The following is a 57,671-nucleotide window of genomic DNA, read 5'->3' as shown; positions in this document are numbered from 1 at the left end:
ACGGTGACGGTGGCCTGGAAGCCGTCGGTCCACTGGTTGTCCAGGTGGTAGGTGGCCTCGCAGGTGGCGGCCGCGCTCCTGCCGGGATCCGCGGCGCTGCTCGCCGTGGTCGAGGTGGTGCCCTGGGGTTCCGGGTCGGAGTTCTTGCCCCCGCCGGGCTTCTTCGGAGTGGCGGAGGGGGTCGGGGAGGCGCTCTTCGGCGACGGCGTGGCTGACGGCAGGGACGGCAGGGACGACCGCGGGGCCGCCACCGGGCTGCTGTCGGTCGGCGCGTCGGCGCTCGCGGCATCGTTGTCGGTGCCGCCGAACGGCATCATCGATGTGGCCAGCGCCAGGAGCGACACCATGACGGCGGCCACGAGGAGCCCGCCGCGGATGACGCGTGCGCGGTCGGCGCCGGTCCTCGGTTCGCGGCTCTCCCCGTCTCCCGCCTCGGGTCGCCCGGCGCCGAGACGGACCTCGGCCGCCCGGCGGCGGCGCTCCAGGTAGGCGAGGCCGCCCCAGCCGATCACCCCGCCGGCCAGGGCGGCGGGCAGCCCGCCGCCCTGCGGACGCAGACAGGCGGCGGCCTCCGCGCAGTCCACACACGTGGCGAGGTGCCGCGAGAGGTCGGGCGGGATGTCCGCGCCGGGCGACCTGGTGATCGCGTCGAGGAGCCGGGCATAACTGCGGCACCGCGCGTCCATCGGCGTGTCGAGATGGTTGCGGTGGCAGCGGTCCCTGAACAGGCCCCGCACCTGGTCGAGTTCCTCGCCCACGAGGGCCGGGTCGAGGCCGAGCCGACGGGCCACCACGGACCGCGGCAGCGCCTCCACCTCGGCCAGCCACAGCAGCGCCGCATCCGCCTCTTGCAGATCGCGCAGGCCGCGCAGGGCGATCGGGCGGCGCAGCGGGGGCCCGGTGTAGCGGGCGGCCTTGTCCGAGTTGAGCCACAGGCGCAGGTCGGGGTCGAGGTCGTCCCCCTGTCCGCCGGTCTCCCAGGCCGCCGCCGTGGTGCGTACGGCGGTCAGCAGCAGGGGGATCACGGGGAGCCGGGGCGAGCGGCGGCCGCTGCTCCGGGCGCTTCCGGTTCCGGCGGCGCGGACCCCGCGGATACCGAGCGCGAACGCCTCCGTGGCCAGCTGAGTGGCCGCGGCGGCGCCGGCCGTACACAGATCGGCGTAGGACAGCACCGCGTCCCAGCACTCGGAGAACAGCGCGGCCTCGGCGGCGTCCTTCGGGGTCGGCAGGTCGGGCATGAGTCTCCTGCATCCACAAGCGAGGTCAACTCACCATTTCGGCAAAGGAGTTGGGGGGAACCTCGCGGCAGGGCAGGAGCCTTTCACGTCTTCAACACAACTGACAAGCGCTGTGTTCAGTTGCCCTGACAGACCCCTGTGAACCGACCGTGAGGCACAACTCCAGCCTCTTGTACGGACGGGGACCGCGTTTGACTCACGGCCCCCGTCATTCACTCACACTTCTGCCGCCTCCTGTGCCGGAAGGCTGTCCATGAAGGAGCTGACGGAGAAGACCGCGCGGCCGGGTCCGGGCGGGCCGTATCCGGGCGGGGAGGACAGGCCGAAGTCGTCCATCGTCTGGCGATAGGCCTGCAGCAGCCGGATGTGGTACTCCAGCGGGGCGCCCTGCGGATTGGCCTTGCCGAGCGGGGTGGTGGGCTCGGGGCACCAGGTGGTGAAGCGGGGCGTGATGCCGTGCGACATGAAGAAGCGCAGGCCCTCGGTGGTCGAGGCGATCGCCTCGTCGACCGTCTTGAACCCGAAGGGCTCCGCCATCTCCACGCCCGCGACGAAGTTGGGGATCACGTTGCGTGCGCCGAAGACGTCCGCCGAGTCCAGGATCCGCCTGTGCCACTCGTCCCGGCCGACGTAACGCTCCTTGCCCGGGCAGTACATCCTGAACAGATACTCGTCCCACACCTCGTAGTTGGGGTGGTAGATCTGCACGCCGTAGTCCTTGAACCGCTGCACGTCGTCCTTGGGCAGCGCCTGGGCGACGACCTTGCCGATCCAGCGGCCCGGGAAGTGCTCCTCGATGGCCTTGGCGTACATGCCGTAGAAGTCGGCCTCGTCACGGCCCTGGAGCCTGGAGGTGATGGCGCCGCCGGTGAGGGTGTAGGCGGTGGAGACCTTCGCCGTGTCGTAGCGGTTGATGATCTCCAGGGCTTCCAGGACCTCGTCGACGTCCTTGACTCCCGTGTACGGCCGCCCGGCCGCCTTGTGCTGGCGCCAGTTGTGGTTGATGTCGCAGTACTGGCACTCCTCCTTGGCACCGAAGTACTGGCAGACCCGGAAGACGGTGAGGTAGATCAGATAGCCCCACTGGATGGTCGGGGCCACCTCCATGACCGACTTCCCGTTGGAGAGCTTGTGCCTGTAGTACTCGGGCATCGGCGGCACACCGACATCCGCGATGCGCTTCCCGTCGAGGTACAGCCCGAGCACCCCCTCGTCGTCGGCGGCGACGCGGTACGGCGAGGTCGGGTTCACCCGTACGGAGACGACGGTACGGCGCAGGTCGTACGGGCCGCCGGTGAGGATGATCTCCTCCGGGGGCCGCCTGAGTGCCGCCTCGCCCAACTCCGGCAGGGTGCCGTGGTCGAAGGAGAAGATGAAGTACGACTTCGGCTTGACCTCGCCGGACTCGTTGTCGCTGAGGGCGGACGGATCGAAGGCCACGCCTCCACGCAGCAGGTCCTCCTTGAAGACTGCTTCCCGCGGTACCTGCGGGAACCGCTCCATCAGATCCTCGACCAGTGCGGTACGGCTGCCCATCCCGACTCTCCTTCCGGCTCAGGCGATCGACTCCTCACGGTATGCCCCCACCGCTGCGTCAGCCGTGCCGGGTCCCCCCGCGGCGCGCGATGTGTTCTGGTACGGGCATGTCCGGCGGCAGTGGCGGGTCGGGCACAGGGGTGCCCCAGACCGAGGTCAGCGGCAGGGTTCCGGCCCACAGGCCCAGCTCGGCGTCGGGTCCGTCGCCGTCGCCGGGCGGGCCGGTGCGGATCTTGACCGAGGCCTCTTCGAGGGAGAGGGCGAGGAGGGTGGTGGCGGCGAGCTCCTTGCGGTCGGGCTGCCGGGCGTAGGACCACTGACCGGGCGTCGCGTGCTCGGTGAGGCGGCGCAGGCCCTCCGCCTTCTCCCCCGGGTCGGTGACCTTGCGGGCCTCGCCGTGGATCATCGCGCTGCGGTAGTTGACGCCGTGCTCGAAGACCGAGCGGGCGAGGACCAGGCCGTCGACGTGGGTGACGGTGACACAGACGGGCATGCCGCCGGCGAGACTGCGGCTGGCCACGGACCCGTGCAGATACAGCCGCCGTTCGTCGCGCCCGTAGACGGTCGGGACGACGAGGGGACGCCCCTCGACGACCACACCCAGGTGGCAGACGAACCCGGCGTCGAGGATCGCGTCCAGGTCGGCACGGTCCAGGCTGCCCTGCTCGCGCAGGCGACGGTGGCGGGTGAGGTCGGTCTCGGGGAGCGGTTCGAGCGTCACACGAGGGACGCTACCGATATCGCAGCTGTTGCGCCAGAGAATTAGGAATAGCCACGTCGAGGCATGCGTAATCAACGAAATCCGCAGCTCAGGCTTCTCTCTCCAGTACCTCTGGATCCACCGGGTGGGCCGGCTCGCCGCCCGCCCGCAGACGTGCGGCCTCCTCGGCGACCGTCATGCCGAGGCGGGACAGCTCGTTGCCCTGGGAACCCGCGAGGTGCGGGGTCACGAAGGCGCCCGGGAGGTCGTAGAGGGGAGAGTCCGCGGGGAGGGGCTCGGGGTCGGTGACGTCGAGGACGGCGTACAGGCGGCCGGTGCGGAGCTCTTCGACAAGGGCCTCGTGGTCGACGAGGCCGCCGCGCGCGGTGTTGATCAGGGTCGCCCCGTCGGGCATCAGGGCGAGTTCCCGGCGACCGATCAGGTGGCGGGTCTCCGGGGTCTCGGGCGCGTGGATCGTGACGATGTCCGAGCTGCGCAGAAGGTCGTCCAACGGCAGCAGCTGGACGCCGAGTCCGGCCGCTCGCAGTTCGGTGACATACGGATCGGTGAGGCTCACGCGCAGGTCGAAGGGCGCCAGCAGCTCGATGACGCGGCGGCCGATGCGGGAAGCTCCGATCACGCCGACGCGGCGGCCGTGATTGCCGATGCCGGGGACGACACCCCAGCCGGGGTGGGCCCGCGTCGTGCGCAGGTTTTCGCGGGCGCCCAGGAGGCCCTTCCCGGCGAGCAGGATCATCGCGAGGGTGTACTCGGCGACCGGCAGCGCGTTGGCCGCGGCGGCCGAGGAGACCGCGATGCCGCGCCGCCAGACCTCGGGCGTGGCGAAGCCCTTGACGGAGCCGGCCGAGTGCAGGATCGCGCGCAACCTGGGGGCCGCGTCGAGGACGGCCGCGTCCAGGCGGGGGCAGCCCCAGCCGGTGACCAGGATCTCGGTGCGTGCGAGCGTCTCCCGGACGTGCGGTGCGGTGAAGTCCTCGGCGACCAGGTCCGGATCGATGTCCACCGCCTCACGCAGTCGCGCGAGGACCTTCGGAGGGAAGACGAGCGGCAGGTTCTCGGCGGTCATGACGAACAGAGCCTGGGGACGCTCGGGCAAGGGGTGGCCCTCCGGCTTCGGCGAGGAAGTTGTAGAAAACGCTCTCCACGGTAGGTCGCGGCAGATGAGAGGGTCAATGCAGAGGGTCCATGCACATGCACTCGCCGGAGGGACGACAGGAATGACGGAGACCGTCACCAACTGGGCAGGCAACATCACCTATGCGGCAAAGGAGTTGCACCGCCCGCACTCACTGGACGCACTCAGAAGCCTCGTGGCCGACAGCGCGAAGGTCCGCGTCCTGGGCAGCGGCCACTCCTTCAACGAGATCGCCGAACCGGGCCCCGAGGGCACCCTGCTCTCGATCGCCGGCCTGCCGCCGTTGATCGACGTGGACACCACGGCCCGTACGGTACGGGTCTCGGGCGGCGTCCGGTACGCGGAGCTGGCCCGGATGGTGCACTCGCACGGGCTCGCACTGCCCAACATGGCGTCCCTGCCGCACATCTCCGTGGCCGGTTCGGTGGCCACCGGAACGCACGGCTCGGGGGTGGCCAACGGATCGCTCGCGGCCCCGGTGCGCGAGGTGGAGCTGGTCACGGCCGACGGGGACACGGTGCGGATCGGGCGGGACGACGCACGGTTCGAGGGGGCCGTCACCTCGCTGGGCGCGCTCGGCGTCGTGGTCTGCCTCACCCTCGATCTGGAGCCGGCCTTCGAGGTCGAGCAGTACGTGTTCACCGAACTCCCCCTCGCCGGGCTGGACCTCGCGGCGTACGAGACGATCGCGGCGGCGGCGTACAGCGTGAGTCTGTTCACCGACTGGCGGGAGCCCGGCTTCCGGCAGGTGTGGCTCAAGCGGCGCACCGACCAGCCGCTCGCGGAGTTCCCGTGGGCCGCGCCCGCTACCGAGAAGCTGCACCCCGTGCCGGGGATGCCGGCCGTGAACTGCACGGAGCAGTCCGGGGTGCCGGGGCCGTGGCACGAGCGGCTGCCGCACTTCCGTGCGGAGTTCACGCCGAGCAGTGGGGCCGAGCTGCAGTCGGAGTACCTGCTGCCGCGCCGGCACGCCGTCGAGGTGCTGCACGCCCTCGACGGCATCCGGGGGACGCTGGCCCCCGTGCTGCAGACCTGCGAGATACGCACGGTCGCCGCCGACGCGCAGTGGCTGAGCCCGGCGTACGGGCGGGACACCGTGGCGGCGCACTTCACCTGGGTGGAGGACACACCGGCCGTGCTGCCGGTGGTGCGGCGGGTGGAGGAGGCGCTGGACCCGTTCGACGCCCGCCCGCACTGGGGCAAGGTCTTCACCACGCCCGCGGCGGTCCTGCACGGCCGGTACCCCCGGCTGGGTGACTTCCGGGCGCTTGCGCGGGCGCTCGACCCGGGCGCAAAATTCGCCAATCCCTTCGTGCAGGCCGTGCTGGGCGACTGACTCCCGAAGGACTTTATAAAGCCCCTTTCCTAACCCCTTGTCGAAAGCCCCCCGCAGGCCATAGCCTTGCGCCGCGCCGGTGCCGCCGTGCCCGGTGCGCCTGGCCCGAAAGAACCGGGGCGACCTGTGCTGGGTCTCCCCGGGGGGCGCGACACCCATCAGCCGCTGCGCGGCGGGCCGCGCCCCCGGCCAAGGCGTCGCACCGGGGTTTTGGCCGTGAGGGGAGTTCGATGAAGCGCGGCACATCACGTGACATCCGCACCGCGAACCGCTACGAGGTGCTGCGCCAGATCATCGCCGCGTCTCCCACCTCCCGGCAGGAGCTGGCGGCCGCCACGGGGCTGAGCCTCGCCACGGTCGCCACGCTCGTCGGGGAGCTCCTCGACCTGCGGATGATCACCGAGGTCGGGTTCGAGGACTCGGCGGGCGGCCGCCCCCGGGGCCTCGTGGCGGTCAACGCGTCGGGGGGCGCGTTGATCGGCGTCGACATCGCGGAGACGTACGTCCATGTCGAGCTCTTCGACCTCGCGCTGAACGTCCTGGCCCGCGCGGAGGAGGACGTCCGCCCCGGCGAGAGCCTCCCCGAGCAGCTGGTCGGCCATGTCGCCGCCGCCGTCGGCTCGGTGGTCATGCAGGCCGGGATCGAGGGCGCGCGGGTGCTGGGCGTGGGCGTGAGCGTGCCGGGACAGGTGAACCGCGACACCGGCATCGCGGAGTACGCGCCGAACTGGGACTGGCACGACGTGCCCCTGCTCGACCTGCTCACCGAGCACATCGCCTACCCCCTGTACCTCGACAACCCGCTGCGCGCCGTCGCGGTCGCCGAGCTGTGGTTCGGGGCCGCGCGCGGGCGCGGGGACGCCGTCGTGGTCACCCTCGGGACCGGCGTGGGCGCCGGGCTCGTCCTGGGCGGCGGGCTGCACCGGGGGGTCAGCAACAGCGCCGGCGAGTGGGGCCACAACACGATCGTCCTCGACGGCCGGCTGTGCCACTGCGGCAACCACGGCTGCGTGGAGACGTACGTCGGAGCGCCCGGAATCATGCTGAATCTGCGGGAGTTGAGCCCTGGCAGCCCGCTGCTGCACCCGGAGGACCAGACGGCCACCATCGCCGCGCTGGCCCAGGGGATGCGGGAGCAGGACCCGGTGGCGCTCAAGGTGGTCCGGGACACCGCCCGTTACCTCGGCGCCGGCATCGCCGACCTGGTCAACCTGTTCAACCCCGAAGTGGTCGTGCTCAGCAGCTGGGTCGCGGCCGCCCTCGGCGAGCCCCTGGTCGCGGAGGTGCGCGAGGCCGTCTCCCGGCACGCGCTGCCGCGGCCGATGGCCGCCACCGAGATCGTCCTCTCCCTGATCCCCAGCGATCCGGCGTGTCTGGGTGCGGCGACGTTCGCACTGGAAGGCGCACTGCAGTCCGTCGGGCAGAGGAATGCGAAACGCACCACCCCCGCAAGGAGCCGTACCGCACCACCTTCATGACGACGGAAGGGATGCACGTGACTCACCCCCGCCCCAAAAGACCCGCCCTGTTGACGGCCGCAGCCGCACTCGCCGTCGCGGGGCCCCTGATATCCGCCCCGCCCTCCTCGGCCGCCACCCCCACGGCGGCCGAGGTCTCCCCCCACTCCGCCCAGACCATCGACGACATCGGCGCGTCGGGCGCCTGGTGGGTCAACGACCTGCAGCACTTCAAGCCCGAGGTGCAGGCCCGGGTCGCCGGTCTGCTCTTCTCCCGGCAGGGCCTCGGCCTCTCCTCGTACCGCTACAACATCGGCGGTGGCGGCACCGCGGTGACCACCCCGGCCCGCGCCGCCCAGGACTTCCTGAACTCCGACGGCTCGTACGACTGGAGCAGGGACAGCGGCGGTCGAACGTTCCTCAAGTACGCCGCGAAGTACGGCGTCAAGGACCTCATCGGCTTCGTCAACAGCGCGCCCGCGCAGTGGACGACCAACGGCCAGAGCTGTGGCGGCCAGCTGAAGGCGGAGAACGAGTCGGACTACGCCAAGTACGTGGCCGACGTGACCGACCACTTCGCCAAGCAGGGCGTGAAGCTCGACTACATCAGCCCGTTCAACGAGCCGGACAACGACTTCGGGGACTGCGGCCAGGAGGGCATGAAGGTCACGCCCGACCAACGCGACGACATCGTGCGGGCGTTGGGCGCCGAGCAGCGGGCCCGGAAGCAGAAGACGTCGATCATCGCGGACGAGTCCAGCAAGACCACCCAGTTCGTGTCCGAGGTCCCGCAGTGGGTCTCGCAGCCGGGCACCGCACAGTACGTGTCCGCGCTCGCCCACCACACGTACAACAACCCCGACGACGGCCAGCTGGGCAACGTCTACGAGACGTCGAGGGCCGTGGGGAAGAAGTCCTGGGCCACCGAGATCTGCTGCTTCGGCAAGGGCGGCACGGGCTGGAACCAGGAGTACGACCCCACCATCGACAACGCCCTGCTGATGTCGCGGATCATCTACAAGGACTTCGCGAGCTCGCACGACTCGGCGTTCCAGTGGTGGGTGGCCCTGGCCAGCGGCTACGGCACCTCGCCCACCGAGCGGAACGACACGGGCTGGAACGACGGCCTGATCTACTACGACCCCGACTACGCGACGAACGGCAACCAGAAGCTGTACTTCACCAAGCGGTACTACGCGCTCGGCCAGTACAGCAGGTTCGTCCGGCCGGGCTCGGTCGCGCACAACGTGACCGGGGCGCCGGACGGCGTCGAGGTGTCGTCCTACGACCGGGACGGCAAGTGGGTGGTCGTGGTCAACAACCACAACTCCACCGACACACCGCTGAGTTTGCACTTCAATAACAAGACACCGGTGCGGGCCGCGCAGGCCGTGCGGACGTCGGCCACGGAGAACTGGGCGAACGTCGCCAAGCCGACGGTGAGCGGCGGCACGGCGTCCGCGACTCTCGCGGCGCGTTCCATCACGACATACGTCTTCGACCAGAAGGGCCACGGCAGTTCGGCGGTCACGGGTGCACTGCAGGGCAAGCAGTCCGGCAAGTGCCTGACCGCGGGCACCTCCGGGGCCGCCATCAGCACGTGCACGGGCGCGGCCGAACAGTCGTGGTCGTACGACGCCAAGGGCGCACTGAAGGGCGCGAACGGCTATCTGACGGCTGGGAGTTCGGGCCTGACGACGACCGCCGGCTTCACGGGTGACGCGAGCCAGCGCTGGCTGCTGAACGCCAACGGCCAGATCCTCAGCGAGGCGTCCGGCAAGTGCCTGGACGTCAGCGGGCAGGCGACCGCCGACGGCAGCAAAGTGATCCTGTACAGCTGCAACGGCGGCACCAACGAGGTCTGGAACAAGGCCTAGTCCCCTGCACCGAGGGCCGCCGGCCACACCCTGACCCGGCGGCCCTCACCCTCTGCACCCACCCCCCACGTTCGGCATTCCGAACCGGATTTAACGCTTCGAACAGACTTCGTCCAACCCCTTGCCGAAGCCTTAGCCGAAGGTTAACGTCCCCGCACCGCAACGCATTTTGAGCCACGTAGCAGCAAGTAGCGCTGAAGCCGTGGAGCCGCAGCCGCAATCGAGACAAGGACGTCAGCATGTCGGCAATGAGCAACAGCAATTTCTCCCGCCGGTCCATATTCCGGGCCGCCGCGGGCATGGCCGCCGCCGGCACGCTGGCCGCGTGCGGGAGCAACAACGGGCGGGGGGGCGGCTCCGGTTCGGGCAAGCAGCTCGTCCAGTACTTCCACGCCTACGGTGAGGCGGGCGTGGAGCAGGCCGTCAAGCGGTACGCGAAGGCCTACACGAAGGCCAACGTGTCCACGCAGTGGATCACCGGCAGCAACTTCGAGAACAAGCTCTTTCCCGCCCTGCTCACCAAGCAGGCGCCGGACGTCTTCGAGTTCCACCCGCAGATCCAGCTCATCAAGAGCGGTCAGGTGGCCGATCTGACCGACATCATCGATCCGGTCAAGGACGACTTCAACCCGGCCGACATCAAGTCGCACACGGTCGACGGCAAGATCTACGGCATCCGGATGATCGACGATCCGCAGTTCTTCTTCTACCGCAAGTCGATGCTGGAGAAGGCGAACGTCCCTGTGCCGACCACCCTCGACGAACTGATCGAGGCCGCGGCGAAACTCACCACCAGCAAGGTGAAGGGGCTGTTCCTGGGCAACGACCTGACGCCCATCCAGAGCAACCTGATCTGGTCGGCGGGAGCCGACACCCTCAACGAGAAGAACGAGATCGCCTACCACACGGACGCCGTGGTCGCCGGCCTCAAGCAGCTCCGCTCCCTGTTCACGAGCGGCAACCTGCTCCTTGACGCTCCGGCCGACTGGTGGGACCCCTCCGCGCTGGACCAGGGACTGTGCGCCATTCAGTGGGGCGGTCTGTGGGGAATGCCCACGATGCAGAAGGCGCTCGGCGACGACCTCGGCATCTTCCCGTTCCCCAAGGTCGGAAGCAACGGGAAGCCGTCGGTCACCAACGGCGGCTGGTCGATGTTCGTCAACGCCAAGGGCGACAACGTCGAAGCGGCCAAGGAGTACGTGAAGTGGCTGTGGATCGACCAGAAGCAGTACCAGGAGGACTTCGCGACCTCGTACGGCTTCCACATCCCGCCGCGCACCTCGATCGCCCAGCAGGCCACCAAGCTCAAGTCCGGTCTGCCGGCTGAGGGCGTGAAGCTCTCCAACAACTACGGGCACTTCGACAACATCGGCTGGACCCAGGCGATGATCACCGCCCTCAACGACGTCATCGCCAACTGCGTCCGCAAGAACCAGAGCCCGGAGGCAGCGCTCGACGCCTGCGACAAGAAGGTCAACCGCGAGCTCAAGAAGCTCTTCGGATAGTCCGGCGGAGCGCGAGCGACATGTCGACCACCACCACACGCGGGATCGCCCGCCCCGCCCCGGCCAAGGGCTCCCAGGCCCGGCCGCGGCGGGGGCTGCGGGGCAACCCCACCTTCAACTTCTGGCTCTTCACCGGCCCGTTCCTGATCGGCCTGGTGATCTTCGTCTTCGTGCCGATCGGCTGGAGCATCTGGCTCAGCTTCTTCGACGCGCGGTTCACCGTCACGCCGAGCAACTTCATCGGCTTCGACAACTACAAGACGGTCCTGACGGACCCCAACTTCACCGGGTCACTGGTGACGTTCACGGTGTTCGCCGCTTTCATCGTGCCGACCACCTGGGCGCTCTCACTGAGCCTGGCCCTGCTGGTGCACCGTCTGCGGTTCATGCGGGCGTTCTTCCGCTCGGTGTTCTTCCTGCCGACCGCGTGCAGTTACGTGGCCGCCTCGCTCATCTGGAAGATGTCCCTCTTCAACGGTGTCCGCTTCGGTCTGGCCAACACCGTCATCGGCTGGTTCGGCGCCGACCAGGTGGCCTGGCTCGCCAACCCCAGCCCACCCTGGTACTGGCTGGTCATCGTGACGCTGCGCCTGTGGCTGCAGGCCGGTTTCTACATGATCCTGTTCCTGGCAGCGCTCCAGAACATCCCCTCGGAGCTGTACGAAGCGGCCTCCATCGACGGTGCCAAGCCCGGCTGGCAGACCTTCCGGTACATCACGTTGCCGCAGCTGCGCGCCACCTCCACCGCGGTGATCCTGCTGCTGCTCGTCGCGGCCTACCAGGCCTTCGATGAGTTCTTCAACCTGATGGGCAAGGCCACGTGGGGCCAACCGCCCCTCGTCATCCTCTACAAGACGGCCATCGGGGTGAACCAGGACTACGGCCAGGGCAGCGCGGGCGCGGTCATCCTGACTTTGCTGATCTGCGTCGTAACCCTGTTCCAGGGCAAGATCATGGGCTTCGGAAGGGGTGAGGAGTCCAAGTGACCACCACCATGCCTCCAGTCGACCAGCCGCGCCGCACCAGGCGCGGGAGCGTCATCGGCAACACCGGCATCTACATCGCGGTAGGCATCGCCGCGCTGCTCTTCCTGCTGCCCTTCTACCTGATCGTCCGCAACTCTCTGATGCAGGACCCCGAGATCACGGGCGAGAACTGGAAGTGGTTCCCCACCCACATCCAGTGGAGCAACGTCACCGAGCCGTTCCACGACGTGACGGTCGACTTCGGCCGCTCGATGATCAACTCTGCCGTCGTCGGGGTCCTGATGACCGTCGGCACCCTCCTGGTCTGCTCCCTCGCCGGCTACGGCCTGGCGCGCATCCCGTACCGGCATGCCAACAAGGTCTTCTACCTGGTCCTCGCGACACTGATGGTGCCCACAGCCGTCACCTTCGTGCCCAGCTTCGTGCTGGTCTCCTCGCTCGGCTGGGTCGACACCTACCGCGGTCTCATCATCCCCGGTCTCTTCAGTGGTTTCACCTGCTTCCTCTTCCGGCAGTACTTCCTGGGATTCCCCAAGGAGCTGGAGGAGGCGGCGCGGGTGGACGGACTGGGCTACTGGGGTGCGTACTGGCGCATCGTCGTACCGAACTCGCTGAACTTCTTCGCGGCGATGGCCACGATCACCTTCATCAGCGGCTGGAACGCCTTCCTGTGGCCGCTGGTCATCGGGCAGGACCCCAGCGCCTGGACCGTCCAGGTGGCTCTCTCCTCGTACATGACCAACCAGACGGTCAACTACCACCTGATCTTCATGGCCACCGCCATCTCCATCCTGCCCCTGGTGTTCGTCTTCCTCTTCCTCCAGCGCTGGCTGGTACAGGGGATCGCGCAGACCGGTATCAAGGGCTGACACCCGCATCCCGAGACCTGGAGACCGATGACTTCCCGCACCACCACGGCCATCGACTACGTCGAGGACGTGTCGCCCGGCAGCGGGGCCCTCCCGCCCCGCGCCTGGTACCCGTCCTCCGACGCCAAGTCGCTTTCCCTGAACGGTAGTTGGCGCCTGCGCGTGTCACCGACCATCGACACAGAGGACGACTCCTTCGCGGCGGAGGGCTTCGACGCCGGGAACTGGGCCGAGGTCACGGTCCCCGGCCACTGGGTCCTTCAGGGCGACGGTGCCTTCGGCCTGCCGATCTACACCAACCACCTCTACCCCTTCCCGGTCGACCCGCCGCACGTCCCGACGGAGAACCCGACCGGCGACCACCTGCACGTCTTCGATCTGCCCGAGGACTGGCCGGACCTTTCCGACGGCGGGGCCGTGATCCGGTTCGACGGCGTCGAGTCCTGCGCCCGCGTCTGGCTGAACGGCACGGACATCGGCGAGTTCAAGGGCTCCCGGCTGCCGCACGAGTTCGCGGTCGGGCACCTGCTGAAGCCGAGCGGCAACGTCCTGGCCGTACGCGTGCACCAGTGGTCGGCCGGTTCGTACCTGGAGGACCAGGACCAGTGGTGGCTGCCCGGCATCTTCCGTGACGTGACGCTGCTGCACCGCCCGGCGGGCAGCGCCCTCGACTTCTTCGTGCACGCCTCCTACGACCACCTCACGGGCGAGGGCACCCTGCGCGTCGACTCCGATGTCGACGGGCGGGTGACCGTGCCCGCACTGGACATCGATGTCCCGACCGGGGAATCGGTGACGGTGCCGGTCGAGGCGTGGACCGCCGAGACGCCGAAGCTGTACGACGGCGTACTGGCCACGGACGGCGAGCGCGTCCCGCTGCGCATCGGCTTCCGCACGGTCGAGCTGGCCGACGGCCTCATCAAGGTCAACGGCAAGGCGGTGCTCTTCAAGGGCGTCAACCGTCATGAGTGGCACCCGGTCAACGGTCGCGCCCTTGACCTTGCGACCATGCGCGAGGACGTGCTGCTGATGAAGCGGCACAACCTCAACGCGGTGCGCACCTCCCACTATCCGCCGCACCCGGCCTTCCTCGACCTGTGCGACGAGTACGGCCTGTGGGTCATCGACGAGTGCGACCTGGAGACCCACGGCTTCACCGAGCAGGCCTGGCGGGACAACCCGGTCGACGACGACCGCTGGACCCCGGCCCTCATCGACCGCGCCGCGCGGATGGTCGAGCGGGACAAGAACCACCCGTCGGTCGTCATCTGGTCCCTGGGCAACGAGGCCGGCACCGGACGCGGCCTGACCGCCATGGCCGAGTGGATCCACGGCCGGGACACCTCGCGCCTCGTGCACTACGAGGGCGACTGGAACTCCCGTGACACGGACATGTACTCGCGGATGTACGCGAGCCACGGCGAGGTCGAGCAGATCGGCCGGGAGCTGGACGGGGGAACGCACAAGCGGCGCGAGCTCCCCTTCATCCTGTGTGAGTACGGCCACGCCATGGGCAACGGCCCGGGCGGCATCGCCGACTACCAGGAGCTGTTCGAGAAGTACGAGCGCCTCCAGGGCGGCTTCATCTGGGAGTGGATCGACCACGGCGTCAGGCACCCGGAGCTGGGCTACGCCTACGGCGGCGACTTCGGCGAGGAGCTGCACGACGGCAACTTCGTCTGCGACGGCCTGATCTTCCCCGACCGGCAGCCCTCACCTGGCCTGCTGGAGTTCAAGAAGGTCATCGAACCCGTCTCCATCGAGGGCGCCGACACCGCCGTACGGATCACGAACAAGCAGGACTTCGCCGACCTGTCCGCGTTCGCCTTCGAGTGGTCCTACCAAGTGGACGGCGAGACGGTCGAGTCGGGCTCCCTGTCGCTGCCCGCGCTCGCCCCGGGCGAGTCCGCGGACGTCAAGCTGCCCGAGCCGGCCGACGGCCGAGGTGGCGGCGAGACGCGGTGGACGGTACGGGCGCTGCTGGCCGCCGACACCAACTGGGGACCCAAGGGCCACGAAGTGGCCTGGGGGCAGGTCCCGGTCACCGCACGGACGGTGCCGTCCGTCGCCGCGACCGACGGTCCGGTCGCCGGCGACGGCGTGATCACGCTCGGCCCGGCCTCCTTCGACGCCCGCACCGGTGAGCTGAAGACGATCGGCGGCCTCGGGGTGAGCGGTCTGCGCCTGGACGTGTGGCGGGCGACCACCGACAACGACGAGGGCGCCGAGTGGCTGACCGGCATCCGCTCCGCGGAGCTGTGGCGCAAGTACGGCCTGCACCGCATGCGGCACCGGCTGGCCTCGGTGGAGCTCGGCGACGACGCGCTGACCGTGCGGACCCGGGTGGCGCCGGCCGCCTGGGAGTTCGGCCTCGCCGCGGTGTACCGCTGGACCTCGGACGGCAGCCGCCTCAGGCTGACCGTGTCCGTGGGGCCGGAGGGTGAGTGGCCGGTGCCGCTGCCGCGCCTGGGCGTGCGGTTCGGGCTCACCGGGGCCGACACCGTGAAGTGGTACGGCGGCGGGCCCGGCGAGGGCTACCCGGACACCAAGGCGGCGTCCAGGGTGGGTCGTTGGGAGTCCACCGTAGACGGGCTGCAGACCCCGTACCTCCGTCCGCAGGAGAACGGCGCCCGCGCCGACGTCCGCTGGGCCGAGCTCGGCGGGCTGCGCGTCGAGGGCGACCCGGAGTTCTTCCTCACCGCCCGCCGCTGGACCACCGAGCAGCTGGACGCGGCCACCCACCTCACCGACCTCACGGCCGGCGAGACGGTGTGGGTGAACCTCGACCACGGCATCCACGGCATCGGCACCGGGTCCTGCGGCCCGGGTGTGCTGCCGCAGTACCAGCTGCGCGCCGAGCCGGCCGAGTTCTCCTTCGTCTTCTCGGAGATCGGTTGACGGCCACGGACATACCGTCCCCCGCGGCCGGCCGGCTCTTCAGCCGGCCGGCCGCGGTCGCGTCCTGCGTCGGTTTCGTCCTCATCGGCATGCTCCAGGCGCTGTACGGCCCCGCGGTGCCGGGCCTGCGCGCGGAGTTCGGGCTGTCGCCGTCCGGTGCCGGGCTCGGTCTGAGCCTGCACTTCGCGGGCGGCGTCGCGGGCGTCCTGGCCTTCAACGCGATCCACTCCCGGATCAGCAACAGGGCTTTGCTGGCGGCGAGTTACGGTCTGATGGCGCTGGGCGGGGCCGGCTTCGCGCTCGCCCCGGACTGGCCCCTCGCGCTCGTCGCCGCGTTCCTCGGCGGGCTCGGCTTCGGCGGCATCGACTACGGCGTCAACCAGCTGTTCGCGGTGGGCTTCGGCGACCGTTCCACGGCCATGCTGAACGTGCTCAACGCCCACTTCGGCATCGGTGCGGTGCTCGGTCCGGCGGTGGTGGCCTGGCTGGGGCCGGACGCGTACGCGTACGCCTTCGGGGCGTGTGCGGTGCTGGCGGCCGTATTGGCGCCGCTGGGCTCAAGTGGCGTTCGTACGCGCCCGGTCGAGCCGTCGGAGAAGCAGCGGCAACCCGGGTCGCCGGGCGGCGGCCTTCCCCGTGTCCTCGTCGGCTTCCTCGCCCTCTACATCCTGAACGTCGGCGTCGAGGCGGGCGTGGGCGGCTGGGAGCCCACGCATCTGGAGACCGTCGGCTACAGCGCGACCGTGGCCGCCTCGGCGACCTCCGTGTACTGGCTGATGATGACGGCGGGCCGTTTCCTCGTCGTGCCGGTCACCCTGAAGTACTCCCCCGAGCGCATCCTGACGATCTGCGCGGCCGGCATGACCGTGTGTCTGCTGCTGGCACGTGTAAAAGGAGTGGCGCCGGTGGCCTACGCCGGTGTTGGGTTGTTCATCGCGCCGGTCTTCCCGACCGGACTGCCCTGGCTGAACAGGGCGCTTCCCCAGGCGAGGCGCGCTGGTGCCTGGGTCATCGCCGCGTCGATGATCGGCGGAGTGGCGGCTCCCCCGCTGCTGGGGGCGGGCATCGAGGCCTCGGGCATCCACGCCGTCCCCTGGCTGCTGACCGCGCTCTCCGCCGCCTCGCTCGCGGCGACCGTCTGGCTGATCCAACTCACCCGGAGGTTCAACGAGTGATCGGCAGTATCGAGGTCCGCTCCCTCTCCCGCTCCTTCACCACCACCGTGCGCCGCCCGGGTTTCGCAGGCGCGCTCAGATCTCTCGTCAACCCGGAGCGGGCCGTCAAGCACGCCGTCTCCGACATCAGCTTCGACGTGGTGCCGGGCGAACTCCTCGCCCTGCTGGGCCCGAACGGCGCCGGCAAGTCCACCACCATCAAGATGCTCACCGGCATCCTCACGCCCACCTCCGGCGAGGCCAGGGTGGCGGGCGTGGTGCCGTACGAGGAGCGGGAGCGCAACGCCCGTAACATCGGCGCCGTGTTCGGGCAGCGCACCCAGCTGTGGTGGGACCTGCCGGTCAGGGAGTCCTTCGCGATCCTGCGGGACATCTACGACGTGCCGGGGGCCGAACACGCCGCGCGGCTGCGGGAGTTCGACGGCATCCTCGAACTGTCCGCCTTCTGGGACACCCGCGTCCGGCACCTCTCCCTCGGCCAGCGTGTGCGCTGCGACCTGGCCGCCGCCCTGCTGCACGACCCGCCAGTCGTCTTCCTCGACGAGCCGACGATCGGCATGGACGTGGTGGTCAAGGAGCAGGTCCGTGAGTTCCTGCGCCATCAGGTCGAGCAGCGCGGCCGGACGGTGCTGCTGACCACGCACGACATGACGGAGGTCGAGCGGCTGGCCGAGCGGGTCGTGCTGATCAACCACGGTCGGCTGGTCCTGGACGGCTCTCTCGACGAGATCCGCCGCAAGTTCGGCTCGACCTGGCAGGTGCGGGCGACGCTCGCCGACGGGCACACCGACCTCGCACCACCGCCGGGCATCGTACTGCTGCGCCAGGACGGCCCGCAGGTGGTGTTCGGTCCGGACGGACCCGAGGCCCCCACGGTCCACCAGGCGCTCAAGGCCGTCATCGAGCGGTACGAGGTGACGGGCATCGCCATCGACGAGGCGGACCTCGAGGACGTGATGCGGGCCGCGTACGCGCATGCGGAGCCCGCGGCGGAAGGGGTCTGAGATGGCCGTTCTGCACGCGTGGCGGGCCGCCCGCGTCACCCCGCTCGGCGAGTTGCACGCCCCGCCCCGGATGACGGCCGTCCTGGTCCGGCTGACCGTCCAGGTGGTCCTGGTGGCGTCACTGTGGAGCGGCCTGTACGCGAACACCGGCGTGACGGCCGGCATGAGCCGCGAGCAGGCCATCACCTACGCCGTGCTGGCCGTACTCGCCTCCCGGCTTCGGGAGCTGGACCAGTACGCGGGCCGGGACACGGTCATCCAGCACATGCACTTCGGCACCATCGTCTACTGGTACCTGCGCCCGCTGTCTCCCGCTCGCTACCATGCGCTGCGCGCCCTCGGCGAGCAGGTCTACGGGGCCGCGTGGGCGCTCGCCGGTTACGCGGTGTGTCTCGCCGCCGGGGTGATCGAGCCGCCCGAGTCGGCTGCCGTCGCGGGGGTGTTCGTGGTCAGCCTGCTGCTCGGGCAGCTGGTTCTGTACCACGTCATGCTCCTGCTGGACCAGATGTGCTTCTGGACCGTGCGCAACACCGCGGCCATGCTGATCCTGATCTTCGCGCAGAACCTGATGTCCGGGGTGTACGCCCCGCTGTGGTTCTTCCCCGGGTGGTTCCGCACCCTGAGCACCTTCCTGCCCTTCCAGGCGACGCTCAACGTGCCGCTGTCCCTCTACGTGGGCCGGATCCGACTGTCCGACGCGGGCGGCCAGTTGGCCCTCCAGGCCGGCTGGGTCGTGCTGCTCCACCTGTTCACCCGGTTCCTGTGGCGGCGGGCCGCCCGCCGTGTGATCTCCCAGGGAGGCTGAGGCCTGTGAACGCCGTCCGGATCGCCTGGCGCATCACGCGCCTCAACTTCCGCTCCCAACTGGAGTACCGCACCGAGTTCCTGCTGATGGTCGCGATCGGCGCGATCTGGCAGGTGTCGGTGATCGTGTTCGCGACCGTGCTGCTGACCCGGTTCACCGGGATGGGCGGCTGGGACAGCTCGGACGTGCTGCTCATCCCCGCGACGCGGATGCTGGCGCACGGGCTGTTCGTGCTGGTCCTGGGCCGGGTGCACGGCCTGGGCCGGTTCATCCAGGAAGGGCGCATCGACATCTGCCTGCTGCGGCCCATACCGGTCCACCGCCAGGTGCAGCTGCAGTACTTCCCCACCAACGCGATCGGCGACCTCACGGTGGCCGCCGGTCTGATGGCCGGCGCCCTGTCCCGCAGTCACCTCGACTGGACCGCAGGGCGGATCACGTATCTCGTCATCTGTCTGATCGGCGGCATGCTCCTGGAGGCCGCGCTGTTCACGGCGGTCGCCTGCGCCTCGCTCCGCTTCCCGGCCGCCGACTACTGGGGCCGCTGGCTGGAGGAGCTGCTCGGCACCTTCGGCAGCTATCCGCTGAACGTGCTGCCCAAGGCGGTGGGCGGCTTCCTGACGTTCGGCCTCCCGCTCGCGTTCGTCGCCTACTTCCCGGCCGCGGTGCTCACCGGGCACGGACACGACACGGGCGTCCCGTTCTGGCTGGCGGCGGCCTCCCCGCTGCTCGGAGTACTCGCGTACCTCGGAGCGCGGCTGCTGTGGCGCTGGAGCCTCAACCACTACACGGGGGTGAACGGATGACGGCACCCGCCGCGGCGGACCTCAGGGCCACTCGGGTTCGAGTTCCTTGATCAGCCGGCCGAGCACGGCCGGCTCCGGCAGACTGCGCAGGGACCTGGCGACCTCTGTCTTCCCGAACTCGCGCTGCTCCACCGTCTTCGCCGGGTCCACCGCTGCTTCGGCCTGCACCTGGATGTAGTTCAGGCTCGTCGCGACGAGCGTCGAGAACGCATCCAGGTCCCGGATCCGGCCGGGGCCGCCGGCCGCCACGTAGGCGCGGACGACCCGCCGCGCGGAATCCGCGTTCAGGCGGTTTCGTCCCGACCACGCGAAGACGATCCACGCCAGCTCACGCTCCGGTGCCGTGGGTCCCGCGTTGTCCCAGTCGATCAGGACCGGGCCTGCGGGGCCCAACAGCACGTTCTGCGGCTGCACATCGAGATGCGACGTCACCAGTGCGCTCCGGTCGGCCGAGTTCACCAACCGTGCCAGTTCCCCGGCCGGGCCGGCGGCGAAGCGGGCCAGTGCGTCCGACCACGGCAGGCCGGCGGCATCCGTCCTGCGGTGCAGCTCTTCCCAGTCGGCCTTCCGAGGGCAGGTCTCGTACCAGGAGCCCGGCGCCTCGCTCGTGCCTGCTCCGGCCACATGCAGCAGTGCGAGCGTGCGGCCGACCCAGCTGAGGATCTCCGGCCGGGCAGGGTCCGCCCCGGTCCCGTCGATCCATTCGTAGAGCTTCACGGAGGATCCGCCCGCCCTGGGTGGAAGCCGGGAGACAGGGGAGCCTTCGCGGTTCGCGAGGAGCTTCGGGGAGGTGATGCCGAGTCGCTCCGAGGCGTCCCGCAACGCGGCCTCCCGCTGGACCTGGCGCTCGTCACAGCCGAAGAGCATCTCCTTGACGGCCCATGTCGAGCTGTGCCCCGACAGCTTCCAGATCTGCCCCAGCGCACCGCGCGTGACGGGAGTCAGCGTCCACGGACCGGAGCCGAGTCCGTACGCCTCGACCAGGTGATCGACTGCGTTGTGCATGGCTGTTCTCTCTTCCCTGTGATGCGACGTGCGGTGACCGTGTCAGGCGTTCCTGACGGGCGTGAGCAGGGCGACGGCCGCGATCCCGGCACAGCAGCAACCCGCGACGAGCGCCGCCGGTCCGGTGCCCTGCCGCTCCGCCGACCAGGTGAGGACGGCCGCGCCGATCGGGGCGGCGGAGTAGTGGAGCGTCCAGAAGGCGGAGGTGACGCGGCCGAGCAGGGGCTCGGGGGTGATCTCCTGGCGCAGGGACATGGAGCAGGTGCCCGCGATGGCGACGCAGGCCAGGAAGGCGGCGCCCAGGGCGGCCACGGCGCGCACGTCCCGCGCCCAGCCCAGGCCGGCGAAGGCGAGCCCGCACACCGCGACCGCGCCGGTCCAGGTGCGCCCGAAGCCGAGCCGGCGCCGGATCCGGGCGACCAGCAGGGAGCCGGCGATGGTCCCGAGCGCGCCGCACGCCATGACGGTGCCGACCGTGCCGTCGTCGTGCCCGAGGTCGTGCTTGACGTGGTAGATGACCAGGTCGGTCAGGCCGAGGGTGAGGAAGCTGAAGACGAAGAGCAGGGCGGTAAGAGACCGCAGGACCGGGTGGCCGTAGAGGAAGGACATGCCGGTGCGCAGGTCCCGCCAGAGGCCGGTGCGCTCGGGTGGGCGGTCGTCGGCGGGGCGGGCGCGGAAGCGTACGAGGAGCAGGCAGGCCGCCGACACCCCGAAGCTCGCCGCGTCCACGCCGACGGCGGCGGCCGGTCCGGTCCAGGCGGCGACGAGTCCCGCGCCCAGCGGTCCCAGCACCCCGGCCGCGGCGGCCGTCGCGTTCAGGCGGCCGTTGGCCTCGGTCAGCCGGTCGCCGCCGACCAGGCTGCGCACGACGGTGACGTAGCCGACGGCGAAGAACGTGCCGACGGCCTCGCACAGCGGCAGCACCACGTACAGCAGCCACAGCTGCGGCCCGAACAGCCACACGACGGGGATCAGTCCGTACAGCACCATCCGTACGAGGTCGCAGGCGATGAGGAGTCTGCGGCGGTCGGCACGGTCCACCACGACCCCGGCGAACACCGCCGCGAGGACTGCGGCGCCGGATCCCACCGCCGTCAGCAGCCCCATGCGGGCGACCGACCCGGTGGCCTGGAGGACCAGCAGGGGCAGGGCGATCAGGGCGAAGGAGTCACCGAAGACGGACAGGGTCTGGGCGGCCCAGAAGATGCCGAAGTCCCGCTGCAGCCAGAGGGGTTGAGCGGTGGATGGTGTGGTGTCGGGCGAACTGCTCCCGCACTCGCCGTCACGCCTGCGCGCCTCGTGCGTCACCGCGCTCCCCCTCGCCACCTCATGCTCCCCCTCCGTTCGGCAACCCTATGTCCGTCGCAATTCCCGGCAACCGAATTCCCCGCAGCGGCGCCTCAGGGGTGACACACCCGCATCCCCCACCTCCGTCCCCGAGGAGCAGCCGGTCCGCGCCCTCCGAGAACCCACCCTTTGGTGATGTGCCGTAGGTCATATCCTTCGTGCGGGGCGGCACCCGCCGCACAGGATGGGGCCATGCACACGCCCTTCGACAGCCCCACACCCCGTCAGGTCCGGCCCGGCGAGTACCCCGTGGTGGACGAGGCCCTGGTCCTGGTCAACCGGGACGTCACCGCGACGCTGCCGGGGCAGGGGCCGCTCCGGCTGATGGCCCTGCCGCCCTGGGAGGAGGGAGAGCCGGAGAACGTGTACGTCACCCTGCCCAACGGGGAGTGGTGGGGCAACCAGCTCTGGCAGGGCTCCCCCGACCCGCCCCGCGACGAGCCCCTCGCCGCTCTCGCCGCCGTCGCCGAGGCAGCACAGGACACCGTCACCGAGTGCCTGTGGCAGGCCTGGCCGGTGTGCTCCGTGCACGACCTCGGGATGCATCTGGGCGAGCAGGACGGGCGGCCCGTGTGGCGGTGCGCCGGAGCCGGTCGGGACCCGGAGCACGTACGGGCGGCGGTCGGGGAACTCGACACCGTCCACCGACCGCACCGCCCGAACCGCAAGCGAAGGCAGAAATAGCGGGCGGTCAGACCAACTCCTCACGGAAACCCTGGCGCCACGACGGGTACCGGAGTTCCCAGCCCAGTTCCCGCCTCGCCTTGGCGTTGGAGAAGCCGCGGCCCTCGGTCATCATGCCCACCACCATCTCGCCGGCCAGCAGCCGGGCCGTCCACGCCGGGAGCCGCCGGGGCGGTTTGGCACCGGCACACTGCGCGAGGAACGGCAGCCATTCACGGACCGGCGCCGGCTCGTCGTCGACGATGTTGAAGACGCCCCTGGCCTGCTGCTCCACGGCCAGGACGGTGCCGCTCGCCGCGTCGTCGAGATGCACCCACGAGGTGTGGCCGGTGCCGCCCCCGACGAGCGGGAACATCCGTCTGCGCACCATCCTGACCTGGTCGTCGTTGGCGCCCGGGCCGTAGAACGCGCCGTAGCGCAGGGCCGCCCCGCCGGCCCCGACGACCGCGTTCTCGAGGTGACTGATCGCCCTGGTCCCCTCCACCACCTGCAGCGGGTCCTCCTCGGTCTTGACCCAGCCGCCCTCCCGGATCCCGTTGAAGCTGGCGTGGCTCTGGGCGACGACGTGGGAGACGCCGGTCGCCTCGGCGGCGGCCAGCAGATGGTCGATCCCCTCGGTGCGGAGCCGGTTGGTGGTGGCGAAGAAGCGGTCGGCCTGCCTCATGTTCGGCCTGCCGGCGTGCGCCTCGGAAAGGCCGGTCATCTGATGCACGATCACGTCCGGCCGGGCCCCGGCCACCGCCTGCCCGACCGACACCGCGTCCAGCCCGTCCATCACGACCCCTTCGGCGCCCAGCCGCCTCAGCAGGTCCAGCTTGGCCCGACCCGTCGTCGTGGCCGTCACCTGATGCCCCCGGGCCACCAGTTGCCCCACCAGCCGCCGCCCCAGAACTCCGCTCCCGCCTGCCACGAACACCCGCGTGACCATCACCTTCCCGATTCCGAAGCCTGTCTTCGACCTGTCTTCGACCTGTTTCGTGAGCTGGGACGAGACAGCCCGGCCGCCTGTGACACGGGAAGTAATGCGGTCGCCGAGAAATAACTGGGCACACTAGGTTGTTTCCTAGGCCCTCCAGGAAAAGAAGGGAAGCATCCATGGCCAGAGCCGGCCTCACCCCCGCCCGCATCGTCGAAGCGGCAGCCGACCTCGCCGACGAGGTCGGCTTCGAGAACGTCACCCTGTCCGCCCTCGCCCGTCACTTCGGCGTGAAGGACGCGAGCCTCTACTCGCACATCAGGAACCTCGACGACCTCCGCACACGCCTCGCGCTGTTCGCGGGCGCCGAGCTGATCGACCGCATCGCCGTCGCGGTCGCCGGGCGGGCCGGCAAGGACGCGCTGGCCGCCTTCGCCGGCGCCTACCGGACGTACGCCCTGGAGCGGCCCGGGCGGTACGCCGCCACCCAGATCCGTATGGACCAGGCCCTGATCGCCGCCTCCCCCGACTTCCGCCGCACCGCCGAGATCACCTACGGCATGCTCCGCGCCTACGGCCTCGACGAACCCGATCTCACCGATGCCGTACGCCTGTTGCGCAGCACCTTCCACGGCTACTGCGCCCTGGAGGCCACCGGCGGCTTCGGCGCCGCGCGCGAGGTGCAGAAGTCCTGGGACAAGGCCGTCGACGCCCTGCACGTGACGCTCGAACACTGGCCCCGGGAGAAAAGCACCGAGAAGAAGAGCAAGGAGCAGAGCAATGGCTGAGGACCTGCACTACGACGTACACGGCAAGGGGCCCGTCCTCCTGATCGTTCCCGGCGGGTCCGGGCACCCCATGGGATTCGCCCCGATGACGGACGTGCTCGCCGACCGCTTCACCGTCGTGACGTACGACCCCCTCGGGCTGGCCCACGGGCGGCTCGGACAACCCGTCGGCGACCAGCGGGTGGAGGAGTGGAGCGACGGGGCGCGCCGGGTGCTCGACGAGGTGCTCCCCGAGGGCGAGTCCGCGTCTGCCTTCGGGTCCAGCTCTGGCGGTATCGCCGTCCTCGACCTGCTCGCCCGGAATCCCGGGCGGCTGAGCCACGTCGTCGCGCACGAGCCGCCGTGCGTCGGGGTGCTCCCGGACGGGGCCCGGCAGCAGGCCATGTTCCGGGAGGTGTACGACACCTATCGAGCCGCCGGGCTACAGGCGGCCGCCGTTCGGCTGGGCGCCGGGCTGACGGGACAGGAACCGGAGGAGCGCCCGTCGGGTCAACCGCTGTCCCCTGACGAGGAGTTGGTGATCCCCATGGCCCTCTTCCTCACCCGTGTGCTGCGGCAGTTCACCTCCTACGCTCCCGCTCTCCCCGCACTCACCGCCTCCTCCGCCCGCCTCACCCTCGCCGCCGGCACCGACTCCCGAGGTCAACTGCTCCACCGCACCGCCCGGTTCCTCGCCAAGCACAGCGGCAGCCGCTTCGTCGAGTTCCCCGGCGGGCATGTCGGTGTGGCCGAACATCCCGTCGCGTTCGCCGAGCTGCTCGCCGGGACGCTGCTCGGAGGTTGCGGCACACCCGTCCCGCTGACCACTTAGACTGGAAGCTTCGGGGGAGGGAGCGTGCCTTGTCTCAACAGCAGCTGGGACGCGGTCCCTTGAGATCGACCGGCACGGCACCGGAACCCGCCGGGCCGAGCGAGACCGCGCGGTTCGTCGGCTGGCTGGGCAGCCTCGGCTGCGCTGCCGCCGGGTACGCCGTGTTCCAGTTCCTGTTCGGGGTGCTGCCCGGCGCCCTGGGCGGGGAGGCGGCCAAATACCTGGTCTCAGGGGTCAGCGGGATCGGGACCGGCGTGGCCGCCTGGCTCGCGGCGGCACTGCTCCGGGCCCGGGCCGCGGCCGGACCCTCCCGGCCCGCCCTCACAGCCCCCGCCGCCGCGGAGCCCTCCACTCCCGGTCCGCTCCCGCAGCTGTTCGCCGCCGCGTACGGCGCGCTCGCCGACAAGGTGTGCGTGGTCGACGACCCGGCCCGCGGGCGGCTCACCGGCTGGTCGCACTCCCTCGGCGAGAGCAGCCCGCCCCGTCCCACCTCCGTCGGCACCGCGTACGGCCTGCACATCATGCTCGACCTCGGCGTGCCCGACGGGCGGCTGCGCACCGGGGATCTCGTCGACACGCTGTGGCGGCTGCGGCTGCCCGACGGGGGCTGGTCCGCGCGGTCGCAGGGCGCGGAGGCACGGCCCGAGGTCACCGCCCTGGTGCTGGGTGCGCTGGCCCGCGCGGGGGCGTCCGGCGACCGGCTCACGGAGGAGGTGGGCCGCTGCACGGCCGGCTTCACCCGCGAACTGGACCGTGCCGGGCGGGAGTCGACCCACGTCGTGACGACCGTGCTGCGCGGACTGCTGCGCGCCGCGCCCGGCTCCACGGTGCTGCCCGTGCTGCGCGAGGCCCTGGCCGACAGCGCGATCAGCGACCCGCGCCGTGAGCACCTGCGCTGCTGGAGCTACCGTCTCGACCCGCCGTACGGCATGCCCTCCGCACTGCACACGGCGCAGGCGGTGGTGGCACTCGACCGGGCCGCCCGGGTGCTGGACGAACCCGAGGGCGCGGGAGCCCGCTCCGCCCGCGAGGACGGCGTCCGCTGGCTGCTGGCCTGCACGAGCGCGGCCCACAGCCGCTGCCCGGACCTGCGGAACCTGCGCGAGGAGGTGCGCCGCCCCCGGACCGACGACCCCGAGCGCCACGAGGTCCTGAACGTACGGCACTTCACCGCCTCCTGGGTGCTGCGCGCCCTGATGACCCCGGGCGCCCGCGAGGTCGCGGCGCAGGACGGGCTGGAGGAGGCGTGGCGGGAGCGGCTGGACGGCGCGGCGGCCGCCGTGCGGGCCGGGCAGACGGACGGCATCTGGTCCTGGGGCCGGACCGACAGCAGTGAGCTGCGGCACCCCATGTGGATGACCTATCAGGGTCTTTCGGCGCTGCGGGCACATGCCGTATGGATGTATCGACCGGAAGAGTGAACCGGAAGCAGCGAACCCGGAGGTATGTGTGCATGGGCGGTCGGCAGGTTCTGGCGGCGCGACGACTGCTGGCCGGGACACTGGAGGGTGAACTGCCCGAACCCGAACTGGTCGCCGCCGCCCGCCGCGTCGTCGCCGAACTCGGTTCGCCCGAGCGGCTGTTGGAGCTGGTCGCCGAACTGGCCTCCGGGGAGGGCGATCCGCAAGGGTGCGCCCGGCTCTCGTACCGGCACGTCCTCGGCTTCGACAAGCTGCTGCTGCTCGACGGCGGGCCGCGGCACATGCTGCGCGCCCACCTGTGGCACCCGGGCGCCGGCGCGATCGGCAAGGAGGACATCCACAACCACCGTTCCCCGCTTGCCTCCTACGTCGTGCGCGGACGGCTCGCCATGGAGTTGTACGACATCGAGGACGGCGGCAGGGACGGCATCACGGCCGCCCGCTACGAGGAGTCGCTGAAGGAGGGTTCGGCGGACTGGCTGCTGGAGCCCGCCGGTCCGGCGCGGCTGCGGCTGACGCATGTGGGGCAGTACGCGGCGGGCAGCGCCTACGCCCTGCCCGCGCACACCCTGCACCGCGCCTGGTGCGACACGGACGTGCCCACGGTGACACTGTTCCTGGAGACGGGCAGCGGGCGACGGCGGCACACCGACGTGTTCACCGCGGCGGGCCCCCACCCCGGCGCCGTACCGAAGGTGCCGCTGGAGGCCGACGACTATCTGGCAGCGCTCGACGGACTCGCCGAACTGCTCAGGAGCTCGTGAACCGATGAGTTCAGGAGCTGAGGAGCTCAGGAGCTCAGGAGTTCATGAAGGCCTGGTCCACGATATCGAGGTTGTACTCGTCGATCTCGACCGTGGTCAGCTCGGAGCGCGCGAGCCAGGCGTAGGACTGGTCGGCCCGAGGCAGGGTGATCTGCTCGGTCAACGGCCTGACCAGGAAGTTCTCCTGCCAGTTCTTGATCTCGTGCCCTCGGTACTCGCTGACGAAGGACGATTCGCCGACCTTGCGGAGGACCTCACCGAGGAGCCCGGTCTCCTCCTTGAGCTCCCGCAGCGCACCGTCCCGGGCGCTCTCGTCCGGATCGAGCTTGCCGCAGGGGACGCCCCACACTCCGGGCAGGAACTTCTCCGTCTCACTGCGGCGGACCAGCAGCACCCGGCCCTCGTCGTCCATCACGACCGCAGCCGCCAGTCGCTTGTCGCCGGGGATGTCCATGTCCATGGTTCCTCGGTCCCTCGCCGGAGATGAGTCCAAAGGGTCTGATACCCACGAAAGTCTCCACCCTACCAAGGACTCACCGCCGAGCGCTGTGAGCCGGGTCATGAGAGGTCGCCCACCGAGTCGGCGTAGTACGTCGATCCCTTGAGGTGCAGGGCGAGTTCGCGGAAGCTCCAGCCCTCGCCGGGCGAGGCGTCGAGCTGGTCGTCGGTGAGGGCGTCGAGGCGGTTCGCCCAGATACGGGCGAGCCGGGTGAGGCGGCTGCGGGCCTCGTCGAGGTCCTCCCCCGTGAAGGGCGCGAGGTCTGCCCGGGTCGTCACGGCGGACGCGTGCCAGTGGTCCGGCTGGGGTTCCTCGCCCGCCAGCCGGGCCTCCAACTCCGCGAGGTGATCGACGAGGTGGTCGGCGACCCGGCGGATCGCCTTGTGCGGGGTGTACACGCGGTCGTCGGCATGGGCGGGCTCGCCGTCCCAGTTCGTCCAGGTGGCGGCCAGTGCGAGGACGTGGTCGACCATGCCGGTGACGGCCCGGACGGGTGTTTCCTGCGGGGTTTCGCTCATACCGGGAGGCTAGGAGCCCATCGTTTCGGTGCCCGCCGAACTGTTCACGCCGAACTGTTCACGCCGAACTGTTCACGCCGACGACGGCCCGGACAGGTGAACGGGTGAAAACGGACTGCTCCATGAGAGGTGCCGCGCGCGGCTGTCGCCCACCGCACGCATGCCGCTCCTCGATCATCTCGGCGTCGGCGCTCGGCCGGCCGTGAGACGAGGAGGGCCCGATGTCGGATCGGATGGTTTCCCGGAGGCGGTCAGGCCGACGGCGCGCCAAGTGGGCCGCGGTCTGTGCGGGGTTCGCCCTGGCGCTGGCCATGGGACAGCAGGGCGAGGCGGCCGCATCCGCCGGCCCCACGCCGCCACCGCCGCGGAACATCCTCGCCCTTCCTGTGTCGTTGCTCGGTGGCGTCATCCACCCGGACGCACCGCCGGCCGGAGCCGACGACTGGAACTGCAGGCCCACCCGTGAGCATCCTCGCCCGGTCGTCCTGCTGCACGGAACCTGGGCGAACGCCTACGCCAACTGGAGCGTGCTGGCCCCGTGGCTGAAGCAGCAGGGTTACTGCATCTTCGCCCTCAACTACGGCGGGGCGCCCGGTGATCCGATCAAGGCCACCGCCCACATCCCGGTGTCCGCCCGGCAGATCGCCGTCTACGTCGACCGCGTGCTCAAGGCCACCGGTGCCCGGCAGGTCGACCTCGTCGGGCACTCCCAGGGCGGTGGTCTGACCCCGCGCTGGTATCTGCGGTTCGAGGGCGGCACGGATCCCGCCCACCCGAAACGGAACAAGGTGCACAGCCTCATCGGCCTGGCGCCCTCCAACCACGGCGCAACCGGCTCCGGCATCGGCACCCTGACCACGAAACTGGGTCTCAACAAGCCCGTGTCCCTCCTCGTCGGCGAGGCGTACGAGGACCAGCTGGTCGGCTCCGAGGTGAACCGGACGCTGGACCGGGACGGGGACACGCAGCCGGGGGTCCACTACACCGTCATCGCCACCCGGTACGACGAGGTCGTCACCCCCTACTACCACCAGTTCCTGACCGCGGGACCGGGCGCGAAGGTCGACAACATCACGCTCCAGGACATCTGTCCTCAGGACAAGTCCGAACACCTCTCGGTCGCGGCCGACTCCAACGCCCTCCAACTCGTGTCCAACGCCCTCGACCCCGCCCACGCCCAACCCGTCCGCTGCGGCCTGTCCCTGCCCGTGCTGGGCGGCTGAAACCAGCGCCGAGGTGCGCGGCTCGCCGCCCGCGGCATAGGCGCCCGCGGCATAGGCGCCCCGGACGTCGCCCCCGTCGTACAGCGGGAGCAGTGCTGGGCGGGCTACTGCGGCGGTACCTTCCCGAGCCGTAGCGGCGACCTGGGAGTCGCTGACCGACGCCAGGTGCAAGGACGGCACGTGCACCGGCGGGTTCGCGGGCACGCACCTGCGGCTCATCGACTGGAACGGGAAGTTCCAGAGCGCGGACAAAGTCGTCCGGGCCCGGATCACCGGGACATCGCCGTCGGCGCGGACTCCACTCTGACCTGGGCGTACGTACCGGTCACACCGTCGTACGCGACCGCACTCAACGGCGCCTCCCCGACCTCTAAGACGCTGAGCATCGCCCGGCTGACTCCCTGACGGACGCACGTCGGTGAGGGCGCAGGACGGGTGTCCGTCCCAGTGGTCCGGGCAGGTGAGGCTGCCCGGCCGCCACTTCCACACGCCAGTGGCAGACCGGCCGTTGTCGCGGAGCTCGGCGCGGATGAGGCAGGACACGGCCCTGTTCCCCGCCGGGCACGGGGGCGACGTCCGGCGACAGCCGGCGGGCCCGATGGCCGCGCTCCCGCGCATGAGCAGGTGCGCTGCGGGCACACGGCCGGGCGGCGCGCGGGGTTCGGCCCTGCGCGCCGCCACCGCTCAGTGAGCCCCTGCGGGATCGGACTGCGCCACGACGACCTCGGCCCCGGGCCCACCGAGCGACACCCGCACCTCGGGCCCCTCGCTCCAACGCACCGTCAACTCCCCGGTGCCGTCCGCCGCTACGCTCACCGTCTCCCCCAGCGGCACGGGAGCCTCCTCGCCGGTGAGCCTCGCCAGCGCGACGAACAGGCTGTCCCCCTCGCCGCAGACCCCGGTGAGCTCGTCGGAGAGTCCGGCGGCCGGCGACAGCTCGGCCCGCAGCCCCTCCGTGGCCGCCCATCCGGTCATCCGCACCACCGTCCCGGGCTCGGCACCCGTGACGAGATGCGCGCGCACCTCCACGGCCCCGCGCGCCAGCACCACGCTGGTCACTCGCGCCCCTGCGCCGGCCGTGTGCCGCGACGCCGCCCAGCCGTCGCCCACACCCAACGGCTCGATCTCCGTGCGGCTCGGATCGTCGCCGACGATCACGCTGTTGTCGTACGACGACGCGGGCGCCGTCACCGTCGAATAGGCGAGGCGCGTGTAGTACGGGTCGTAGCGGACGTCCTCGCTGCCGTGGTTGTGGAGGCGGACGACCCCGTCCGAACTCGTGGACTGGAGCATCCAGTTGGGGGCGGCGATCGGCGTGAGGGCGTCGGAGCGTTCCGCCGGGCCCGGCTCCTCCGCTGCGGTCCACACCGGGTGGTCCGGGGGCAGGAGCAGGCCGAGGAAGCCCTTGCTCGCCCAGTACGGGGAGGCAGGGCCCGAATAGCCTTGCAGGACGGCGGTGTCGGGGCCGTGCCAGCCGAGGGTGAGCAGGCCGCGGGAGTCCATCGCGCCGCGTTCCAGGAAGTACTTCAGCGCCCCCGACGCCAGCCGCCGCGTCTCCCCCGGCGGCAGCGGCGTGTGTCCCGTCAGCGCGCCCAGCCACAGCGGGGCCGTCGTCGCGAAGCGGTAGGTGAGCGAGCGGCCCTGGTGCATCGGGGCGCCGTCGCCGCCGAACAGGCGGGCGTAGTCCCGGAGATGGCGGGACAGGCGCCCCCCGTACAGGTCCAGCAACCGGCGGTCTTCCGCCAGCCATGCGTGCAGCACCGGGTACAGGTGCATCGCCCAGCCGTTGTAGTAGTCGAACTTGCGGCCGTCGCCGTCGGTGTACCAGCCGTCGCCGACGTACCACTCCTCTATGCGCTCCAGGCCGTGGTCGACCGCCTTGCGGGACGCTTCCGTCTCGTAACCGATTTCGTCGAGGAAGCCGCCCACCGTCACCGGGAACAACTCCCAGTTGCAGGGCCAGGCTTCGGCGGTCAGCGCGTCCCCGAGCCAGGCGGCCGCCCGCTGTCGTACACCGTCGTCCAGCCGGTCCCACAGCAGCGGGCGGGTCAGCCGCAGCGCGAGTGCGATCGACGCCGCCTCGACCAGGGGCTGGGTGCGGTCCTCGATCCGGGGCCAGGCTCCCGCGACGCCGGCCGCGAGCCCCTCGGCGTACCGCTGCAGCGCGGTCTCGTCGCGGCGGAAGGCCGCGGCGAGCAGCGTACGGGCGTAGCCCTCCAGGCCGTCGGAGAGCCGGCCGGTCCAGCTCGTCCGGTCGCCGGGGAGGTGGTAGAGCGCGCCGCCCTCCGCGGCGTACGGCTCGACCGCGGCGAGCAGGGCGTCCGCGGCCGCCTCCCAGTGGGCACGGGTGTAGCCGGTGTGCGGACTGGCGGTGCGGTCCTCGGCAGGCAGGTGCATCGGTTCTCTTTCAGGAGCTGCGGCGACGGACGAAGGGGGGAACCTGGGGCGCCCCGGTTCCGGTCGAGACGCCCCAGGAGTTCATCCCACCCGCACCAGACCCTCCGGCACCAGATGCTGGGCGACAAGTGCGTCGCGGACAAGTGCCGCGTACACCGTGGCGCCGTGGACGGAGGTGTGGGTGTTGTCCTTCTTCTCGTTGTAGAGATAGATCGCCTTGGAGCCCTCCACGCCCAGGGACTCCACCAGCGCCTTCGTCCTGGCCGTCAGGTCGACCAGCGGCACGTGCTGCGCCGCGGCGACCGAGCGGATGACAGCAGGATGGTCCACTCCGAGGCTGTTGACCAGCAGTGCGGTGTTGTTGTTCAGGGTGCCGTCCGCATTGAACCAGCGCCGCACGATGGGGGTCACCAGCACTGGTTCGCCGCCCTTCTCCCGTACGCCTGCCACCAGTGTCTCCAAGTTGGCCCGGTACGTCGCCTCGTCGGTGGTCTTGTCATTGTGGGCCAGCTGGATCAGGACCAGGTCGCCGGGGCGGATCAGCGGCTGGACGGTGGCCCAGAGCTGCGGGTTCTGCAGATACGTCACCGTACTCTCGCCGGAGTCCGCGTAGTTGGCGACGGACAGGCCCCTGCGGAGGTACTGCGGCAGCTGCTGGCCCCAGCCGGAGTACGGGGCGCCAGGCTGGTCGCAGACCGTGGAGTCGCCGACCAGGAGGATCTGGCGGGCGTGCCGGGCGGGAGTGACGCGGATGTCCGCGAGCGCGGGGGCCGAGCCGCCGATCACCAGATCCAGACCCGGGGTTCCGACCGGTCCCGTCGGCTCGCCCTCCGGCGTGCGCACGTTCACCGTGAAGCTGCGGGCGACCCGCTCGCCGGCCGCCGCGGGTGTCTCGGGAAGCAGGGAACGCCGGGTCTCGCCGCTGACGGCGGTACTCGACGCGGCCTCGCCGCCGAGGAGGACCTTCACGTCGTACGTGCCGGGCGGGACGTCGAAGTGGCAGGCGTCGGCGGTGCAGTTCTCGATGCCGAGGGGGCGGTGCCCCTCGTGGGCCTGGGCCGGTGCGGCCGTCAGACCGGCGCTGAGTGTCAGCGCTGCCAGCAGGGCGAGGTTGAAACGTCTCATTCGCGCATCCCTCCGAGGAAACGACCGGACGACAAGGCCTGGCGGCAGGGACCGTATCGCTCTCCGCAAGCGCTTTCTAGCCTCTGGACCGATTTCACAAGATTGCCAACTTCACGCATGTGAAAGCCCTTTCGCGAAATCGATTCAACTGTCACCCTCACAACCACTCGCACCACCCCCACACGGCTTCCGGAGGAGGCACCCCCCATGTCCGAGACCGCGAACAGACCGGTCGGCCGCCGTACCTTCGTCCTCGGTTCCGCCGCTGCCGCCGGGACGGCCGCCCTCGCCGGGCCGCTCGCCGCCCCGGCGTCGGCCGCGGGCTTCGGCTACTCCGACGACGGGTCGAACTACGTCGTCGACACCGGCGCCAGCCTGGTCTTCAAGGTCAGCAAGACCAACGGCGACCTGACCTCGCTGGTCTACAAGGGCACCGAGTACCAGGGCTACGGCGGCAAGAACTCGCACATCGAGTCCGGCCTGGGCACCTCCACGGTGACGGTCAAGCAGTCCGGCTCGACGATCCTGATCTCCGTCGCATACGGCACGCTCAAGCACTACTACGCGGCCCGCAGCGGCGAGAACAACGTCTACCTGTGGACCAACAAGGCCGACGACTCGGTCAGCGCGACCCGCTACATCGTGCGCGTCAAGGCGGGCATGTTCCTCAACGACGAGCCCGACTCCTACACGTACGCGCCGACCACCGTCGAGGCCTCGGACGTGTTCGAGAAGTCCGACGGTCAGACCCGCTCCAAGCACTACTCGAAGCGCAGGGTCATCGACTACGACTACATCGGCTGGTCGACGGGGAGCGTCGGCCTGTACGTGGTCCGCTCCAACCACGAGAAGGCCTCCGGCGGCCCCTTCTACCGCTCCCTGCTGCGCCACCAGAGCGCCGACGGCGGCGGCCTGTACGAGATCCTCTACTACGGCGAGAACCAGACGGAGGCCCAGCGCTTCGGCCTCCAGGGCCCGTACGTCATCGCCTTCACGGACGGCGGCGCGCCGTCCTCCGCGCTGTACCACGCCAACCTCACGACCTCCTGGGCGGACTCGCTCGGCATCTCGGGATACGTCGCGGCGAGCGGGCGCGGCAAGGTCGCCGGCGTCGGCATCACCGGACGGAACACGGCGTTCCCGTACACCGTCGGGCTCGCCAACCCGGCCGCGCAGTACTGGGGTTCGGCCCGTCCCTCGGACGGCTACTTCGCCATCCCGGGGGTGCTGCCGGGGACGTACACCCTGACCGTCTTCAAGGGTGAACTGGCCGTCTACTCCGGCTCGGTGACGGTCACCGCGGGCGGCACGACCACGCTCAACTCCATCGCGATCCCGTCCTCCAACGACCCGGGCAACGCGAGCGCGATCTGGCGCATCGGCGACTGGAACGGCTCGCCGAGCGGGTTCAAGAACGCGGACCTGATGACGTACGCGCACCCCTCCGACAGCCGGGCGGCGTCCTGGACCGGCAACGTCGTCATCGGCAGCGGCACCGAGACCTCCGCCTTCCCCTGCTACCTCTGGAAGGACGTCAACAGCGGCATCATCGTCTACTTCAAGCTGACGGCCGCGCAGGCCGCCGCCGCGCACACCCTGCGCATCGGTGTGACGACGGCCTACGCCAACGGCCGTCCGCAGATCAGCGTCAACGACTGGACGTCGTCGATCCCCTCGCCGCCCAGCCAGCCGAGCACCCGGTCGCTGACCGTGGGCTCGTACCGGGGCAACAACTACACGTTCACCTACAGCGTGCCGGCGTCCGCCTGGCTGACGGACACCGGCGCCTACAACACGCTGAAGATCTATGTGGCGAGCGGTTCGGGGTCGACGTCCTTCCTGAGCGCCGGAACTTCGATCGACGCCATCGACCTGCTGAGCTGACGTCAGGTCCCGTGCGTCCACTGCTGGTTGGTCGCTCCGTTGCAGGTGTAGGTGATGATCGCGGCGGAGTTGGCGGTGGACGCGCCGGACACGTCCAGGCACTCGCCGCTCGCGCGGGACACGATGTTGACGTAGCAGGGCAGGGATGGCCGGATCGCCGCCAGGGCGATTTGGCGTGTCGGGCCAGGCGGCGCTGGGGGCCGACCTCAGGCAGGTGTGGCGACTCTCAGTTGAGGGAGTGGTGGCCGGTGGCCGGGAGTAATCGCTCGGACGGCAGCGATCACTCGGACGTGTGATACCGATCGATGATGTGCGCGGTCGAAGAACACGCGGGCCAGGTTCGCGGCACGGCACGTTTCCGGATGACCTTGGGCCGCTCGATGTAGGCGGTGTTCAGCTCGGAGGCGGACGACTCGGTGACGTAGTTCCGGAACTCCCAGTTCGTCAGGTCGGTGGAGCGGTGAACTGGACGCCGTTGGGGACGGTCTGGGCGGCCGCCTGCGCCGGGCCGGCTGTCGCGAGGGCACCGAACAGGGCAAGGCAGAGGGCGAGCAGTACCGCGTACGCGCGTCGCATCTCAGACACTCTCCTTTGCGGAGCCGGCGGCCGTGTCCGCCACGGGGATGCCGAAGTGGGGGGTGCCGTCCGGGTGCCAGCCCAGCTTCTGGACCCGGGTGTGGCGGTTGGGGTCGTTCAGGGGGTCGCCGGTGATCTCCTTGTACTGGCGGGCGTGGTAGACGAGGACGTCGCTGCGGCCGTCCTCGGCGACCGTGAAGCAGTTGTGGCCGGGGCCGTACTGCTCGGTGGTGTCGTTGCTGGTGAAGACGGGGACCGGCGACTTGGACCAGTTGGCGGGGTCCATCAGGTCGGCGTTCGCGTCGACGGTCAGCAGGCCCATGCAGTAGTGGTAGTCGGTGGCGCTGGCCGAGTAGGACAGGAAGAGGCGGCCGTTGCGGGCGAGGACCGCGGGGCCCTCGTTGACCTTGTAGCCGATGGTCTCCCAGTCGAACTCGGGGGTGGAGAGCCGGACTTGGGGGCCCGTCAGGGTCCACGGGTTCGCCATCTTCGACAGCCACAGGGCGGTGTTGTTGTCCATGCCGGGCTCGTGCTGGGCCCAGACGAGATAGCGGGTGCCGCGGTGGCTGAAGGTGGTGGCGTCCAGGGAGAAGGTCTCCCAGGCGGTCTTCACCTGGCCCTTCTCCACCCAAGTCCCCTTGAAGGGATCGGGGTGGGCGTTCTCCAGGACCCAGATGCGGATGTCCCAGACGCTCTCGGCGGGCGCGGAGGCGAAGTAGATGTACCACTTGCCGCCGATGCGGTGGATCTCCGGCGCCCAGATGTGCGCGCCCATCACGCCCGTGGCGTGCTTGGCCCAGATGACTGACTCGGCTGCGGTCGCCAGGCCGTTCAGGGTGCGGGAGCGGCGCAGGATGATGCGGTCGTACTCGGGCACGGTTGCCGTGAAGTAGTAGTGGCCGTCGGCGTGGCGGTGGATGTACGGGTCGGCGCGCTGACGCACGAGGGGGTTCACGAACGGGGCCGCCTTCGAGGCCGGCGCGGCGGTGGCCACGGTGGCGGGGGTGGCCGCCAGGGCGCCCGCGGCGAGGGCGGCTCCCTTCAGCATCAGGCGACGGCTGGGGACTTGGGGCAGGTCGTTGTTGCGGCTCATACGGCTGCCTCTCGGCGGGGGACGTTCGAGGTAGCGAACACCATCTGTCATTACGAACGCCGAAAAGGTAAGGGTGTGGAACGAGGAGGTCAACGGGTCTGACGGGACTGACAGAGAGCGCTTTCGCGATTTCCGCCGTAGCGCGGTTTTTTCTGTTATCGGCGGCCCTCCGGCCCGTCTCCTCTGACGTGCGCAGCCATACCCATCAGACAGCAGCCGTCGCCGGAGCTCTCGCGGCGGTCGCCGCCCTGCTCTCCACCGCTCCTCCCGCGGCGGCCGCCGGTACCCGTGACGTCACCGCCGACGTGCTCGCCGACCGGGACGTGACGCTCACCGGCGACACCGTGGTCACCGTGCCGTCCGGGACGACGACGTACGACGGGGTGTTCCGCGGTGAGGGCACGCTGACCGTGCGCGGCGGCGGAACGCTGGTCCTCACCAAGGACAGCGACTTCACCCTGCCCGCGTCACGGCAGCATCAGGTGGTGAAGACGCAGGGCGGCAACCACCCGTACGTCACCACGGCCGACGCCGACCCGCCCGCGATCACCGTCGAGCGGGGCGCGACCCTGCAGTACGGCAACGGCGGGACGACGGGGCTGCTCGGGCACTTCCCGTACAACACCCCGGGGTTCCGGCTCAACCAGGACAACATCCGGGTCGACGGCACGCTGCGACTGTCGCTGACGAGCGCCTACAACCTGGGCACGATCAGCGGCTCCGGTCTGATCACGCAGCCGCGCTTCCTCTGGGGCAGCTGGGCCCTGTCGGGCACCCACTCCTTCTCGGGGGTGATCGACAACGGCACGCAGCTCAACGCCGGCGCGCCGGAGTTCGCCACCTCGCTGCCGAACATGCGCAAGGTCCTCAACCAGGGCACCTGGACCGTGGACACGCCTCTCGGTCAGACCGTCACCATGGGCATGGACTTCTACCAGCGCGAGTACGGCAGTGACATCAACGTCCAGTCCCGGCCCGGCAGCAAGGTGGTCCTGACCGGTCAGTACAGCTGGTCGAACCAGGGCGGCGACACCAACCCCTCGCTCAGCGACCCTTCCCTGAACTGGACGCCCGCGCACAAGAACGTCAACAAGCGCGGCACCAACATCAAGGGCGCGAACGTCCAGTGGGGCGACGGCACGACCGACAAGATCTTCATGCCGGGCACGGCAGAGACCGTTTACATCAACCTGCTTGCGGCGCGCTCCCGTTCGCTGCTCACGTTCGACTACGACGGGCCGGTGACGCTGGGCGCCCCCATCGGCGGCGGCAGGTTCCACGACACGCTGGCCGCACCCGGCGCCGGGGACATCGTCATCAAGGGGACGAAGGGCAACGACGTGACCTTCGCCGCCGTCCAGTACTACAACGGCTCGACGACGGTCGAGAAGGGCGCGGTGCTGCGACTGGGCAGCGGCAAGCAGGGCGGGGACGGCGGGCTCTACACCAACGGTGACCTCTACAAGGTGGTCGACAACGGCTCGCTGGTGCTGAACAACACGGGCAAGCCCCTGGCCCTGTCCCGGATCAGCGGCAGCGGGTCGCTGACTCAGACCGGGGCCGCCACGGCGACCCTGACGGGAAGCGGGGTGACGTACACCGGCACGACGACGGTCGAGAAGGGCACCCTGGCGCTGCGCTCCGGCGCGAACCTCGTCCACAGCAGGGCGATCAGACTCGGTTCGACGGGCTCGCGGCTCGACGCCGGACCGTCCGGACTGCGCGTGGCCACCACGCTGACCGGCAAGGGCACCGTGAAGGGGTCGGTGACCAACGACGGTGTCGTGGCGGGTGGGGTCACGGTCGCCGGGAGCTACAGGCAGAGCGCGAAGGGCGAACTCGTCCTGGGCGCCCAGCCGTTGAAGGTGACGGGATCGTCGGTCCGACTGGCCGGAGACCTCGACCTGGCGGCCGCCGGGGCGAAGCCGGCCCGTGCGATCACCGTCATCGAGCATTCGGGGAAGTCGAAGACCACCGGCGCCTTCAGGGGGCTCAAGGAGGGCACACAGCTGAAGCTCGCGGACATCACGTACCGGATCAGTTACCGCGGCGGCGACGGCAATGACGTCACCCTGACCGCGACCGGCGGGAGCCCCTCCCCGGCCGCCGACCACCCGGACAGCGCAGCGTCCGGCGGGGCGGCAGCAGGCACCGCGAACAGCGCGAGCAGCAGCGGCCTCGGTTGGTGGCCGTACGTGCTGGCGGCGGGGCTGCTCGTCGGGCTCGCGGTGCCCGCGGTCAAGCGCGGGCGTGGTGGGCAGCGCAGGGGCGGACGGCATGCGGCGCACGGTTAGCCGCCGCTTCACCGCCTCACCCGGACAGCGTGGACGTCTCCCCCGCCGGTTCCCGCTTCCGCCCCTGTAGCCACACGTACACCGGAATCCCCGCGAAAAGGAACAGCACGCCCTGGTAGACGGCCGCGTAGCCGGCGCCCGCGATCAGCCAGAAGGAGAACGCGAAGGACAGAGCGGCGACGATCAGATCGCGAACGAGGCCTGCCGGGCGGACCCGCTCGCGGGTGCCCTGGGCCAGCCAGTACAGCTGCGCGGCAGCCGACAGAAGGTAGGGCACGCAGCCGGTGAACGTCGTGATCAGGACGAGGACGCGGAAGGTGGTGTCCGGGCCCGCCGTGTAGTTCAGGGCGATCAGGAGCGTGCCGAGGACGGCGACGGCCCAGACCCCGAAGCCGGGCACCCCGCCCTTGCCGACCTTGGCGAACGGCGCCGGGAAGAGGCCGTCGCGGGCGGCGGCGTACGGCATCTGCGCGGCCATCAGGATCCAGCCGTTGAGGCAGCCCGTGATCGAGGCGACGGCGACCAGGGCGATGGCCGTGCCGCCCCAGGAGCCGCCGGTGATCGCGTTCACCGCGTCGGCGAAGGGGGCGCCGGAGTTCACCAGTTTGTCGTGCGGGACGAGACCGAAGACGGCGACCGTGCCGAGGAGGTAGACGAGGGCGGAGCCCAGGGTGCCGAGGACGCTCGCGCGGCCCACGTTGCGCTCCGGGTTCTCGACCTCGCCCGCGCTGACCGCGGCCGACTCGACGCCGAGGAAGCTGTAGAGGAGCAGGGCGGCCGCGGCGGCGACCGCGCCGGGGGTGCTGCCTCCGGAGGCGTTGAACGGGCCGAAGTTGTCCGCGTCGACGAAGAAGAGCCCGATCGTGGAGACGAGGAGCAGCGGCACGAACTTCAGGATCGTCGACACCACCTGGACCACGCCGACCCAGCGGGTCCCGGCGAAGTTCGCGGCCGCCGGGAGCCACAGCGCGGCAAGGGCCACGACCGCTTCGAGGGCGTGGTTGCCGTGCAGGGGGATCAGGACGTCGACGTAGCCGACGACCGCGACGGCGAGCGCGGCGATGCTGACCCAGCACATCGTCCAGTACGACCAGGCCGACAGGAACCCGGCGAACGGGCCGAACGCGTCGCGCGGGTACACGTACAGCCCGCCGGTGACCGGGCTGCGCCGGGCCAGCTTCCCGAAGAGCAGGGCGAGCAGCACCGCGGCGACCGACAGCACGACGAACGCGAGCAGACTCACCGTGCCGTACGGGGCGACGGTGGCCGGCAGCGCGAAGATGCCGCCGCCGATGATGTTGCCCATCACGAGCGCGGTGGCCGCGGCCAGGCCGAAGGTGCGGCGGGGGGCGGGGGTGGCGGCCGGCTCCGGTGCGGTGGCCTCGGTGGGGCTGGGGGCAGTCATGGTGCTTTCCGTGCGGTGGGGAGCGGGGGTGCGTGATCGTAACCCGGCGTCCCACATGCTGGGCGATCTGTTCATGTGATGGACATGAACGTCCGTCGCCCACCCCTTCGGCTAGCGTCGTCCCATGACCAGCGACACCTCTTCCTCCCTCGCCCGGGCCCTCGCCGCCGGAACCGTCGTACTCGACGGCGGCATGTCCAACCAGCTCGAGTCCGCGGGGCACGACCTGAGCGACGAGCTGTGGTCGGCGCGGCTGCTCGCCGAGCGGCCCGAGGCGATCACCGAGGCGCACCTCGCGTACTTCGAGGCGGGCGCGGACGTGGCGATCACGTCGAGCTACCAGGCCACGTTCGAGGGCTTCGCCCAGCGCGGCATCGGGCACGAGAAGGCCGCCGAACTGCTCTCCCTGAGCGTGGAGTTGGCGCGCGACGCGGCGGGGCAGGCGCAGGCGAAGGGGGTCGCGCGGTCGCTGTGGGTGGCCGCGTCCGTCGGCCCCTACGGGGCGATGCTCGCGGACGGCTCCGAGTACCGGGGGCGGTACGGGCTGAGCGTCGACGAACTGGAGCGCTTCCACCGTCCCCGGCTGGAGGTGCTGGCCGCCGCCGGTCCCGACGTGCTGGCGCTGGAGACGGTGCCCGATTCCGACGAGGCGGCGGCACTGCTGCGGGGGGTCCGCGGGCTGGGGGTGCCTGTGTGGCTCTCCTACTCGGTCGCCGGAGGGCGGACGCGGGCCGGCCAGCCGTTGGAGGAGGCCTTTGCCCTGGCGGCCGACGTGGACGAGGTGATCGCCGTCGGCGTCAACTGCTGTGCGCCGGAGGACGTGGACGGTGCGGTACGGACTGCCGCCGGTGTGACCGGCAAGCCTGTCGTCGTCTACCCCAACAGTGGGGAGGCCTGGGATGCGGAGGCTCGCGCCTGGGCGGGGCGCTCCTCCTTCACCTCCGAGCAGGTGACGGGGTGGCGGGCGTCCGGGGCGCGTCTGATCGGTGGGTGCTGCCGGGTGGGGCCGGAGGCCATCGCGGGGATTGCCGGGGCGTTGCGCGGCTGAGCAGGTTCGCCTTTTCGCCACAGGGGTTCTGGTGTCTCGCGGCTGCGGCTTCGTCGTGGTGGTTCGCGCAGTTCCCCGCGCCCCTTCAGGGCGCTAACCTCAGCCCATGGGAACCGGTTGCCGATGACCAGGAAGAGCGAGGACGTCGGGCGGAGCACGATCCGGGATGTGGCGGCCCGGGCGGGGGTGTCCGCGTCGACGGTGTCGCGGGTGCTCGGCGGGGTGTATCCGGTGAGTGCGGCGACGCGTTCGCGGGTGATGCGGGCCGTGCGGGAGATGGACTACGTCGCCGACGCGCGGGCCAAGGCGGTCGCCGGGGTCGGGACGCCCACGCTTGCCTTCGTGCTGGAGGACATCACCGGCCCTTCGTTCGCGCACATGGCGTACGGCGTGGAGCGCGAGGCGACCCGGCTCGGCCATCTGTGCCTGGTGTGCGGCACGGAGGGGGACGTGCGGCACGAACTGGAGTTCGTGGAGATGATGCGGGCCCAGCGCGCCGCCGCCGTGATCCTGGTGGGCGGCGCCGCGGACACGGCCGAGTACCGCGAGCGCACCCGTCGTATGGCCGACTCGCTGGCGTCGGCGGGGTCACGGCTGGTGCTGTGCGGACGGCCGCCGCTCGGGCCCGACGCGCCCGTCACGGTCATCGAGTACGACAACGAGGGCGGCGCCTACGCCCTGGTCGCCCACGTGCTGGCCCAGGGCCACGAGCGCGTTCTGTTCCTGGGAGGGAAACCGGACCACACGACGGCCCAAGGGCGTGAGCGCGGCTATCTCGCCGCTCATCGCGCCCGCGGACTGGAGCCCGACCCGGCACTGCTCCGGCACGGCGACTTCACCCGCGACGCGGGCCACCGTCTGATGCGCGAAGCACTCAAGGAGGGCCTGGAGTTCACGGCCGTGGTCGCCGCCACCGACATGGTCGCGGCCGGCGCCCTGACCGCTCTGCACGAGGCGGGCCTGGACGTCCCGGGCGATGTCTCCCTGGCCGGCTACGACGACATCCCGTTCGCCCGCGACCTGCACCCCGCCCTGACCACGGTGCACGTCCCGTACGAGGAACTGGGCCGGCTCGCCGTCCGTACCGCCCTGAGCCGCACCGCGGAGGCTCCGGACGAGCATCTGCTGCTGGGGACGCACGTGGTGGTGCGGGACTCGGTGGCGGCGGCGCGACCGTAGCCGCCCCGCCCCGGCGGTCATGCCGACGGACCGAGCCGGGCAGCCGCAGCCGCCCACCGGGGTCGACGCGAGGCTGGATTCCCCGGCCCTGGCGTAGGCAGCGCACAGCGCCAGCTCGGCGGCCTCCCACGGGCCGTGGGCGGTGCACGACACGGTGGCGGCGCGACCACAGCCGACCCCGCCCCGGTGGTCACTGCCGACGGACCGAGCCGGGCAGCCGCAGCCGCCGCACGACGGAACGCAGTTCCATGTTGCGGGACGGCGAGCCGCCCGCCGGGGCCGACGCAAGGGCGGATTCCCTGCTCCTGAGGGCGTCGGCGGCCCACAGCGCCAGCTCGGCGTCCCGCGGGCCGTGGGCGGTGCGGGGCTCGCCCGCGTCGAAGATCCGCACCGGATGCGTCTCGTCCCAGCGCTCCCAGCCGGGGTCCCCGACCGTCGCGAACCGCACCCAGGCCGCGTGCATGGCGTCGGCGAGTTCCTGCGGCGCGCCCTCGCCGGCCAGCTTGCGGGATTCCGGTACGTCTCCGGTGTCGAAGACGAAGCCGAGCTCCAGGGCGTGGCAGGCGCCCAGGTCCGGGAGGCTGGACGGCCAGGCGAACTCGTAGACGTACGAGGAGTCGGGGCGGGAGTCGGCCAGGCGGTGCAGCGGCAGGCGCAGCAGGTGGTCGGTGACCATCTGGCCGACGATCTCGGCGGTGCCGGCCTCGGTGTGCAGGGTGCGGTAGCCGCGCGGCACCTCGGTGCCGCAGTGGCAGCGGGCCATGGCGCCGGCGAGGGCGACCGCGCCCAGGTGATCGACGCGTTCCAGGAGGCCGCCGGGGACCAGCCAGAGGCGGTATTCGTCGCTGGTCCAGCCCATCATCAGGTCGACGCCCCGTGCCGCGTCGCCGTCGACGAGCGCCTCCAGCGGGTCGCGCGGCACGAGGTCGCCGTCGATGACGATGCCGAAGGAGGGGCCGCCGAGCACGGGGCTGCTGAGTCTGCCCACGTCGGCCTGGGTGCGAAGGAGCAGCTCGCGGTCGACGTCGGCGAAGGCCGCGGCGGTGGCGGGGATCTTCAGCCGGGTGGCCATGCGGCGCACCATGCGCCGTACCTTGGCCCGTTCGAACGCCTCGGGCGGCCCGCTCTGCAGGACCGCCCGCCGTACCAGCCCCTGCGCCTGCGGGGCCGCGATCAGGGCGCCGATGCTGATCGCCCCCGCCGACTGGCCGGCCAGGGTGATCCGGTCGGGGTCGCCGCCGAAGGCCGCGATCGACTCGTGCACCCACTGCAGGGCGGCGAGCTGGTCGCGCAGGCCGGGGTTGGCGGGGGCGTCCGGGAACAGTCCGTAGCCCTCGACTCCGAGTCGGTAGTTGGCCGAGACGAAGACGACGCCGTCCCGGGCGAAGCTGCGCCCGTCGTACACCGGCACGGCGGAGGAGCCCCTGGTCAGGGCGCCGCCGTGCAGCCACACCAGAACCGGGAGCCGGGCTCCGGGGCCCGGCTCCGGTGTCCACACGTTCAGATTGAGGCAGTCGTCACCGCGGACGACGGGGTCGGACAGGTACTTCTCGAAGGCCTCGGAGTACGGCGGTTTCGGCGGCGTCGGCCCGAAGGTACCCGCGTCGCGCACGCCGTCCCAGGTCTCGGGTGGCACGGGCGGCCGGAACCGGCGGGGTCCGAAGGGAGGTGCGGCGTACGGAACACCCCGGAACACCGCGATCCCCTGCTCGTACCGGCCTCGTACGGCCCCGTACGTCGTGCTCACCACCGGCTCTGCCTGGACTGCTGCCGTCATACGACCACCAGCCTCCTCACCGCGCCACTGCACCGGTAACAACAGAGCACCACAGATCGCCCCGGTATTCCGGTGCAGAGCGCGATTCGGCGGCTACTTGGCGTACATCAGGGTGCCGAAGCCGAGCTGGTCGTAGCCGCCGCTGGTGGAGCCGTAGTCACCTCCTCCGCCTTCGGGGGCGACGAGGTTGTAGTACATGGCCGAGATGTACTTGTCGTCGAGGAGCAGGCGCCGGTTGTAGTGGAAGTGGAGCATGGCCCACACCGGACGGATCTGGCCGCGGGACCCGGAGCTGATCACCGTCTGCGACTGCTGGCTGCAGTTGGTGCCGGTGCCCCAGGTGTAGGTGGTGTAGGGGACGTTCTGGCCGATGTTGTACTTGGCGACGTACTGGGCTGCCTTCATGAAGCGGCGGCTGTCGTACGAGTACAGGTCGTCGCCCTGGTTCCAGGCCATCTCGCAGATCACGCCCATCTGGCCCATGCCCATGAGGGTGTGGCCCTGGTCGCGGCCGGACTCCTGCCACTGGCCGAGGGCGTAGCCGTCGGAGTCGGTGTACAGGTACGGGACCGCGTGCGCGATGGAGCCGTTGCCGGCGCCGGACTTGAAGTAGGTGACCGCCTGGTCGTACTTGGCCGCGTTGTCGGTGAGGATCCCGATGGCCATGATCGAGGCCATGTTGCACAGGTCCCAGTTGGCCCAGTAGTTGGTGATGCAGGCGCCGTTGTGCTGGGTGAGGAACTGGTTGTTGAGCGGGTAGAAGACGTTGACCATCATCTTCTTGAAGGCGGCGAGGTCGAAGCCGGCGTAGCCGCGCATGAGTTCGGCGGCCTGGCAGAACTCCCAGCCGTAGATGCCGGCGGCGAGGAACCGGTCGGCGTTGCCGGTGAGGGTGGTCAGTTTGGACGACCAGGCGTTGAGGATCTTGACGGCGGTGTCACCGTTGGCGGTCGTGCCGCCCACCGCCCAGCGCAGGGCGTTCTGGTAGGCGGCGGCGATGTCGTTGTAGAGGATCCCGTAGTTCTCACCCGTGCCACCGCGGATGATGGTGGCCTGCGGGTTGGGCGTCCAGGTGGACTGCGAGTGGGAGTTGGCGGTCAGCCTGTTCCAGCCGGACAGCCAGGGGTCGGCCTTCGCGGCGACCTTGACCTTGGCGCGGTTGATGTCGCCGGCGTTGTGGAGCATGCCGGGGTGGGTGAAGGTCGAGGGGGCCGCGCTGGCGGTGGTGCCCGCCAGGGCGGCGGCGGAGCCCCCGAGGGCGAGTGCGGCGGTGAGACCGCCCGCGGTGCTCAGCAGACCGCGGCGGCTCAACTCGCCCTCTTCAGGGCTTCGGTGGGGGGAAATGCGGCTCATCTTCTGCGACTCCAATCCGTGGGGGGATCAGTCGGGGGTGACGCTCACCTCTTCGAACTGGGAGGTGCCGAGGGTCAGGGGGCTGCGCGAGCAGACCACCAGGCCCACGTGGAAGGGGGCGTCGCCGAAGCCGGGGATCTCGCCGGAGGCGAGGGCGGTCCAGGTGGCGCCGTCATCGGTGGAAACCGCTGCGGCGAAGGCGGTCCCGGCGCGCTTCAGCCGCAGCAGCACGGGCAGTTGCACGGTCGCGGTGCCGGAGAACGCGGAGGCACCGGCCACGGTCTTTCGCAGCATCAGCTGCGCGGAGGTGCCGCCGGTGACGATCACTCCGGCGGCCTGGTCGAACGGTGACAGCGACTTGGCCATCAGCAGGCCCACCCGGTCGGCGGTGGCTCCGCTGCGGGAGGCCAGCCGGGCGGTGAGAGTGCAGTCGCCGGTGACGGGCTGTCGTACGAACTGCCCTGTCATTCCCTGGTTGTTGACGGTCAGGTCGACGCCCGCGCCGCGGACCGTGAAGGTCCCGCCGTCGTACGAGGTGCTGCCCGGCGTGCGGATCGCGACCACGCCGAACGTCCCGTAGGCACGGTCGTCGAGGATCACGTCGCCGAGGTCGCCGTAGGTCCACGGGCCGGGTGGGGGTGTGCCGACCGTGAGGGCGAGGGGGGCGGTGCCGTCGCCGGCGGCGTTGCCCGCGGTGGTGGTGATCGTGAACTCGCCGGTCCCGTTGGGGGTTCCGCAGACCAGACCGGTGCGTCGGTCGACGCGCAGGCCGTCGGGGAGGCCGTCCGCGGTGAAGCGCGTGGGCTCGTGCGAGGCCCGCAGGAGGTGCCGGAAGGGGACGCCCTTGTTCGCGAACACCGTTGTGGAGGAGATGAGTTGGGGCGTGACCGGGACCGGCATGGGGGCCGCCGCCGGCTCCGAGAGCGGGCCCCGGCCACCGGCGTTGGTCTTCGCGACGACGTAGTGGTACGTCGTGCCGGGCGTGCCGGTGGCGTCGGCGTACTGGATGCGGGCGCCGAAGCCGACGGGGCCGATGCCGGTGGCGATGGCCTGGTACGGGCCGTCGGCGGCGGTGGAGCGCAGCACCTTGTAGCGGGCGGAGAGGTCCGGGTCGGTCCAGGCCAGCTCCACGGCGTCCGCGCCGGCCGTCGCCGTGAGGCCGGTGGCGGCGCCGGCCGGGCGGGACACCGACCACACCTCGCCCGAGGCCGAGGTGACGGTGACGTTGTCGAAGGCTCCGGTGCCGGTCTCGGCGTACTCCTCGTCGACGCCGAGGCAGGAGGTGAGGACGAGACCGGCGTACGCGGTGTGCCCCAACTCCACCTCGGTGGTGCCTACTTCGGTCCAGCGGATGCCGTCCGGGGAGATCGCACCGGTGCATCGGCGGCCCCTGCGCGTCACCCGCACCCAGTACGGCTTCCGCAGCCGGTAGCCGTCGCCCGCGCCCTCGACGTACGGGGCCTCCAGCGGGGTCGCGGACTCGGGGAGGGTGCCGAGGCTGGAGATCGGGAAGGCCGCGTTGGTGGTGATGGCGTCCTGCTGGGTGGGGGGCACGGGTGTGCTGCCGGTGGCGGAGATGTCCGCTCCCGCCGACGGCCGTACGCTCCACACACCGCTCCAGGTGTGCAGTGGCAGCCCCTGGATCAATATGGCGGCATGCGCCGCGTCCGCGTCGAGCGAGTCGCGCAGGGTGACGCCGATCTTGGAGTACTGCGAGCTGAGCGGCCAGACGATCCGTGCGGTGACCATGCCGTCACCGGGCAGCGGCAGGTGCGCGAAACGGTAGGTGTCGGCGGTGCCGCTCGCCTCCAGCACGAAGCGCTCACCGTCGAAGGCAGCCGCACCGGGGATCTTCACATCGCCGAGGTCCTGGGTGGACCAGGGGGAAGGAAGGCCGGCGACTGCGCAAGCAGTGCGTGAATTGCCGCTGCTTCCTTGGAAGTTGGCGGCGATGACCCTGTAGTGGTACGTCCGTCCCGGGCGGGCGCCGGTGTCGCTGTACATCGGCTTGTCGAGGCCCGTGGCGATCTCCTCGTACGGGCCCTCGGGCTTGGTCGCGCGGCGGACGCCGTATGTGCTCGCCCCCGCGGACGGCAGCCAGCTCACGGTGACGGACCTGCCGTCGCCGACCGCGGTCACACCGGCCGGAGCCGTCGGCACCGTCGCCGCAGTGGCCGCAGCGCCCGCGTAGGCGAAGGTGCCCCAGCTGGGCAGGTCGTCGTTGCTGCCCTCGACGACGCGGGCGCCGCCGGAGCCGCGGAAGACGGCGGCCTTGGTGTACGGGGTGTCGAGGCCCCGGACGCCGGCGTAGTGGGCGTACGCCATCTCGTAGATCGGCGGCAGGTTGCCGCGGGCGGTCGCGGAGACCGTCTTCTTGATGTACTTGCCGGTGCGGTCGAGGTCGGGGGCGAAGGGCACGTCGCCGCCGAGGTTGTAGCGGGCGGCGTACTCGAAGTCGGCGAGGATGCGGTTGTCCTCGAAGCCCCAGAGGTCGATGCCCTGGTTCCAGGCGACCTGGGCGATGTCGCCGGTCAGACCGACGGCGAGCTGTTCGTGGCCCTGGTCGCGGCCGGCCTCCTGGCCCTGGCCGGCGTCGGTGACGATGCGGTGCGGGATGCTGCCGTTGCCCGCCCCGGCCGCGGCGAAGCGCAGGGCGTCCTCGAAGAGCACGGGCTCCTCGCAGAACACGCCGATGGCGAGGATGGTCTGCAAGGCGGTCAGGTCCCAGTTGCCGTTGGCGTAGAGCATGTAGCCGGACACGGCCGGATACCAGACGTCGAGGAAGGAGCGTTCGCAGCGGGCGATGTCCGCGTCGGACCAGCCGTCGTAGCCGGTGTGGCGCAGGAGCTCGGCCGCGTTGACGAACTTGAAGGCCTGGAGCCCGGCGCCGAGCGGACCGTCCGCGCCGGTGATCGCCGTGAGGGACGCCGACCAGGCGCCCAGGATGTCGCGGGCCTTGTCGGCGTTGGCCCGGTTGCCGGTGACGGCCCACATGAGGGCGTTCTGGTAGGCGGCGGCCGAGTCGGCGACGGCCTGGTTCTGGAAGTTGGTGGGACCGCGGCCCCAGGAGGTGATCTGGCCCGTGTTCTGGACGGTGTACGAGGCCGAGGAGCGTGCGTGCGCCGCGAACGCCAGGTAGCCGTCGTAGACGGGGGATTGCTTGGCGGCGACGGCGGATTTCATCCGGGCCAGGTCGTCGGTGGTGTGCAGCAGGCCGGGGTGGGTGAAGGTCCTTGTGCCGGTGTCGTTCTGGGCGGCGGCCCGGGCGACGCCGGGAACGAGCAGTCCGCTCGTGCCCGATGCCAGCAGCAGGGCCGCCGCGCCGCCGAGAAAGTTCCGGCGGCTGGTCGCGGGAGTGATCATGACGCGGCGGCCGCCTCGGCCTCGGCGGTCGTGAGGAACTTCAGGTTCGTCACGTGCTCGTTGTAGAACCACTGGATCTCGTCGGTGGTGTAGTACCAGGCCGGCTTCTTCATCGAGTCGGCGACGACCAGGCCGTTGATCACCAGGTTCTCGAAGGTGACGTTGTCGATGGCGTGTCCGGCATCGTAGCCCAGGAAGAGCGACGGCTCGGCGCGGGTGCCGGTATAGCTGAGGTTCTTGACGTAGACGTCCTGGATGCCGCGGCCGACCGAGGTGTTGTACTTCGGGTTGAACATCACCTTCATGTAGATGACCTGGCCCCAGCGGAAGTCCTCGATGCGCACGTCCTCGATCCGCACGTTCTTGATGAGGTTGGAGTCACCGGGGTTGAGGGCGATACAGCCCTGGTAGTTCATCTGGGGCTCGCGGTGGTCGAGCACGTCGATGTTCCTGATGACCAGGTTCTCGAGTGTCTCGGGGTTGTCGGTGTTGCCGTGCGTGCCGACGTTGATCGGGTGCGCGACGTCGGCCCACAGGGTGCAGTTCTGGATGGTGATGTCGCGGGTGTCGCCGTAGTAGTCCCAGCGGTGGCAGTAGATGGCGAAGCAGTCGTCGGAGTTGCGCATGAAGCAGCCGTCGAAGACGATCCCGGTCGAGGAGAAGACGTCGAAACCGTCTCCATTGCCCTTCGAGCTGAACGAACGCGCCTTCTTGACGTGGACGTTCTCGCTCATGCCGAACGTGCCCGCGTAGCCGTTCGGGTTCATGATGATGACGTCCTCGACGCGGATGTTCTTGCTGCCCTCGCAGAGGATCGCGCCCGCGCCGCCGTTGATCATGCCGTGCCCCGTGAGCGCCGCCTTCTCCACGTTCTTGAAGAACACCTGCGCCTGGAGGACGGCGCCGCCCGCGAGGTAGACGGTCTTGCCGCTGGGGACGGTGAGGACGTTGCCGGTGACGGTGTGCACGCCGGGGCCGAAGTAGATGACGTCCGGGTCGTCCGCCGAGGGCGGGTCGGGGCATATGTGGTTGGTGATGACGTGCAGACAGTCGAAGATCTCGTCGTTGATCTGGACGACGAGGTCCTTCGGCTCGTCGAGCGTGAACACCAGCGTGTCACCGCCGAGTTCGGGCTTGATACCGAGCGAGTCCGGTCTCACCCGCGCCTTGGTGGTGCCGCCCTTGAGGTACGTCACCTCGATCTCGACGGAGCCCTGGAAGTCGAAGTACACCATCGAGGTGTTGTAGACCTTGCCGGAGCCGGTGGTGGCGTTGATCTCCTCCAGCTGCGGCCGGTAGATGTCGAGCGTCTGCCACTCGCCGTCGGGAGCGGTGCGCACCCGCGCCTTGAAGCTGGTGTTGGTCGGCATGGTGGCCGGGCGGGGATAAGTGACCAGCTTCGGCGCGGAGTTGCCGCTCGCACCGTCGGCACGGGCCGCGGTGGCCGTCAGGGTGGTGAGGCCGGCGGCGAGGACGGTGGCACCGGCCGATTGGAGCGCGGTGCGACGGGAAAGGGGCGTGTTCATGTGCGACTCCTTGCAGCGGAACAGGTCGGGGAGGGACGTCACTTGAGGCCGGTCGTGGACATCCCGGTCACGAAACCGCGCTGGGCGACGAGGAAGATCAGCAGGATCGGGACCACGTACATCACCGAGCCCGCGGCCAGCAGGTTGTTCACGGGCAGTCCGCCGGGCGTGACGTACGAGGTCATGAGGGCGACGGAGAGCGTGGTGCGGTCGCTGGACAGGAGCAGCATGGGGGCGATGAAGTCGCCCCAGCTCCAGGTGAAGGCGATCACGAAGCTCGCGGCCAGCACCGGCCAGGACTGCGGCAGGAAGATCCGCCAGAAGATCCCGCCGTAGCCGCAGCCGTCGACGATGGCGGCCTCCTCCAGCTCCCGCGGCATCCCGGCGAAGAACTGCCGGAACAGGAAGACCAGGTACGGGGCGGCCGCCAGCCCCCACAGCACCCAGGGCCAGTAGGTGTCGACCATGCCGAGCTTCGCGAAGATGAGGTAGGTCGGGAAAAGGGTGATCATCTGCGGCAGCATCATCGAGCCGAGCAGCACTCCGAACAGGAGCTTCTTCCCGGGGGCGTTGAGGCGGGCGAATCCGAAGCCGACCCAGGCCGAGCTGAGGGTGACCAGGGTGGCGTAGATCAGCGAGATGACCAGGGAGTTGCGGGCGTAGCCGAGGAAGTCGATGTTGGTGAACGCGTCGGCGAAGTTGTGCCACTGGATCCTGTCGGGCAGCCAGTGCACCGGGGAGGCCGCCAGTTCGGGTGTGGTCTTCAGGCCGGTGATGATCAGCCAGCCGAAGGGGCCCAGCATCAGGCCGGTGATCACGACGAGGACCGTGTAGAGGACCAGGCGGGACGCACGCACCCGGACCGCGGGGTCGGGTGTCTTCGGCGTCACGGCGTCGGGCGCCTTCGGGGTCACGGTGGTGGCGGTCACTTCTTCGCCTCCGGATCGACGTTGTAGAACACCACGCCGGACGTGGCCTTGAAGATGAGTCCGGTCACGATGAGGATCAGGACGAAGAGCACCCACAGCAGCGCGGAGGCGTAGCCGTAGCGGCCGAGCGCGAAGTACTCCGCGAACACGTGCATCATGTACATGTAGTTGGTCTGCGGGATCGCGGTGACTCCGGCGGGGGTCGGCAGGGGCGCGATGAGCAGCGGCATGATCGTCTGTACCGAGGCGATCATCCCGGTCACGGCCTGGAAGAGCAGGACCGGCGAGAGCAGCGGCACCGTGATGCTGCGGAAGGTGCGCCAGGCACTCGCACCGTCGATCCGGGCCGCCTCGTGGAGTTCGCGCGGCACGTCCTGCAGACCGGCCAGCGAGATGATCATTACGTTTCCGGCGCCCCACAGCACCGCCATCAGGATCACGTAGCGGGCGTACGGGTCGTCGAGCCAGGCGACGGCGTTGATGCCGACGACGTGCAGGACGCCGTTGGCGGCACCCGAGTCCCGGTTGAAGAGCTGCTTGAAGATGAGCCCGGCGCCCACCGGCGGCACCACGGCCGGCAGATAGAGCAGGGTGCGGAACAACCCGCGTGCCTTGATGGGGCGGTTGACCAGGACCGCAAGGGCGAGTCCCGCGATGATGGACAGCGGTACGGAGGTGATGGCGAACACGCCCGCGCGGCTCAGCGCGTCCCAGGTCACCGGGTCGGACAGCAACTCGCGGTAGTTGCCGAGCCCGACGTAGCGCCAGTGCGGCGAGATGCCGTCGAAGGTGGTGAAGCTCAGCCACAGCGCGTACGCCATGGGGCCGACGGTCAGCAGCAGGAACCCGGTGATCCAGGGCGAGGTGAACATGTAGAACGCCCGGTGCCGCCGTGCCGTCATGGAACCGCGGGGCAGGTCCGTGGAACGGGCGGAGCCGGTGCGCGCGGCGGACCGGGGCCGCTGCGCGGTTTCGGAGATCTGGCCGACTGTCATCCCACCTGCTCCTTACCGCGCTTCATCTGCTCGTTGACGACCGAGTTGAGGCGTCCCACGAGGGTGTCCACGGAGATCCGGCCGTTCATCGCGGCCGGAATGACCTGGTTGATGAGGGCTTCGAGCGCGTCCCACTTGATGTAGGGGGTGAAGGGAGTCACCGAGAAGTGCTTCAACTCGGCCTCCTGCACCTTGAGCACGCGCTTCTGGTAGTCCTCCTTGTGCGGCATCAGCGGCTGGAGCGACTTCAGGCTCGGGATGCCCCAGCCGCCCTCCGCACGCGCCTTGGCAGGCGCCTCGCCGAAGAACCACTCGAAGACCCGCCAGGCGGCATCCTTGTCGCGCGCCTTCTTCGGCATCCACATGCCGGTGGCGCCCTGGCAGGAGCTGAGCCGCGGACCACCCCGGAAGACGGGGGCGGGGGCCAGGCGGGACACCTCCGCCACCTTCGGCTCGGCATTGATCATTCCGCCGAGCCAGTAGCCGGCGCCGGACATGGCCATGCGGTCGGCGACGTAGGTGGGCCCGTCCCAGGCGTCGGGGTTGGGCTGGATGAGGCTCGGCCCCACCTTGGTCCTGGCATAGTCCAGATACCAGGTCAGGGCCCTGCGGGCCTCGGGGGTGGTGAAGTCGACGCGGCTGAAGTCCTCGCTGAAGAGGCTTCCTCCGGCGGCGGCCGTCAGGTTGGTGAAGAGGATGCCGAGACCCAGACCGTTGTAGCTGCCGCCGTAGACGGTGGTCTGGCCGTTCTTGCGCTGGACCAGACGCCTGGCGCTGTCCAGCCACTCCTCGAACGTGATCGGCTCGGTCTCGGAGGGGTAGTCGACGCCCGCCTTGTCGAAGAGTGCGGTGTTGTACCAGAACATCGCGTCCTGGGAGAAGTCCTTCGCCATGCCGTAGCGCGGGCCCTTGCCCTGGGTCCTGCCGTCGTAACGCCACAGGTCGTTGGCCGGGGCCAGGTCGTCGACCTTGAGGACGGTGGACCTGGCGAAGTACGGGTCCAGGTTCTCGGCCACACCCCGGGCCGCGAAGTACGGCGCGTCGAGGGCGCCGACGCCGCGCACCAGATCCGGCGGGTTGCCACTGGTGAGCATGGAGATCAGCCGCGTGATGTCGTCCTGCACCACGGTGATCTTGATGCCCAGTTCCTTCTGGGCCTGTCTGATCAGGTCCGCGGAGACGTCGTCGAGCTTGGCCATCATCGTGATGCTCTCGCCGCCGCCGGTCGCGGCACCGGCCACTTGCAGGGCACAGCCGCTGAGTGAGGCCGCGCCGGCCGCGGCACCGGCTGCCGAGAGGGCGACAAAGCGGCGGCGGCTCACTGGAGCACCGGCCTGGGAGTGCATGAACGACCCACTCTCTTCGCTGAGACGGAGGACGAGACGGATGACGACATGGATGACGAGACGGACGACGGGAGTCGGGGCACGCGACGAGGGATGAGGGCGACGTGCGAATGCGAGAAGGTCGCACGAGAGGCGGAGGCGGCGTTTCGGGAACCGGTTGCTGCGCGGTGTCACGGAGCTTCCGTCGGAGAGCACCGCACGTCAAGAGGCATGACGGACTTTCGAAAACAGTGGGTCCGCCGGGCGCAGGGGGTCCGAGTGGTTACGGTGCTGGTCAGAACCACAACCGGTTGCCGAACAGGGCCCGCAGCGCGACCCCGCCCGGGAAAACGCAGTAACCGATTTCGCACCAGAGCAGAATCAAGGGCCGCACCTGGACAGAGACGACCGCCCGCACGCCACCCTTCCCACCGATTGACCGCCGCTTCCTCGCAGATCTACGGTAGAAGGCGCTTTCTGAAACTGTTTCTGATCCGTCCAGCCAAGTCGTCCAGCGTTCAGGAGAGCCATGCCCAACCCCCAGCCGCCGAGGGCCGTGTTCGCGATGGATCCGGTGCACCTCCCGCTGCTCTTCCCCCCGCCGCTCCTGGCCCGGCTGAAGCAGGCGTCCGACCTCGACCCCGGCTTCGTCGTACGGGACTTCGCCGACCCGGCGGCCGCGGAGACCCTCGCTCGTGCGGAAGTGCTGATCACCGGGTGGGGGTGCCCGAGCCTCGACGCCGGCGTGCTCACCGCGGCGCCCCGGCTGCGCACCGTCCTGCATGCCGCGGGCTCGGTGCGTTCGCTGGTCGGCGAGGCCCTGTGGGAGCGCGGGATCACCGTGTCCAGCGCGGTGACCGGCAACGCCCTGCCGGTCGCCGAGTACACCCTCGCGATGATCCTGCTCGCCGGGAAGGACACCTTCACCCACCGCGAGCGCTTCCGTGCCACCCACGCCTACCCGACCGACGCCGAGACCGCGCACACCGGCAACGTCGGCCGCCGGATCGGGATCATCGGCGCCTCGCGCGTGGGCCGCCGGCTGCTGGAGCTGCTGCGGCCGTTCGACTTCACGCTGCTGCTGCACGACCCCTACGTCAGCCCCGCGACCGCCGCCGCCCTGGGTGCCGAACTCCTGTCGCTGGAGGACCTGTTGCGCAACAGCGACATCGTGTCGCTGCACGCCCCCGACATCCCCGAGACCTACCGCATGCTCGACGCCGGCCGGCTCGCGCTCATCCGGGACGGCGGCGTCCTGATCAACACCTCGCGCGGCGCCCTGGTCGACCCCGACGCACTCACCGACGAGCTGGTCTCCGGGCGGCTGCACGCTGTCCTCGACGTCACCGAACCGGAGCCGCTGCCCACCGGATCACCGCTCTACCGCCTGCCCAACGTGTTCCTCACCCCGCATATCGCGGGCTCGCTCGGCAACGAGCTGGAACGTCTCGGCCGTATCGTCGTGGAGGAACTGGAACGCCTGGTCGCGGGCCTGCCACCGGCCCACCAGGTACGGCACTCGGACCTGGCCCGGGTCGCGTGAGGGACGGTGCCCGCAGCCGCGCCGGGAATCGGACAGCGGCTCTCCAGCCGCCCGCGACGAGTGCAGCTCCACCCGGTTGTCCACAGCCGGGCACCCCGGAGAAACAATGGGATACGGTTTCCGCACGGGCGCGCTGCGGGGGCCGTGCGGATGTGCGGCTCCGTCGCGGGTGGGCGATGTCTGTCGACCGTCTGCGTCGTCGTGGCTGGTAGCGCAGTTCCCCGCGCCCCTTCGGGGCGCGGCCGAACCGCCGCGGACTTCGCCCGGGCCGCTCAAGGGCGCACCCTCTCGGCGTCCGGCACATGGGAGTTCTTGAGGTGAAGGAGCCGTAACGGTGAGTCAGCGCAGGACGTCCAGTGATGCCGGACGGGCCACCATCCGCGACGTGGCGGAGCGGGCAGGGGTCTCCGTCGCGAGCGTCTCGCGCGTCCTGTCCGGCAACTACCCGGTGTCGGAGGAGCTGCGCCGCCGCGTGATGAAGGTCGTCCGGGACCTGGACTACGTCACCAACGCCCACGCCCGCTCCCTCGCCGGCGGCGGCACCCCGACGGTCGCCATCCTCATCAACAACATCACCGGAGCGGCGTTCGCCCACGTGGCCAGGGGGGTCGAGGGCGCCGCCACACTGCGCGGCTGGCTCTCCCTGGTCGGCACCACCGGTGACGACCCCGAACGGGAACTCGCACTGGTCAACCTCATGCGCCAGCAGGGCGTGGCCGCGGTGGTGCTGCTCGGCGGCGCCTACGACTACGACGAGTACCAGCTGCGCATGGCCCGCTTCGCCCGTTCCCTGGACGCGGCAGGCTCCCATCTCGTCCTGGTGGGCCGGCCGCCCCTGGAGGGCGACGTCCCTGCGACCACGGTCGACTACGACAACGAGGGCGGCGCCTACGCGATGGCCAGCCATCTGCTGTCGGCCGGGCACCGCAGGGTCCTGGTGCTGCCGGGCCCCGCGGAACTCACCACGGCCCAGGGCCGGTTGAGGGGCGCCGAGCGGGCCTTCGAGGCGTACGGCGTGCCCTTCGACCCGGGCATGGTTCGGTACGGACCGTACGACGACGAGCACGGGTACAGCGCCGTCGAGACGGCCCTGCACGAGACACCGGACTTCACGGCCGTCCTCGCCGGGACGGACGTGGTCGCCGCGGGCGCCATGCAGGCCCTGCGCGCGGCCGGGCTGCGGGTACCGGAGGACGTCTCGATCGTCGGCTACGACGACATCCCGCTCGCCTCCCAGCTCACACCCCAACTGACCACCGTGCACGTGCCGTACGAGGAGATGGGCCGGGTGGCGCTGCGCGCCGTGGCCGACCGGCGCGAAGGCGGGGCGGGCCGCCGCAAGGGCACCGACGGCGACCATCTCGTGCTGGGCACCCATGTCGTCGTACGAAACTCGGTACAGCCGCCGTCGACCAGGCGCTGATGCGCCGGACACGGGTACACGGGACGCGGCCGCGCCACCCGGAAGCGAAGTTTTCGTAACCGTTTTCTGTCCTCCACCAGCGGTTTCCTCAGCCTGACATAACAAGTTCGCGCACACCTCTTGCTACAGCCGGACCTGTCGGCCTACCTTCTCGGCAACCGCTTACTACAGCTTCCGCTTGGCCGACCCCCCTCAGCCGCGAGCCGACGGATTCCGGCCGCCGCTCCCGGCCTGCACCGAGCCGCCGTCTTCTCGTTCCCAGACGCCCAACTTCCGAAGGAACACGGTCAGATGAACTTCACCAGCCCCCGGAGAAGGTTCGCCCACGCCGCTGTCGCGGGACTCGCACTCACAGGTCTGCTCTCCGCCTGCGGCGGATCGGGCTCCGGGGACGACACCAGGTCGTCGGGCCCGGTCACCCTCCCCTTCTGGGGCTGGGCCAACGGTCAGGAAGCCGTCGCCAAGGCGTTCAACGCCTCGCACAAGGACGTGAAGCTCAAGTACACCAAGGTCACCGACCAGCTGACCATGCAGAAGCAGCTGACCAACGCGGTCAAGGCGGGAAACGCGCCGTGCCTGGTGCAGAACACCGCCGAGTACGTGACCAGCTGGGTCTCCCAGGGCGCGCTCGCCGACATCAGCCAGTACGTCTCGTCGAGCAAGGACAAGTTCAACGCCGGCTCCTGGGCGAGCGCACAGGTACAGGGCAGGAGCTACGGCGTCCCGACCAGCTCCGCGCCCAACTTCACGATCTACCGCACCGACATCTTCGACAAGTACGGCATCAAGCCCCCCGCCACCTGGGACGACTTCATCGCCGCGGGCAAGGTCCTGAAGAAGCACGGCATCAAGATCACCAACTACGCCGGTGAGGACCCGAGCACCCTGGAGGTGCTCGCCATGCAGGCCGGCGCCCACTGGTACGCCATCGACGGGAACTCCTGGAAGGTCGACTTCCAGGACGCGGGCACCCTGAAGGCCGCGAAGGTGATCCAGGAGATCATCGACAACGACCTCAACTCGAAGCTGTCCTTCGCCGACTACGCGGCCGTGCAGCGCAACTACGACAACGGCGGCACCGCAACCAGGCAGATCTCCACCTGGCAGATGGC

45 protein-coding genes and 1 pseudogene (2 of these 46 cut by a window edge) are annotated in these 57,671 nt (G+C 70.3%); 24 read left to right on the top strand and 22 right to left on the bottom strand.

What is annotated here, in order from left to right; all coding sequences use genetic code 11:
• The 4 genes from LJ657_RS05935 to LJ657_RS05920 all read right to left on the bottom strand — a co-directional run.
• Positions 1-1,238: the 5' portion of a cellulose-binding domain-containing protein gene (locus LJ657_RS05935; protein WP_232647154.1), read on the bottom strand. 247 nt of this gene lie to the left of the window's left edge; the window shows 1,238 of its 1,485 coding nt (coding positions 1-1,238); its start codon is at positions 1,236-1,238; its stop codon lies beyond the left edge, outside the window.
• Positions 1,239-1,454: 216 nt separating this feature from the next.
• Positions 1,455-2,774, bottom strand: a complete 1,320-nt coding sequence (locus LJ657_RS05930; protein ID WP_232647153.1) for a radical SAM protein — start codon at positions 2,772-2,774, stop codon at positions 1,455-1,457.
• A 58-nt stretch (positions 2,775-2,832) separates the two neighbouring features.
• Positions 2,833-3,495: a pyridoxamine 5'-phosphate oxidase family protein gene (locus LJ657_RS05925; RefSeq protein WP_232647152.1), complete on the bottom strand. Its 663-nt coding sequence runs from the start codon at positions 3,493-3,495 to the stop codon at positions 2,833-2,835.
• 88 nt (positions 3,496-3,583) lie between these two features.
• Positions 3,584-4,591: a hydroxyacid dehydrogenase gene (locus LJ657_RS05920; RefSeq protein ID WP_232647151.1), complete on the bottom strand. Its 1,008-nt coding sequence runs from the start codon at positions 4,589-4,591 to the stop codon at positions 3,584-3,586.
• A gap of 121 nt (positions 4,592-4,712) precedes the next feature.
• Between LJ657_RS05920 and LJ657_RS05915 the strand changes: the two genes are divergently transcribed.
• The 11 genes from LJ657_RS05915 to LJ657_RS05865 all read left to right on the top strand — a co-directional run bounded on the left by LJ657_RS05915 (position 4,713) and on the right by LJ657_RS05865 (position 19,348).
• Positions 4,713-5,966 carry an FAD-binding protein gene (locus LJ657_RS05915; RefSeq protein WP_232647150.1) on the top strand — a complete coding sequence of 418 codons (1,254 nt, stop codon included), beginning with the start codon at positions 4,713-4,715 and terminating at the stop codon, positions 5,964-5,966.
• 230 nt (positions 5,967-6,196) lie between these two features.
• On the top strand, positions 6,197-7,444 hold the full coding sequence (locus LJ657_RS05910) for an ROK family transcriptional regulator (RefSeq protein ID WP_232647149.1): 1,248 nt from the start codon (positions 6,197-6,199) through the stop codon (positions 7,442-7,444).
• Between the two features lie 11 nt (positions 7,445-7,455).
• Complete coding sequence (locus LJ657_RS05905; RefSeq protein ID WP_232647148.1) at positions 7,456-9,300, top strand: glycoside hydrolase; 1,845 nt, start codon at positions 7,456-7,458, stop codon at positions 9,298-9,300.
• A gap of 239 nt (positions 9,301-9,539) precedes the next feature.
• A complete protein-coding gene (locus LJ657_RS05900) occupies positions 9,540-10,805 on the top strand; it encodes an ABC transporter substrate-binding protein (RefSeq protein WP_232647147.1) in 1,266 nt (421 codons plus the stop codon).
• A gap of 20 nt (positions 10,806-10,825) precedes the next feature.
• Entirely contained in the window at positions 10,826-11,791 is a 966-nt protein-coding gene (locus LJ657_RS05895) for a carbohydrate ABC transporter permease (protein ID WP_232647146.1), read from the top strand.
• The gene (locus LJ657_RS05890; RefSeq protein ID WP_232647145.1) at positions 11,788-12,660 is read left to right on the top strand and encodes a carbohydrate ABC transporter permease; all 873 of its coding nucleotides are present in this window, start codon (positions 11,788-11,790) and stop codon (positions 12,658-12,660) included. The genes LJ657_RS05895 and LJ657_RS05890 overlap by 4 nt, the downstream gene beginning before the upstream one ends.
• A 27-nt stretch (positions 12,661-12,687) precedes the next feature.
• Entirely contained in the window at positions 12,688-15,558 is a 2,871-nt protein-coding gene (locus LJ657_RS05885) for a glycoside hydrolase family 2 TIM barrel-domain containing protein (protein WP_232647144.1), read from the top strand.
• Positions 15,555-16,733 carry an MFS transporter gene (locus LJ657_RS05880; protein WP_269786075.1) on the top strand — a complete coding sequence of 393 codons (1,179 nt, stop codon included), beginning with the start codon at positions 15,555-15,557 and terminating at the stop codon, positions 16,731-16,733. The genes LJ657_RS05885 and LJ657_RS05880 overlap by 4 nt, the downstream gene beginning before the upstream one ends.
• The gene (locus LJ657_RS05875) at positions 16,730-17,737 is read left to right on the top strand and encodes an ABC transporter ATP-binding protein (RefSeq protein WP_232647143.1); all 1,008 of its coding nucleotides are present in this window, start codon (positions 16,730-16,732) and stop codon (positions 17,735-17,737) included. The genes LJ657_RS05880 and LJ657_RS05875 overlap by 4 nt, the downstream gene beginning before the upstream one ends.
• Before the next feature lies 1 nt (position 17,738).
• Complete coding sequence (locus LJ657_RS05870; protein ID WP_232647142.1) at positions 17,739-18,542, top strand: ABC transporter permease; 804 nt, start codon at positions 17,739-17,741, stop codon at positions 18,540-18,542.
• A 5-nt stretch (positions 18,543-18,547) separates the two neighbouring features.
• The gene (locus tag LJ657_RS05865) at positions 18,548-19,348 is read left to right on the top strand and encodes an ABC transporter permease (protein WP_232647141.1); all 801 of its coding nucleotides are present in this window, start codon (positions 18,548-18,550) and stop codon (positions 19,346-19,348) included.
• Between the two features lie 21 nt (positions 19,349-19,369).
• On the opposite strand, the gene LJ657_RS05860 is transcribed toward LJ657_RS05865, so the two are convergent.
• On the bottom strand, positions 19,370-20,353 hold the full coding sequence (locus LJ657_RS05860; protein ID WP_232647140.1) for a phosphotransferase enzyme family protein: 984 nt from the start codon (positions 20,351-20,353) through the stop codon (positions 19,370-19,372).
• A 42-nt stretch (positions 20,354-20,395) separates the two neighbouring features.
• Complete coding sequence (locus LJ657_RS05855) at positions 20,396-21,661, bottom strand: MFS transporter (protein WP_372487820.1); 1,266 nt, start codon at positions 21,659-21,661, stop codon at positions 20,396-20,398.
• A 231-nt stretch (positions 21,662-21,892) separates the two neighbouring features.
• On the opposite strand from LJ657_RS05855, the gene LJ657_RS05850 reads away from it, so the two are divergent.
• A complete protein-coding gene (locus LJ657_RS05850) occupies positions 21,893-22,384 on the top strand; it encodes a hypothetical protein (RefSeq protein ID WP_232647139.1) in 492 nt (163 codons plus the stop codon).
• Between the two features lie 7 nt (positions 22,385-22,391).
• On the opposite strand, the gene LJ657_RS05845 is transcribed toward LJ657_RS05850, so the two are convergent.
• Positions 22,392-23,312, bottom strand: coding sequence for an NAD-dependent epimerase/dehydratase family protein (locus LJ657_RS05845; RefSeq protein WP_232647138.1), 921 nt, complete (start codon positions 23,310-23,312; stop codon positions 22,392-22,394).
• Positions 23,313-23,479: 167 nt separating this feature from the next.
• On the opposite strand from LJ657_RS05845, the gene LJ657_RS05840 reads away from it, so the two are divergent.
• From LJ657_RS05840 to LJ657_RS05825, 4 genes are read left to right on the top strand one after another with little or no spacing between them, the layout of a single operon-like run.
• Positions 23,480-24,088, top strand: coding sequence for a TetR/AcrR family transcriptional regulator (locus LJ657_RS05840; protein WP_232647137.1), 609 nt, complete (start codon positions 23,480-23,482; stop codon positions 24,086-24,088).
• Positions 24,081-24,899, top strand: a complete 819-nt coding sequence (locus tag LJ657_RS05835) for an alpha/beta fold hydrolase (protein WP_232647136.1) — start codon at positions 24,081-24,083, stop codon at positions 24,897-24,899. The genes LJ657_RS05840 and LJ657_RS05835 overlap by 8 nt, the downstream gene beginning before the upstream one ends.
• A 29-nt stretch (positions 24,900-24,928) precedes the next feature.
• Positions 24,929-26,320, top strand: coding sequence for a hypothetical protein (locus tag LJ657_RS05830; protein WP_232647135.1), 1,392 nt, complete (start codon positions 24,929-24,931; stop codon positions 26,318-26,320).
• A 32-nt stretch (positions 26,321-26,352) separates the two neighbouring features.
• Positions 26,353-27,084: a hypothetical protein gene (locus LJ657_RS05825; protein ID WP_232647134.1), complete on the top strand. Its 732-nt coding sequence runs from the start codon at positions 26,353-26,355 to the stop codon at positions 27,082-27,084.
• Between the two features lie 34 nt (positions 27,085-27,118).
• On the opposite strand, the gene LJ657_RS05820 is transcribed toward LJ657_RS05825, so the two are convergent.
• Together LJ657_RS05820 and LJ657_RS05815 are read right to left on the bottom strand one after the other, a co-directional pair.
• Positions 27,119-27,538 (bottom strand): NUDIX hydrolase, encoded by a 420-nt coding sequence (locus LJ657_RS05820; protein WP_232647415.1) that lies wholly within the window; start codon positions 27,536-27,538, stop codon positions 27,119-27,121.
• A gap of 104 nt (positions 27,539-27,642) precedes the next feature.
• Positions 27,643-28,101: a hypothetical protein gene (locus LJ657_RS05815; RefSeq protein WP_232647133.1), complete on the bottom strand. Its 459-nt coding sequence runs from the start codon at positions 28,099-28,101 to the stop codon at positions 27,643-27,645.
• 221 nt (positions 28,102-28,322) lie between these two features.
• On the opposite strand from LJ657_RS05815, the gene LJ657_RS05810 reads away from it, so the two are divergent.
• Positions 28,323-29,324: an esterase/lipase family protein gene (locus LJ657_RS05810; RefSeq protein ID WP_232647132.1), complete on the top strand. Its 1,002-nt coding sequence runs from the start codon at positions 28,323-28,325 to the stop codon at positions 29,322-29,324.
• Positions 29,325-30,008: 684 nt separating this feature from the next.
• Here the strand turns inward: LJ657_RS05810 and LJ657_RS05805 are convergent.
• Both LJ657_RS05805 and LJ657_RS05800 read right to left on the bottom strand, forming a co-directional pair.
• Positions 30,009-31,721 (bottom strand): DUF2264 domain-containing protein, encoded by a 1,713-nt coding sequence (locus LJ657_RS05805; protein WP_232647131.1) that lies wholly within the window; start codon positions 31,719-31,721, stop codon positions 30,009-30,011.
• Positions 31,722-31,802: 81 nt separating this feature from the next.
• The gene (locus LJ657_RS05800) at positions 31,803-32,846 is read right to left on the bottom strand and encodes a rhamnogalacturonan acetylesterase (protein ID WP_232647130.1); all 1,044 of its coding nucleotides are present in this window, start codon (positions 32,844-32,846) and stop codon (positions 31,803-31,805) included.
• 207 nt (positions 32,847-33,053) lie between these two features.
• Between LJ657_RS05800 and LJ657_RS05795 the strand changes: the two genes are divergently transcribed.
• Entirely contained in the window at positions 33,054-34,730 is a 1,677-nt protein-coding gene (locus LJ657_RS05795; protein WP_232647129.1) for a rhamnogalacturonan lyase B N-terminal domain-containing protein, read from the top strand.
• Positions 34,731-34,732: 2 nt separating this feature from the next.
• Here LJ657_RS05795 and LJ657_RS05790 read toward each other — a convergent pair.
• The 3 genes and pseudogenes from LJ657_RS05790 to LJ657_RS05780 all read right to left on the bottom strand — a co-directional run.
• Positions 34,733-34,864 (bottom strand): annotated as a pseudogene (locus tag LJ657_RS05790) (RICIN domain-containing protein); the annotation flags it as partial.
• Positions 34,865-35,174: 310 nt separating this feature from the next.
• Positions 35,175-35,306, bottom strand: coding sequence for a hypothetical protein (locus LJ657_RS48895; protein ID WP_372487811.1), 132 nt, complete (start codon positions 35,304-35,306; stop codon positions 35,175-35,177).
• A gap of 1 nt (position 35,307) precedes the next feature.
• The gene (locus LJ657_RS05780; RefSeq protein WP_232647128.1) at positions 35,308-36,399 is read right to left on the bottom strand and encodes a glycoside hydrolase family 43 protein; all 1,092 of its coding nucleotides are present in this window, start codon (positions 36,397-36,399) and stop codon (positions 35,308-35,310) included.
• A 188-nt stretch (positions 36,400-36,587) separates the two neighbouring features.
• Between LJ657_RS05780 and LJ657_RS05775 the strand changes: the two genes are divergently transcribed.
• Positions 36,588-38,693: an autotransporter gene (locus tag LJ657_RS05775; RefSeq protein ID WP_232647127.1), complete on the top strand. Its 2,106-nt coding sequence runs from the start codon at positions 36,588-36,590 to the stop codon at positions 38,691-38,693.
• 16 nt (positions 38,694-38,709) lie between these two features.
• Here LJ657_RS05775 and LJ657_RS05770 read toward each other — a convergent pair whose 3' ends face one another.
• Complete coding sequence (locus tag LJ657_RS05770) at positions 38,710-40,098, bottom strand: amino acid permease (protein WP_232647126.1); 1,389 nt, start codon at positions 40,096-40,098, stop codon at positions 38,710-38,712.
• Positions 40,099-40,222: 124 nt separating this feature from the next.
• On the opposite strand from LJ657_RS05770, the gene mmuM reads away from it, so the two are divergent.
• Positions 40,223-41,146 carry a homocysteine S-methyltransferase gene (mmuM, locus tag LJ657_RS05765; RefSeq protein WP_232647125.1) on the top strand — a complete coding sequence of 308 codons (924 nt, stop codon included), beginning with the start codon at positions 40,223-40,225 and terminating at the stop codon, positions 41,144-41,146.
• A gap of 123 nt (positions 41,147-41,269) precedes the next feature.
• A complete protein-coding gene (locus tag LJ657_RS05760; RefSeq protein WP_232647124.1) occupies positions 41,270-42,325 on the top strand; it encodes a LacI family DNA-binding transcriptional regulator in 1,056 nt (351 codons plus the stop codon).
• Between the two features lie 190 nt (positions 42,326-42,515).
• On the opposite strand, the gene LJ657_RS05755 is transcribed toward LJ657_RS05760, so the two are convergent.
• The 7 genes from LJ657_RS05755 to LJ657_RS05725 form a co-directional block, all read right to left on the bottom strand.
• Entirely contained in the window at positions 42,516-44,102 is a 1,587-nt protein-coding gene (locus tag LJ657_RS05755; protein ID WP_232647123.1) for a carboxylesterase/lipase family protein, read from the bottom strand.
• Between the two features lie 93 nt (positions 44,103-44,195).
• Positions 44,196-45,455, bottom strand: coding sequence for an alginate lyase family protein (locus tag LJ657_RS05750; protein WP_232647122.1), 1,260 nt, complete (start codon positions 45,453-45,455; stop codon positions 44,196-44,198).
• 27 nt (positions 45,456-45,482) lie between these two features.
• Positions 45,483-48,818 carry an alginate lyase family protein gene (locus LJ657_RS05745; RefSeq protein ID WP_232647121.1) on the bottom strand — a complete coding sequence of 1,112 codons (3,336 nt, stop codon included), beginning with the start codon at positions 48,816-48,818 and terminating at the stop codon, positions 45,483-45,485.
• Positions 48,815-50,344 (bottom strand): glycosyl hydrolase family 28 protein, encoded by a 1,530-nt coding sequence (locus LJ657_RS05740; protein ID WP_232647120.1) that lies wholly within the window; start codon positions 50,342-50,344, stop codon positions 48,815-48,817. Before LJ657_RS05740 ends, LJ657_RS05745 begins: the two co-directional genes overlap by 4 nt.
• Positions 50,345-50,382: 38 nt before the next feature.
• Complete coding sequence (locus LJ657_RS05735) at positions 50,383-51,273, bottom strand: carbohydrate ABC transporter permease (protein WP_372487810.1); 891 nt, start codon at positions 51,271-51,273, stop codon at positions 50,383-50,385.
• Positions 51,270-52,268: a carbohydrate ABC transporter permease gene (locus LJ657_RS05730; protein ID WP_232647119.1), complete on the bottom strand. Its 999-nt coding sequence runs from the start codon at positions 52,266-52,268 to the stop codon at positions 51,270-51,272. The genes LJ657_RS05735 and LJ657_RS05730 overlap by 4 nt, the downstream gene beginning before the upstream one ends.
• Positions 52,265-53,614 carry an extracellular solute-binding protein gene (locus tag LJ657_RS05725; RefSeq protein WP_232647118.1) on the bottom strand — a complete coding sequence of 450 codons (1,350 nt, stop codon included), beginning with the start codon at positions 53,612-53,614 and terminating at the stop codon, positions 52,265-52,267. The genes LJ657_RS05730 and LJ657_RS05725 overlap by 4 nt, the downstream gene beginning before the upstream one ends.
• A gap of 508 nt (positions 53,615-54,122) precedes the next feature.
• Here LJ657_RS05725 and LJ657_RS05720 point away from each other — a divergent pair.
• The 3 genes from LJ657_RS05720 to LJ657_RS05710 form a co-directional block, all read left to right on the top strand.
• The gene (locus tag LJ657_RS05720) at positions 54,123-55,136 is read left to right on the top strand and encodes a hydroxyacid dehydrogenase (RefSeq protein WP_232647117.1); all 1,014 of its coding nucleotides are present in this window, start codon (positions 54,123-54,125) and stop codon (positions 55,134-55,136) included.
• Between the two features lie 334 nt (positions 55,137-55,470).
• Complete coding sequence (locus LJ657_RS05715; protein WP_232647116.1) at positions 55,471-56,559, top strand: LacI family DNA-binding transcriptional regulator; 1,089 nt, start codon at positions 55,471-55,473, stop codon at positions 56,557-56,559.
• Positions 56,560-56,850: 291 nt separating this feature from the next.
• Positions 56,851-57,671, top strand: the 5' portion of a protein-coding gene (locus LJ657_RS05710) for an ABC transporter substrate-binding protein (protein ID WP_232647115.1). The gene runs 514 nt beyond the window's last position; the window shows 821 of its 1,335 coding nt (coding positions 1-821); its start codon is at positions 56,851-56,853; its stop codon lies off the right edge, out of view.

Origin of the sequence: Streptomyces guryensis, from assembly GCF_021261325.1 — a bacterium.
GTDB classification, from domain to species: Bacteria; Actinomycetota; Actinomycetes; order Streptomycetales; family Streptomycetaceae; genus Streptomyces; species Streptomyces guryensis.
The sequence above is the reverse complement of the archived record's forward strand: the minus strand, read 5'-3'. Positions and strand labels throughout refer to the sequence as shown.

Bases quoted from the DNA above. Each gene is read 5' to 3' on its own strand.
- LJ657_RS05720 (WP_232647117.1), top strand. From the start codon at position 54,123: ATGCCCAACCCCCAGCCGCCGAGGGCCGTGTTCGCGATGGATCCGGTG.
- LJ657_RS05800 (WP_232647130.1), bottom strand. From the start codon at position 32,846: ATGAGACGTTTCAACCTCGCCCTGCTGGCAGCGCTGACACTCAGCGCC.
- LJ657_RS05845 (WP_232647138.1), bottom strand. From the start codon at position 23,312: ATGGTCACGCGGGTGTTCGTGGCAGGCGGGAGCGGAGTTCTGGGGCGG.
- LJ657_RS05780 (WP_232647128.1), bottom strand. From the start codon at position 36,399: ATGAGCCGCAACAACGACCTGCCCCAAGTCCCCAGCCGTCGCCTGATG.
- LJ657_RS05810 (WP_232647132.1), top strand. From the start codon at position 28,323: ATGTCGGATCGGATGGTTTCCCGGAGGCGGTCAGGCCGACGGCGCGCC.
- LJ657_RS05725 (WP_232647118.1), bottom strand. From the start codon at position 53,614: ATGCACTCCCAGGCCGGTGCTCCAGTGAGCCGCCGCCGCTTTGTCGCC.
- LJ657_RS05835 (WP_232647136.1), top strand. From the start codon at position 24,081: ATGGCTGAGGACCTGCACTACGACGTACACGGCAAGGGGCCCGTCCTC.
- LJ657_RS05930 (WP_232647153.1), bottom strand. From the start codon at position 2,774: ATGGGCAGCCGTACCGCACTGGTCGAGGATCTGATGGAGCGGTTCCCG.
- LJ657_RS05860 (WP_232647140.1), bottom strand. From the start codon at position 20,353: ATGCACAACGCAGTCGATCACCTGGTCGAGGCGTACGGACTCGGCTCC.
- LJ657_RS05905 (WP_232647148.1), top strand. From the start codon at position 7,456: ATGCACGTGACTCACCCCCGCCCCAAAAGACCCGCCCTGTTGACGGCC.
- LJ657_RS05760 (WP_232647124.1), top strand. From the start codon at position 41,270: ATGACCAGGAAGAGCGAGGACGTCGGGCGGAGCACGATCCGGGATGTG.
- LJ657_RS05825 (WP_232647134.1), top strand. From the start codon at position 26,353: ATGGGCGGTCGGCAGGTTCTGGCGGCGCGACGACTGCTGGCCGGGACA.
- LJ657_RS48895 (WP_372487811.1), bottom strand. From the start codon at position 35,306: ATGCGACGCGCGTACGCGGTACTGCTCGCCCTCTGCCTTGCCCTGTTC.
- LJ657_RS05820 (WP_232647415.1), bottom strand. From the start codon at position 27,538: ATGGACATCCCCGGCGACAAGCGACTGGCGGCTGCGGTCGTGATGGAC.
- LJ657_RS05885 (WP_232647144.1), top strand. From the start codon at position 12,688: ATGACTTCCCGCACCACCACGGCCATCGACTACGTCGAGGACGTGTCG.
- LJ657_RS05805 (WP_232647131.1), bottom strand. From the start codon at position 31,721: ATGCACCTGCCTGCCGAGGACCGCACCGCCAGTCCGCACACCGGCTAC.
- LJ657_RS05910 (WP_232647149.1), top strand. From the start codon at position 6,197: ATGAAGCGCGGCACATCACGTGACATCCGCACCGCGAACCGCTACGAG.
- LJ657_RS05770 (WP_232647126.1), bottom strand. From the start codon at position 40,098: ATGACTGCCCCCAGCCCCACCGAGGCCACCGCACCGGAGCCGGCCGCC.
- LJ657_RS05815 (WP_232647133.1), bottom strand. From the start codon at position 28,101: ATGAGCGAAACCCCGCAGGAAACACCCGTCCGGGCCGTCACCGGCATG.
- LJ657_RS05900 (WP_232647147.1), top strand. From the start codon at position 9,540: ATGTCGGCAATGAGCAACAGCAATTTCTCCCGCCGGTCCATATTCCGG.
- LJ657_RS05795 (WP_232647129.1), top strand. From the start codon at position 33,054: ATGTCCGAGACCGCGAACAGACCGGTCGGCCGCCGTACCTTCGTCCTC.
- mmuM (WP_232647125.1), top strand. From the start codon at position 40,223: ATGACCAGCGACACCTCTTCCTCCCTCGCCCGGGCCCTCGCCGCCGGA.
- LJ657_RS05755 (WP_232647123.1), bottom strand. From the start codon at position 44,102: ATGACGGCAGCAGTCCAGGCAGAGCCGGTGGTGAGCACGACGTACGGG.
- LJ657_RS05840 (WP_232647137.1), top strand. From the start codon at position 23,480: ATGGCCAGAGCCGGCCTCACCCCCGCCCGCATCGTCGAAGCGGCAGCC.
- LJ657_RS05895 (WP_232647146.1), top strand. From the start codon at position 10,826: ATGTCGACCACCACCACACGCGGGATCGCCCGCCCCGCCCCGGCCAAG.
- LJ657_RS05745 (WP_232647121.1), bottom strand. From the start codon at position 48,818: ATGATCACTCCCGCGACCAGCCGCCGGAACTTTCTCGGCGGCGCGGCG.
- LJ657_RS05850 (WP_232647139.1), top strand. From the start codon at position 21,893: ATGCACACGCCCTTCGACAGCCCCACACCCCGTCAGGTCCGGCCCGGC.
- LJ657_RS05730 (WP_232647119.1), bottom strand. From the start codon at position 52,268: ATGACAGTCGGCCAGATCTCCGAAACCGCGCAGCGGCCCCGGTCCGCC.
- LJ657_RS05915 (WP_232647150.1), top strand. From the start codon at position 4,713: ATGACGGAGACCGTCACCAACTGGGCAGGCAACATCACCTATGCGGCA.
- LJ657_RS05750 (WP_232647122.1), bottom strand. From the start codon at position 45,455: ATGAGCCGCATTTCCCCCCACCGAAGCCCTGAAGAGGGCGAGTTGAGC.
- LJ657_RS05740 (WP_232647120.1), bottom strand. From the start codon at position 50,344: ATGAACACGCCCCTTTCCCGTCGCACCGCGCTCCAATCGGCCGGTGCC.
- LJ657_RS05870 (WP_232647142.1), top strand. From the start codon at position 17,739: ATGGCCGTTCTGCACGCGTGGCGGGCCGCCCGCGTCACCCCGCTCGGC.